Origin of the sequence: Sphingobium sp. MI1205, from assembly GCF_001563285.1 — a bacterium.
Classification (GTDB): domain Bacteria; phylum Pseudomonadota; class Alphaproteobacteria; order Sphingomonadales; family Sphingomonadaceae; genus Sphingobium.
The window spans coordinates 2187885-2245555 of sequence record NZ_CP005188.1 but is presented as its reverse complement, the minus strand read 5'-3'; the positions used below and the strand labels follow the sequence as shown (position 1 = coordinate 2245555).

General features: G+C 63.2%; 43 protein-coding genes and 1 other RNA gene (2 of these 44 cut by a window edge). 27 read left to right on the top strand and 17 right to left on the bottom strand.

Features of this window, described 5'->3' with window-relative positions; genetic code table 11:
* The 6 genes in view from K663_RS10825 to K663_RS10800 are tightly spaced (at most 54 nt apart) and all read left to right on the top strand, a layout consistent with a single transcriptional unit that may run on beyond the window.
* A protein-coding gene (locus tag K663_RS10825; protein ID WP_062117242.1) for a beta strand repeat-containing protein crosses the window boundary here: on the top strand, window positions 1-7418 show its 3' portion. 436 nt of this gene lie to the left of the window's left edge; the window shows 7418 of its 7854 coding nt (coding positions 437-7854); its start codon lies beyond the left edge, outside the window; it ends in the stop codon at window positions 7416-7418.
* A 52-nt stretch (window positions 7419-7470) separates the two neighbouring features.
* Window positions 7471-8181, top strand: coding sequence for an OmpA family protein (locus K663_RS10820; protein WP_235589427.1), 711 nt, complete (start codon window positions 7471-7473; stop codon window positions 8179-8181).
* Window positions 8182-8195: 14 nt separating this feature from the next.
* Window positions 8196-9590 (top strand): TolC family protein, encoded by a 1395-nt coding sequence (locus K663_RS10815; RefSeq protein WP_062117238.1) that lies wholly within the window; start codon window positions 8196-8198, stop codon window positions 9588-9590.
* A gap of 54 nt (window positions 9591-9644) precedes the next feature.
* Window positions 9645-11804 carry a type I secretion system permease/ATPase gene (locus K663_RS10810; protein ID WP_062117235.1) on the top strand — a complete coding sequence of 720 codons (2160 nt, stop codon included), beginning with the start codon at window positions 9645-9647 and terminating at the stop codon, window positions 11802-11804.
* Window positions 11801-12787, top strand: a complete 987-nt coding sequence (locus K663_RS10805; protein ID WP_235589426.1) for a cell wall hydrolase — start codon at window positions 11801-11803, stop codon at window positions 12785-12787. The genes K663_RS10810 and K663_RS10805 overlap by 4 nt, the downstream gene beginning before the upstream one ends.
* Window positions 12784-14058 (top strand): HlyD family type I secretion periplasmic adaptor subunit, encoded by a 1275-nt coding sequence (locus K663_RS10800; protein WP_062117232.1) that lies wholly within the window; start codon window positions 12784-12786, stop codon window positions 14056-14058. Before K663_RS10805 ends, K663_RS10800 begins: the two co-directional genes overlap by 4 nt.
* A 9-nt stretch (window positions 14059-14067) precedes the next feature.
* On the opposite strand, the gene K663_RS10795 is transcribed toward K663_RS10800, so the two are convergent.
* The 3 genes from K663_RS10795 to K663_RS10785 form a co-directional block, all read right to left on the bottom strand.
* The gene (locus tag K663_RS10795; protein ID WP_062120748.1) at window positions 14068-15111 is read right to left on the bottom strand and encodes a transglutaminase-like cysteine peptidase; all 1044 of its coding nucleotides are present in this window, start codon (window positions 15109-15111) and stop codon (window positions 14068-14070) included.
* A gap of 79 nt (window positions 15112-15190) precedes the next feature.
* Entirely contained in the window at window positions 15191-17164 is a 1974-nt protein-coding gene (parE, locus tag K663_RS10790) for a DNA topoisomerase IV subunit B (RefSeq protein ID WP_062120746.1), read from the bottom strand.
* Between the two features lie 90 nt (window positions 17165-17254).
* The gene (locus tag K663_RS10785) at window positions 17255-17941 is read right to left on the bottom strand and encodes a GcrA family cell cycle regulator (RefSeq protein ID WP_062117230.1); all 687 of its coding nucleotides are present in this window, start codon (window positions 17939-17941) and stop codon (window positions 17255-17257) included.
* Between the two features lie 115 nt (window positions 17942-18056).
* Between K663_RS10785 and K663_RS10780 the strand changes: the two genes are divergently transcribed.
* Window positions 18057-18905 (top strand): ABC transporter permease, encoded by an 849-nt coding sequence (locus K663_RS10780; RefSeq protein WP_062117226.1) that lies wholly within the window; start codon window positions 18057-18059, stop codon window positions 18903-18905.
* A 10-nt stretch (window positions 18906-18915) separates the two neighbouring features.
* Here the strand turns inward: K663_RS10780 and K663_RS25085 are convergent, their stop codons facing one another.
* Both K663_RS25085 and K663_RS10775 read right to left on the bottom strand, forming a co-directional pair.
* A complete protein-coding gene (locus K663_RS25085; protein ID WP_256381924.1) occupies window positions 18916-19041 on the bottom strand; it encodes a hypothetical protein in 126 nt (41 codons plus the stop codon).
* Window positions 19041-20360, bottom strand: coding sequence for a UDP-glucose dehydrogenase family protein (locus K663_RS10775; RefSeq protein ID WP_062117222.1), 1320 nt, complete (start codon window positions 20358-20360; stop codon window positions 19041-19043). Before K663_RS10775 ends, K663_RS25085 begins: the two co-directional genes overlap by 1 nt.
* Before the next feature lie 159 nt (window positions 20361-20519).
* Here K663_RS10775 and wecB point away from each other — a divergent pair, with 159 nt between their 5' ends.
* From wecB to K663_RS10755, 4 genes are all read left to right on the top strand, one after another.
* Entirely contained in the window at window positions 20520-21665 is a 1146-nt protein-coding gene (wecB, locus tag K663_RS10770) for a non-hydrolyzing UDP-N-acetylglucosamine 2-epimerase (RefSeq protein WP_062117219.1), read from the top strand.
* Between the two features lie 112 nt (window positions 21666-21777).
* On the top strand, window positions 21778-23073 hold the full coding sequence (wecC, locus tag K663_RS10765) for a UDP-N-acetyl-D-mannosamine dehydrogenase (protein ID WP_062117216.1): 1296 nt from the start codon (window positions 21778-21780) through the stop codon (window positions 23071-23073).
* 133 nt (window positions 23074-23206) lie between these two features.
* On the top strand, window positions 23207-23911 hold the full coding sequence (locus K663_RS10760) for a polysaccharide biosynthesis/export family protein (protein WP_443018924.1): 705 nt from the start codon (window positions 23207-23209) through the stop codon (window positions 23909-23911).
* On the top strand, window positions 23911-26019 hold the full coding sequence (locus K663_RS10755; RefSeq protein ID WP_062117210.1) for a GumC family protein: 2109 nt from the start codon (window positions 23911-23913) through the stop codon (window positions 26017-26019). Before K663_RS10760 ends, K663_RS10755 begins: the two co-directional genes overlap by 1 nt.
* Window positions 26020-26046: 27 nt before the next feature.
* On the opposite strand, the gene map is transcribed toward K663_RS10755, so the two are convergent.
* From map to K663_RS10740, 3 genes are all read right to left on the bottom strand, one after another.
* Window positions 26047-26826 (bottom strand): type I methionyl aminopeptidase, encoded by a 780-nt coding sequence (gene map / locus K663_RS10750; RefSeq protein WP_062117207.1) that lies wholly within the window; start codon window positions 26824-26826, stop codon window positions 26047-26049.
* A 1-nt stretch (window position 26827) separates the two neighbouring features.
* Complete coding sequence (locus tag K663_RS10745) at window positions 26828-27034, bottom strand: ParD-like family protein (RefSeq protein ID WP_062117205.1); 207 nt, start codon at window positions 27032-27034, stop codon at window positions 26828-26830.
* 106 nt (window positions 27035-27140) lie between these two features.
* Window positions 27141-29813 (bottom strand): hypothetical protein, encoded by a 2673-nt coding sequence (locus tag K663_RS10740; protein WP_062117202.1) that lies wholly within the window; start codon window positions 29811-29813, stop codon window positions 27141-27143.
* Between the two features lie 79 nt (window positions 29814-29892).
* On the opposite strand from K663_RS10740, the gene K663_RS10735 reads away from it, so the two are divergent.
* The 4 genes from K663_RS10735 to K663_RS10720 all read left to right on the top strand — a co-directional run bounded on the left by K663_RS10735 (window position 29893) and on the right by K663_RS10720 (window position 33969).
* The gene (locus tag K663_RS10735) at window positions 29893-30195 is read left to right on the top strand and encodes an Hpt domain-containing protein (protein ID WP_062117199.1); all 303 of its coding nucleotides are present in this window, start codon (window positions 29893-29895) and stop codon (window positions 30193-30195) included.
* A 78-nt stretch (window positions 30196-30273) separates the two neighbouring features.
* A complete protein-coding gene (locus K663_RS10730; RefSeq protein WP_062117196.1) occupies window positions 30274-31440 on the top strand; it encodes a hypothetical protein in 1167 nt (388 codons plus the stop codon).
* A gap of 46 nt (window positions 31441-31486) precedes the next feature.
* Window positions 31487-32581: a DUF2336 domain-containing protein gene (locus K663_RS10725; protein ID WP_201026626.1), complete on the top strand. Its 1095-nt coding sequence runs from the start codon at window positions 31487-31489 to the stop codon at window positions 32579-32581.
* Window positions 32581-33969 (top strand): sensor histidine kinase, encoded by a 1389-nt coding sequence (locus tag K663_RS10720; protein ID WP_062117193.1) that lies wholly within the window; start codon window positions 32581-32583, stop codon window positions 33967-33969. Before K663_RS10725 ends, K663_RS10720 begins: the two co-directional genes overlap by 1 nt.
* Before the next feature lie 166 nt (window positions 33970-34135).
* On the opposite strand, the gene K663_RS10715 is transcribed toward K663_RS10720, so the two are convergent.
* The gene (locus K663_RS10715) at window positions 34136-35422 is read right to left on the bottom strand and encodes a citrate synthase (protein WP_062120740.1); all 1287 of its coding nucleotides are present in this window, start codon (window positions 35420-35422) and stop codon (window positions 34136-34138) included.
* A gap of 20 nt (window positions 35423-35442) precedes the next feature.
* The gene (gene gltX / locus K663_RS10710) at window positions 35443-36897 is read right to left on the bottom strand and encodes a glutamate--tRNA ligase (protein WP_201026625.1); all 1455 of its coding nucleotides are present in this window, start codon (window positions 36895-36897) and stop codon (window positions 35443-35445) included.
* Between the two features lie 36 nt (window positions 36898-36933).
* Here gltX and K663_RS10705 point away from each other — a divergent pair, with 36 nt between their 5' ends.
* Window positions 36934-39078: a ComEC/Rec2 family competence protein gene (locus K663_RS10705; RefSeq protein WP_062117187.1), complete on the top strand. Its 2145-nt coding sequence runs from the start codon at window positions 36934-36936 to the stop codon at window positions 39076-39078.
* On the opposite strand, the gene lexA is transcribed toward K663_RS10705, so the two are convergent.
* Window positions 39069-39740 (bottom strand): transcriptional repressor LexA, encoded by a 672-nt coding sequence (gene lexA / locus K663_RS10700; protein ID WP_062117184.1) that lies wholly within the window; start codon window positions 39738-39740, stop codon window positions 39069-39071. The two genes, K663_RS10705 and lexA, sit on opposite strands and share 10 nt — an antisense overlap.
* 152 nt (window positions 39741-39892) lie before the next feature.
* Here lexA and K663_RS24645 point away from each other — a divergent pair, with 152 nt between their 5' ends.
* Window positions 39893-40048, top strand: coding sequence for a hypothetical protein (locus K663_RS24645; RefSeq protein WP_201026624.1), 156 nt, complete (start codon window positions 39893-39895; stop codon window positions 40046-40048).
* A 49-nt stretch (window positions 40049-40097) separates the two neighbouring features.
* On the opposite strand, the gene K663_RS10690 is transcribed toward K663_RS24645, so the two are convergent.
* From K663_RS10690 to K663_RS10670, 5 genes are all read right to left on the bottom strand, one after another.
* Complete coding sequence (locus K663_RS10690) at window positions 40098-41282, bottom strand: molybdopterin molybdotransferase MoeA (protein WP_062117179.1); 1185 nt, start codon at window positions 41280-41282, stop codon at window positions 40098-40100.
* Window positions 41279-41749, bottom strand: coding sequence for a cyclic pyranopterin monophosphate synthase MoaC (gene moaC / locus K663_RS10685; protein ID WP_062117176.1), 471 nt, complete (start codon window positions 41747-41749; stop codon window positions 41279-41281). Before moaC ends, K663_RS10690 begins: the two co-directional genes overlap by 4 nt.
* Complete coding sequence (trpC, locus tag K663_RS10680; RefSeq protein ID WP_062117173.1) at window positions 41746-42537, bottom strand: indole-3-glycerol phosphate synthase TrpC; 792 nt, start codon at window positions 42535-42537, stop codon at window positions 41746-41748. The genes moaC and trpC overlap by 4 nt, the downstream gene beginning before the upstream one ends.
* Entirely contained in the window at window positions 42537-43526 is a 990-nt protein-coding gene (gene trpD, locus K663_RS10675) for an anthranilate phosphoribosyltransferase (protein WP_062117171.1), read from the bottom strand. The genes trpC and trpD overlap by 1 nt, the downstream gene beginning before the upstream one ends.
* A gap of 104 nt (window positions 43527-43630) precedes the next feature.
* On the bottom strand, window positions 43631-44221 hold the full coding sequence (locus K663_RS10670; protein WP_062117168.1) for an anthranilate synthase component II: 591 nt from the start codon (window positions 44219-44221) through the stop codon (window positions 43631-43633).
* A 156-nt stretch (window positions 44222-44377) separates the two neighbouring features.
* Here K663_RS10670 and K663_RS10665 point away from each other — a divergent pair, with 156 nt between their 5' ends.
* The 6 genes from K663_RS10665 (at window position 44378) to K663_RS10640 (ending at window position 52136) form a co-directional block, all read left to right on the top strand.
* Window positions 44378-44890 (top strand): hemerythrin domain-containing protein, encoded by a 513-nt coding sequence (locus tag K663_RS10665; protein WP_062117165.1) that lies wholly within the window; start codon window positions 44378-44380, stop codon window positions 44888-44890.
* A gap of 1 nt (window position 44891) precedes the next feature.
* Window positions 44892-45237, top strand: a transfer-messenger RNA (tmRNA) gene (ssrA, locus tag K663_RS10660).
* 300 nt (window positions 45238-45537) lie between these two features.
* Entirely contained in the window at window positions 45538-45921 is a 384-nt protein-coding gene (locus K663_RS10655; RefSeq protein WP_062117162.1) for a hypothetical protein, read from the top strand.
* A gap of 274 nt (window positions 45922-46195) precedes the next feature.
* The gene (locus K663_RS10650) at window positions 46196-47785 is read left to right on the top strand and encodes a hypothetical protein (protein WP_062117159.1); all 1590 of its coding nucleotides are present in this window, start codon (window positions 46196-46198) and stop codon (window positions 47783-47785) included.
* A 94-nt stretch (window positions 47786-47879) separates the two neighbouring features.
* On the top strand, window positions 47880-50558 hold the full coding sequence (locus tag K663_RS10645) for a TonB-dependent receptor domain-containing protein (protein WP_062117155.1): 2679 nt from the start codon (window positions 47880-47882) through the stop codon (window positions 50556-50558).
* Between the two features lie 120 nt (window positions 50559-50678).
* Window positions 50679-52136, top strand: coding sequence for a CYTH and CHAD domain-containing protein (locus K663_RS10640; RefSeq protein WP_062117152.1), 1458 nt, complete (start codon window positions 50679-50681; stop codon window positions 52134-52136).
* Window positions 52137-52139: 3 nt separating this feature from the next.
* Here the strand turns inward: K663_RS10640 and K663_RS10635 are convergent, their stop codons facing one another.
* Complete coding sequence (locus K663_RS10635; RefSeq protein WP_062117149.1) at window positions 52140-52787, bottom strand: prolyl hydroxylase family protein; 648 nt, start codon at window positions 52785-52787, stop codon at window positions 52140-52142.
* 166 nt (window positions 52788-52953) lie between these two features.
* Here K663_RS10635 and K663_RS10630 point away from each other — a divergent pair, with 166 nt between their 5' ends.
* The 4 genes in view from K663_RS10630 to gspF are tightly spaced (each overlapping or abutting the next) and all read left to right on the top strand, a layout consistent with a single transcriptional unit that may run on beyond the window.
* A complete protein-coding gene (locus tag K663_RS10630; protein WP_062117135.1) occupies window positions 52954-53778 on the top strand; it encodes a type II secretion system protein N in 825 nt (274 codons plus the stop codon).
* Window positions 53775-55958 carry a type II secretion system secretin GspD gene (gspD, locus tag K663_RS10625; RefSeq protein WP_062117132.1) on the top strand — a complete coding sequence of 728 codons (2184 nt, stop codon included), beginning with the start codon at window positions 53775-53777 and terminating at the stop codon, window positions 55956-55958. The genes K663_RS10630 and gspD overlap by 4 nt, the downstream gene beginning before the upstream one ends.
* Window positions 55955-57499: a type II secretion system ATPase GspE gene (gene gspE / locus K663_RS10620; protein WP_062117129.1), complete on the top strand. Its 1545-nt coding sequence runs from the start codon at window positions 55955-55957 to the stop codon at window positions 57497-57499. The genes gspD and gspE overlap by 4 nt, the downstream gene beginning before the upstream one ends.
* A protein-coding gene (gene gspF, locus K663_RS10615) for a type II secretion system inner membrane protein GspF (protein WP_062117127.1) crosses the window boundary here: on the top strand, window positions 57492-57671 show its start. 1038 nt of this gene lie beyond the right edge of the window; 180 of the gene's 1218 nt are visible here — the first part of the coding sequence; it begins with the start codon at window positions 57492-57494; its stop codon lies beyond the right edge, outside the window. The genes gspE and gspF overlap by 8 nt, the downstream gene beginning before the upstream one ends.

The following is a 57671-nucleotide window of genomic DNA, read 5'->3' as shown; positions in this document are numbered from 1 at the left end:
CCGAATTGTCGTTCACCCAGCCCGAAGAGCAAGAGATACTGCCGATCGCGCCGACCGAGGATGACGAGCCTGAGGTACAGATCGTCACGCCCGACCAGCCGGCTGGCGCCACCAACGCAACGGCTGTCGTAAGCGAAGCCGGTCTGCCCGCGCGGGGCGAGGAGCCTGCCGGTTCGGCAGCCGCTGGCGATAGCGAGCGCACCACTGGCACCATCGTCTTTTCTGCCAATGACGGGCCGTCTGTGGTCGCCATCGGCGGCGTAGCCGTGACGACTGTGGGCCAGACCTTCACGACGCCGTTGGGCGTCCTGACCATCACATCCATCGAAAGCGGATCGATCGGTTACAGTTACACGCTGAGCGACAATGTCGTCGGCGCGCCGCCAGCCGAGGTCTTTACCGTGACCGTCACTGACGCGGACGGGGATGAGGCAACGGCGACGCTGACCATCTCCATCACCGACGATGTTCCGCTTGCGGTCGATGACGCGGACAGCGCGACGGAGGACGGCCCGCTGGTCGCCGACGGCAATGTGCTGACCGGAGCGGGGGGCAGCGACGCCAACGACACGGATGGCGTCGCGGACGTCGAAGGCGCGGACGGCATAGCCAGCGTCACGACCGGCACTTTCGAGGGGACATACGGCACCCTGGTCCTGTCCGCAGGCGGCGGTTACCGGTATGAGCTGGCGAACGATAACCCGGCTGTCCAGTTCCTGACGCCTGGCCAGACGCTGACCGACAGCTTCAGCTATACGATCACGGATGCGGATGGTGACACATCGTCCGCGACGCTGACCATCACCATCAACGGCGCGGATGACGGCGTCACGATCACCGGCCTGACCGATGGGCCGGGCGCGAACGGCGCGGAACTGGTCGTCCTTGAAAACGATCTGGCCGATGGCAGCTCGCCCGATGCGGCGGCGCTGACCCAGGGCGGATCGTTCAGCGTAAGCGGCCCGGATGGCCTGACCACCGTCACTGTGGGCGGCGTGACGGTGCTGGCTGACGGCGCATTTGTCGCGGGGCAGGTGGTGACGACGCCGCTTGGCACGCTGACCATTACCGGTTTCACCGCGACCAGCCAGCAGGGCGGCGTGCCCACGGCGGGCAGCTTTACCTATAGCTTCGTGCTAGCCGACAACAGCCTGGATCATGGCGCTGCGGGCGCGGACAATCTGTTCGAGAGCTTTGCCGTGGTGGCGACCGACCGCAACGGATCGACGGCGGCGGGGGCGATCGACGTCCAGATCGTCGATGACCTGCCCGTGGCGCGGGCCGATGTAGATGGCGTGGCGGCGGGCACCTATGGTCCCGAAGGCGGCAATGTCATCAGTGGCGCGGGCACGGTATCCGGCGCGGCGGGAGCGGACACGCGCGGCGCGGATGGCGCGGTCGTGGCTGGCGTCGCGGCTGGAGCGGGCGGGGCAGCGCTGGTCAATGCCGAGACTGTCGGACAGGTCATTCAGGGCGCTTATGGCAAGCTGACGCTGAATGGCGATGGCAGCTACAGCTATGCGCGCGACGCAGGCACGCCGGGGGGCGTGAGCGACAGCTTCACCTACACGCTGCGCGACGGCGATGGCGACCTGAGCGCCGCCACACTTCGTATCGATATCGCAAACAGCGATGTGATGATCATTTCGATCCCGCGCATCGGCGAGGGTACGGTGGTCGATGAATCCGGCCTGGATGAAGGCGTCGGACCTGCGCCGGGATCGAACGCCGAGGCCGATGTCGAAACGACTTCGGGTGTCATCACCTATACCGCGCCTGACGCGCCCTCGACCGTGACGATCAACGACATTCCGGTTATCGAGGCGGGGCAGCGGATCGAAACGGACAAGGGCTATCTGGAGATCATCTCCATCAGCGAAGGCCGGATCGAATATAGCTATACGCTGACCGCCAACACCGACAATAGCGGTGGCGCGCCGGTCACCGACAGTTTCGAGGTGACGGTGACCGATGTCGATGGCGACAGCGCCACCGACACGCTGGTCATCACCATATTGGACGATCAACCGACCGCCTTGTCGGATGTTGATTTCGTCAAGGAAGATGGGCCGCTGGTCGCCGATGGCAATGTGCTGACGGGGTCGGGGGGTGGCGACTTGAACGCCACTGACGGCGTTGCTGACGTTCAGGGCGCCGATGGCGCGACCGTTACCGGCATTTCCTTCGGCGGAGCGGAAGGCGAGGTTGGTCAGCCTATCAAGGGCGTCTATGGCACCCTGCTGATCCAGGAAGGCGGCGGCTACGTCTATACGCTCGACAACGCCAATGGCGTCGTACAGGGCCTCGATTCCACCGAGACGCTGACCGAAACCTTTACCTACGTAATCACTGACGGCGACAATGACAGCGCGCAGGCGTCCTTGGTTATCACGATTGAGGGTAGCAACGACGGGGTGAGCATCAATGGCCTGAGCGGCCAGGGTGCGGAATTGACCGTGCGTGAAGATGATCTTCTGGACGGCACCTCCCCCGACGAGGGCGGGTTGACGCAGGCAGGCGAATTTACGCTGACCGCGCCTGACGGGGTTGCGACCATCACGGTCGGCGGCCAGACGATCTTTGCCAATGGATCTTTCGTTTCGGGCGTGGTCATCACCAACGCCTATGGCACGCTGACCATTGATAGCTTCACGCCCACGCCGGGCGCCGATGGCGATGTGATCGGCGGCACCGTTCATTACAGCTATGTGCTGAACGACAACACGCTGCTGCACACTGGCGCGGATGGGGCGAGCCTGACGAACAGCTTCCCGGTGGAAGTGACCGATAGCGACGGGTCGAAGGCCAACGCCAGCCTGGACGTTGCCGTGCTCGACGATGCGCCGCAAGCGCGCGACGATGCTGCGACCCAGCCGGCGGAAGATGCCGCGATGCTCATCAACGTCATCACGGGTGAGGGCACGACGACGGGCGCAGCCGGGGCTGACACGCTTGGCGCGGACGGCGTCAATCTGGCGGTTGGCGGGCAACTGGTCCTGACGAGCGGTCCTGCTCAGGGCACGGCGGTTTATCAGGGCAATGGCGTGTTCCTTTACACGCCGACAGCCGGTGCGACGGGTGAGGACCAGTTCACCTACACCATCACCGATGGCGACGGGGACAGTTCCACCGCGACCGTGACCATAGTGCTGGCGGGCGACTCTACGCCTGTCGTGCTGGTCAGCGACCTGACGGTGTCGGAAGCGGGCCTTCCCAACGGAACGCAGGCGGCGGGCGATAGCGAGACAGCGAGCGGGGCGATGACGATCACGACCGGCGGCGACACGCTGGCCAAGGTCGAGGTTCAGGGAAGCAATGGCTGGGTCGATGTGACCGGCGCGACGGTGGGATCGCCGGTGGTGGTTCAGGGCGCGGCTGGAACCTTGACGGTGACGTCGGACGGTCTTGGCCAGTATAGCTACAGCTATACGCTGACCGCCAACAATCCGGCGCATCCGGACAGCAACCCTTCCGATGGAGACGGCATCAGCGGTGCGGCCGACACATTGCCGGGCGACAGCTTTGCCGTCCGCGTGACGGACAGCGATGGCGATGTGTCGCCGTCCGCCAGCATTGATGTGACGGTGCAGGATGACGCGCCGATCCTGGCGGTCGATGGCGATACGACTGTGGTCGAAGGCGCGACGCTGAACGGCACCTGGTCGCAGACGATTGGGGCGGACCAGCCGGGTGCTTCGACGGTCGTGCTGGTGGGCGCGAACAGCTATGCGATCGGTACGCCGATCGACACGGGGCTGGGCACGCTGACGGTCAACGCCAACGGCACCTGGAGCTTTGTCTCCGACAATAATCTGAACAATGGGTTGAACCCGTCGGTCAGCTTCACCGTCAAGGTGACGGACGCTGACAATGACGTTGCGCAGGACACGCAGACCATCTCCATCACCGACGGAGCGGGGCCGTCCGCAGGCGCGCCGTTGAGCCTGCAGATGGACGACCAGAATCTGGCCGATGGCCGTACGCCGGGCGCGGATGATTTTGCTTCGGGCAAGATCAGCTTCACCGCCGGGTCGGACGCGCTGGGCTTTGCCTTTGCATCGAGCGTGGCGACATTGGGCGGCGGGCTGACGTGGAACCGGGTGTCCGACACGCTGATCGAGGGTTGGGACGGGCCGGTGGGCACCGGGACCAAGATCGTCGCGCTGACGCTGACGGCTTCGCCGCTGGCGGCCGGGCAGACCGGCGAGGTGACGGTCACCGCGACCCTGCTGAACAATTATGACAGCCACCCCACCTTTACCGCCGACGATGTGGCGGCGCTGGGGAATATCGCGGTCGTCGCCTCGGATCAGGATGGCGACAGCGCGTCGGTCGCGGTGACGCTGTCAGTGTCCGACGACATTCCTTCGCTGAGCGTTGATGGCCAGACCAGCGTGGTCGAAGGCGCGACGGCGAGCGGCACCTGGTCGCAGACGATTGGGGCGGACCAGCCGGGCGCTTCGACGGTCGTTCTGGTGGGGGCGAACAGCTATGCGGTCGGTACGCCGATCGATACGGGTCTGGGCACGCTGACGGTCAATGCCAACGGCACCTGGAGCTTTGTCTCCAACAACAACCTGAACAATGCGCTGAACCCGTCGGTCAGCTTCACCGTCAAGGTGACGGACGCGGACAATGACGTTGCGCAGGACACGCAGACCATCTCCGTCACCGATGGGGCGGGGCCGAGCGCGACGAAAAATGCAGCGGTCACGGTCGATGAAGAAGCGCTGAGCACCATAAATGCGCAGGGTACGAACCCGGCTTCGCCAGCCGAGGCGGGCAGCGATACCGTCAGTTTCCTGGCGGGATCGGACAACATCACCGGCGTGGCGTTCACGACGGTCGCGGGGATTACCGCCAATGTTGACGGGGTCGCGGGCGACGATATCGTGTGGACGCTGGACAGCCCCACCCAGATCACCGGCACGATTGGCGGGATCGCGGCGATCACGCTGACCCTCGTTCCGCCGGCGCTGCCTATCCTGGCCGGGGCATCGGGATCGGCGACCGTATCGGTCACGATCAGCGACAATTTCCCGCATCCCTTTGGCGGGACAGGCAATATCGTCATCAGTGGGATCACGGTGACGGCGGTCGATACGGATAATAGTATCGCATCGGCGACTGCGCAGGTCACGGTGATCGACGATGCGCCGATCGGCACGGCTCCGCTGGCGGTGAGCGTTACCAACAGCGCAAACCAGACGAGCAGTGCGTTCCTGGATGCCGATTTTGACGTCGATAATAATTATGGGGCGGATGGCGGGAAGATCATCTTCACCCAGGCTTCCATCGACACATTAATCGCGCGAGGGCTGACTTCGGGATCGCAGGCGTTGAGCTACGCGATTTCGCCCGACGGCTTGACGCTGACGGCCAGCAACACCGGCGGGTCGGTCTTTACCGTCCAGCTTCAGCCGACATCCTTTTCCGACAAATATGTCGTCACCATGCATCAACCGCTCGATTCACTGACTACGGTGGATTTCAATGGCGGTGGGTATGACTTTGTCGGTGGCAATGGCGCGTGGGCCGGCTTCTCGACAGCTGGTAACGACAACAGTAGGGACCTGCTGCTGACGCCAATGACCAGCGGCATTGACGGCGGCACGATGAACACCAACGCCTCTGAAGGCGGTGTCAGCGACGGCAACTCAGTGAAACTGGGCGAGGCCGTCCGGGTTGATTTCGTTGTTGATCTCACCGGGGCGCCGGAAGCGGGCAAGGATTACAGCGACCTCACCAACCAGAACCACGCTTTTGAAGCGCACTATAATGTGAACGGCGCTTCGGCCCTGTTCACATCAATCGGTAACAACAAGACCACCAGCGTCCGGCTCGTCGCGCGCGATGATGTCGATGCCGACAATGACATCGGTGACGGCGTCAAGGACACGATCAATGCCGTCGCTATCAGCTATAATGGTGAGACGAAGCAGGTCACCGTCGATGGTGCTGTCACGGTTGGCGGGCATGTGTTCAACGTCACGTTCAGCGGTCAGGAAGCGACCGTAACGAATGTGGTGGATAATACTCGCATTGGCGCGTTCACGGCGACCCAGTATAACAGCATCGAGTTCCACCATGCGGGTGGCGAGACGTTCAAGATCGGCGACTTCTTTGCAGCCGTTCAAACGACGCAGCCGGTCAACTTTACCATCCCCGTCACGATCATCGACGGCGACGGCGACAGTACGGCTAGCGGGAACCTGTCGATCACGGCGACCGCGCCAACATCGCCAGTGCCGCCGATCGCGCTCGACCTGGATGGCGACGGGCTGGAGTTTGTGGGTCTGTCGGCTGGCGTCCATCATGATTATGGCGCCGGGCTGGTCAATACGGCCTGGGTTTCGTCCGACGACGGGCTGCTCGCTCACGCAACGGGCGGGGGGTACGACATCGTCTTTGCCGACGACGCGCCGGGGGCCGCGAGCGACCTGGAAGGGTTGCGGCTGGCCTATGACAGCAATCGCGATGGGGTCTTCGACGCCAAGGACGCTGCCTTTGCCGAGTTCGGCATCTGGCAAGACGCCAACAGCAACGGGCGGGTCGACGCTGGCGAGTTCAGGTCGCTGACCGATGCGGAGATCGCCGCCATCGAATTGACGTCCGATGGCGCAAGCTATCAGGCCGCTGGCGGCGACGTCACGGTTCTGGGCGAGGCGAGCTATATCCGGGCCGATGGCACCAAGGGCACGGTCGGGGACGTCATGTTCGCGACTTCCAGCCTGAGCGAGGCGAGCAAGACGACGGAGACCAGCAGCAGCGCCTTCAATCAGGCACTGATCGCGGCCAGCCTGGTCGCGGTGGCGGGTGCGGTTGAAGCGGTCGAGCAGGAGCCGGCGCCGGTCGTTGCCGAACAGGATGCGCCGCTGGCCGACGCAATGCTGGCAAGCACGGCCCCGGTCGAGGCGGAAGCATCGTTGGAGGACAGCCAGTCCACATCGCTCGGCTCCACCGAAGATCCAGCCTTGCAGTCGGGCGACGAGCCTGTCGCGGACAGCAGCCATGGCGGGGACGAACCCGTGACGGATCATGCGACGCTGGCTGATGCCAGCGATGCGCCGGCTCCGCTGGAGGCCAGCGTCGAAACGGCGCAGCCCGATCTTGGCGATCATCAGGGGCTGCTGGCGCAGTCGATCGACCTGCCTGCATTCGACGGCAGCGCGGCACTGCTTGCGGTTGCGCAGAGCGCTGCCCCGACAAATGTCGCCGAGGTCGTCAGCGAAGCGCTGGGCGCGATCGGTGCACCGGATATCGACACGCTGCTGGCAGCGCTGCCGGGGGACATTGCGCCTGCGCTGTTCAATCCGATTGCGGCCGAACCGATCGACACCGGCCACATGGCGTTCGCGGCGTCCGTCTTCGACGCGGCCCTTGCCGCGCATGACGCGATGGCGGTGGCCCATGGCTGATCGGCGGACAGGCGAAAACACGAACTCTCGCGGGGATATAATGGGGAGATTGATGATGAAAAACGGGGTGGGAAGGATTGCCACTTTCGGCCTGCTGGTGGGGATGATGTCGAGCGCGGCCTGGGCCGCGCCTGCTTCGCCCCTCTTGCAGCTGGGCAAGGCGGAGCTGAACGATGCGCTGAGAAGCCGTTACGATACGGCGGTAGCGGCGAGCGGGGACGCCAGCCTGCGTGCGGCACAGGATAGCCGCTGGGTCTGGGCCGTCGAGGCCAAGAACCAGTGTGGCATCGCGATCGGCTTCATGAAATCCGGCACGAAGGATGCGGACAGCATCAACAAGTGCGACGAGTTTGTGGCGCGCCTCTCGGCATCGCCACCGCCGCCGGTGTCGGCCGCAGTTCCAGCCCCACCCGCGCTGGACTGTACCGCACCGGCGGTGTCCATCTTCTTCGACTGGAACATGGACACGCCGCTGCCCGAAGGGGCGGCGACGGTCGGTCAGCTGACGCAGTCTGCCGGTCAGTGCGGATGGACGCGTTTCGGCGTCACCGGTTACACCGACACGTCGGGCAGTACCCGTTACAATGACGGCCTGTCGCTTCGCCGCGCGCAGAATGTCGCCAGCCTGCTGGGTCAGGGCGGCATCGCCGCGGACGCCATCACGGTCAGCGGCCTGGGCGAGACCCAGTTGAAGATCGAAACGGCCGACGGCGTGCGCGAGCCGATGAATCGCCGCGTCGAAATCACGGCAAGCACGAATTGAAGGGGGAGGCGAACATGACATTCATGCGCAAGACATGCGGCAGCCTGATCGCCCTTTGTGTGGCGACAATGGCGGGAACGGCCTGGGCCCAGACAACGGACCTGAAAAGCGCGATCTCCGCGGCGATCGACAGCCATCCGGAAATCAACCAGGCGATCCAGAACAAGGAAGCCATCGAGTTTGAGCGTGAGCAGGCCAAGGGGCTTTACCTGCCGCGCGTGAGCATCGAGGCGTCGGCGGGCGTGCGGCGGCTGGAAAACGCCACGCGGCGCGCCATCGGCATTGAGGACCAGACGCTCTGGCCGCTCGAAGCCGGACTGGTCGCGGAGCAGACGATCTGGGATTCGGGCTATCGCAGTGCCGAAAAGCGGCGTCAGGCTGCCCGGATCGACGGCGCGGCGTTGCGCGTCGGGGAGCGGTCTCAATTCGTGGCGCTGAACGTCACGCGCCAGTATCTTGACTATATGCTCCAGCAGCGGGTGGTCGCGGCGGCGGAGGACAATATCGCCTTCCACCGCAAGCTGCTCGGCGACCTGGGCGAAGGCGTGAGCCAGGGTTCTATCAGCATCGCCGACCAGCAGCAGGCCGAGGAACGGTTGCAGGCCGCGCTCGTCCGCAAGAGCGAGGCGGAGCAGGACCTGACCAATGCGGCGATCAGCTTTCGCACGCTGACCGGCCTGTCGATCGATCAGGTCAGCATGCCCGATCCGGTGACGAGCGCCGTGCCGCCGACACTGGAGGAGGCCATCGGAGCTGCGCGCACGCATAACCCGCTGATCCGGGAGGCCGAGGCCGATATTCAGGCCGCCCGGGCGGTCGTGGATGAAGCCCAGTCCGAACTCGGCCCGACGGTGACGCTAGAAGGGCGTGGACGTGTCGGCGAGGACGTCGATGGCTTCAAGGGCAGCACCAATGATGTGCAGGGCCGCGTGGTCATGCGCTGGCAGCTGTTCAACGGCGGCATCAACCGCGCGAAGGTGCAGGAAATGACCCGCCGGGCGAGCGAGGCGCGTTTCCGCCTGAGCCAGCGCCAGCGCGAGGCGGAGGAGGATGTCCGCACCGCATGGAACCGCTGGGACACGGAAAAGAAGCGTCTGGCTGACCTGTCGCGGCAGGGCACCGTGTCGGATTCGCTGCTGGTATCCTATCGCGAGCAGTTCAATGTCGGACGGCGTTCGCTGCTGGACGTACTGGACAGCCAGAACACGCGTTTCAACACGCAGGTTCGCAGCGAAACGGCGCGATTCTCGGAAATTTTCGCGCAATATCAGATCCTGGCCGCGACCAACCAGCTGCTCGATACGCTGGGAATCGCGCAGCCTTCGGGTGCGGATCCCTATGCGCGGAAGAAATATGATGTGCCGGATCTGCCGCCCGCCGAATTGCAGCGGCGGCGCTATCCGGGCTGAGTTTCCATCTTTGGGGTCACTCCGGCGTGGAGCCAGGGTGGCGCGGGGTAAGCAATGTTGGAACGAAGCACAGTCAGCTTGGCCGAATGGCTGAGCCATGAAGGCGCGCCCGGCGACGAGCTGGCCGACTGCATCGCCCATGTGGCGCGGCATTTCGACCGTTCGCCGGGGATCGTCAGCCTGCGCGCGGGGCTGGCGGTCGATGAATCGGGGCGCTTGCCCTTTCACCAGGCGGAATCGGCGCTCGACCAGATCGGCCTGCTGACCGATCACGTCCGGGGCAGGCTGGACAAATGGCGGCCGGGTAACCTGCCCGCCATCCTGCCGTTGCGGAACAGTCGTTTCCTGCTGCTGCTCGATGTGCGGCAGGGGGACGCGCTGGTGCAGTTGCCCCATGCGAGCGAGCCGGTATGGGCGCCGATCAGCGACCTGGCGGGACATTTCACCGGCGAAGCGCTGGTGGTCATGGCTGATCACGGGCGTGAACGCGCCGAGGAACGGCCCTGGGACCAGCGGGCGCGGCAGCACTGGTTCTGGCGCGAGGTGTGGCGGACGCGGGGCGCGTTCGGCTATGTCATGCTCGCCGCCGCGATCATCAACTTGCTCGCCTTCGCGCTGCCGCTGTTCACGATGAACGTCTATGACCGGATCATCCCGAACAAGGCTGCGTCCAGCCTTTGGGTGCTGGGCGCGGGCGTGATATTGGCCTTTGCCCTCGACTTCGCGTTGCGGCTGGCCCGCGCGCGGCTGGTCGATGAGGCGGGGCGCGAGATTGACGAGCGCCTGTCGCAACGATTGTTCGAAAAGGTGATGAACGTCCCGCTCGCCAGCCGCGCGGGCAGCACCGGGGCGCTGGCGCGGCGCGTTTCCGAATTTGAATCGGTGCGTGAGTTCTTTACCTCGACTACCGTCGTCCTGGCGATTGACGTGCTGTTTCTGTTCTTCTTTGTCGCAATCATCGCACTTTTGGGGGGCTGGCTGGCCATCGTACCGGTCGTCATGATGGGGGTCATGGCGAGTGCGGGATTTTTCCTGCAACGGTCGATGGCCCGCTTGTCGCGTGATGCACAGGCGGACGCCAGCCTGCAAAGCGCGGCGCTGGTCGAAGCGATCGGCGGCATCGAGACGCTGAAGGCGTGCCGGGCGGAAGGGCGCATGCTGGAACGCTGGCGCCGTTATGCGCGGATGAGCGCCGCGACGCAGGAACAGCTGCGGCGGTTGAGTTCGACCAGCGTCACGCTGGCGGCGCTGTGCCAGCAGGTTACGAGCATCGCGCTGGTGATCGGCGGTTTCTACATGTTCGCGGCGGGCGATATTTCGATGGGCGCGATCATCGCCATCGTCATGCTGGCCGGGCGTTCGCTTGCGCCGGTGGGGCAGCTTGCCTTTGTGATCGTGCGGGCGCGGCAGGCCATCACGACGCTGGGCAGCCTGCAAACCCTGATCGACCAGCCCGATGAGCGGCTGGACGGCGCGCGCGGCATCATCCCCAAGATCCGCAAGGGAGCGATCGTCGCCAAGGATCTGGAGTTTTCCTATCCCGGCGCAAGTCAGCCGAGCCTGCGTGGCATCAACCTGCGGGTCGAGCCAGGCGAGCGTATCGGCATTATCGGTCGGGTGGCGTCGGGCAAATCGACGCTGGGCAGGGTGATCTGCGGCCTTTATCCGCCGACTGGTGGCCTGCTGACCATCGATGAGATCGACAGCCGCCAATATCATCCGCACGAGTTGCGCTCCGCCTTTCGCTATGTCGGTCAGGACGCCGAGCTGTTCAGCGGGTCGGTTCGCGAAAACCTGCTGCTGGGCGGGCGCGAGGCGGATGACGACAAGCTGCTGGAGGCGCTGGAGCGTTCGGGGGCGTCGCGCTTCTTCGGGCGCGATGCGGCGGGCTTCGACCTGCATATCGGCGAGCGGGGCAATCGGCTGTCTGGTGGACAGAGGAGCTTCCTGGTGCTGGCGCGGGCGTTGGTCGAACCGGCCAAGCTGCTGTTCCTGGACGAGCCGACCGGGGCGATGGACAACCAGACCGAAAATCTGTTCATCGACCATCTGGAAAAGGCGCTGGAGCCGGAACAGACGCTGATCGTATCCACGCATCGCCATGCACTGCTGCGAATTGTCGATCGGCTGATCGTCATAGATCAGGGCGTCGTGCTGGCAGACGGACCGCGTGACGAGATTATCGGTCAGTTGCAACGCGGGGCGGGGCAATGAGCGCGCTGGTCCGCAGCGTCGGTTTTGCAGCGCCGGTTGCGCTGGCGGTGGCCATGGCGGCTTTCTGGCATGCGGAGCCGCCGCACCCGGCGATGCAGGCGAAGATCGTCGAGGCCGCTCCGACGATCCCGCGTCAATATGTGGCGCTGGTCGCGATGACCGAGCGCGCCGATGCGGTGTCGGAGGGTGAGAAGGCGCGGGAGGAAAATCAGCGTCTTGGCTTTGCCAATGGAGGGATGGCGGTGGCCAAGCCCTTCCGCGCCGTGGGGCAAGCGGGCGAGGACCATGATCGCGCCCTGCAATGCCTGACGCAGGCCATCTATTATGAAGCGGCCCGTGAGCCGGAGGGCGGCCAGCGCGCCGTTGCCCAGGTGGTGTTGAACCGCGTGCGCCACCCCGCCTTTGCCAAGACGGTGTGCGGCGTTGTCTATCAGCGGTTCGACGCTGCGGTTTGCCAGTTCAGCTTCGTATGCGACGGATCGCTCGCGCGGCGGCCCTTGCCTGCCCTGTGGGACCGGGCGAAGCGGATCGCGTCGGACGCGCTGGCCGGACGGGTGGAAAAAAATGTCGGGACAGCCACCCATTATCATGCCGATTATGTGTTTCCCCGCTGGGCGCCGCATCTGGGCAAGCTGGCGCAGATCGGTGCGCATATCTTCTACCGCTGGCCCGGCAGCTGGGGGCTGCCGGGGGCGTTTAACGGGCGATATGCCGGTGGAGAGCATATACCGGCGTTTGATGCGTCGCGCCTGGCCGCTGCGGCAGAGCCTGTGATGGACTATCCCCCGGTGGCGGCATTGCCGGAACGGCGGGCGGCCAATGATGTGGGCGGACGGATGGACCCCAGCAAGGGCTGGAAACTGTCCATCGCCGATCCGTCGCCAAGCGGCGGCGCATTGGGCGACATGCTGGCCCGGCAGCAAAAGGCCGCGCTCATCGCGCTGGCCGCCGACGATCATAATTTCCAAGGGGTGCAACCATGATGTCGCGCTGGATCAGCTGGCTGCGAGGGCAACCGGGCAACAAGCAGGTCATATTGTACAGCGGGGGCGGCATGCTGGCTTTTCTGCTGTGGGCCAGCCTGGCGCCGGTGGATGAGGTAACGCGCGGGCAAGGGCGGGTGATCCCGTCCAGCAAGGCGCAGGTCATTCAGTCGGCCGAACCCACGACGATCGAGGAAATACTGGTTCGATCCGGGCAGAAGGTGAGCAAGGGGCAGCTTCTGGTGCGGCTGGACGACGCCATGCTGGCGTCGGAACTGGGGCAGATTCAGGCGGAGACGCGGTCGCTGACGGCGCGGGCCGGGCGGCTGGAGAAGGAAGGCATGGGGGAGGGCGCTGCCTGTACGAGCGGTGGCCCCGAATGCCAGCAGGAGCAGGCGCTCGCCGCCGTCCGGCAGTCGGCGCTGCAGAGCAAGCAGGACGCCATGTCGGCGCAGGTCGAGCAGCGCCGCCGGGAACTCGGCGAAGCGCAGGCGACGATCGCGAGCCTTTCGGGAAGCGTCCAACTATCCCGGCAGCGCGTCGCGATGCTGGAGCCGCTGGCCGCCAAGTCGATCATTCCACAGACTGAATTGCTCGATGCCCGGCGCGAGCTGGTGGATGCGCAGGGGCGATTGAACGCCGCGCAACAGCAGGCTTCGCGCGCTTCGGCGGCGATCCGCGAAGCGCAGGCGCAATTGTCCGAAGCCAATTTCCAGTTCAGGCAGGATGCGTTGAACGAACGCAGCCAGCTGGAAGCGAAGATAGCGGTGAACAGCGAATCGCTTCGCGGGGCGAAGGGCCGGGCGCAGCGGGCGGAAATCCGATCCCCGGTCGATGGCGTGGTCAACGACGTGCAGGTGACGACCATTGGTGGTTTCGTGAGCCCTGGCCAGAAGATCATGCAGGTTGTCCCGGTGGGTGACAAGCTGCTGGTCGAAGCGCGGGTGAAGCCCAATGACATCGCCTTCATCAAGACCGGCGACCGCGCGGTGGTGAAGGTGACGGCTTATGATTTCTCCATCTACGGCGGGCTGACCGGTACGGTGCAGCAGGTGGCGGCGGACAGCGTCTATGACGAAACGACGCGGGAAGCCTATTTCACGGTGGTCGTGGAGACGGATCGCGCTTGGCTGGGCACTGGTGCGCACAAGCTGCCGATCACGCCGGGCATGGTGTGCGATGTGGAGATCATCACCGGCCGCAAGTCAGTTCTGGCCTATCTGCTCAAACCGATCATGAAGGCCCGGTCGGAGGCGCTGCGGGAACGGTGAGCGTCGGCGCTATCGCGCGGCGAACTGCACCGGTTGCGGCGTGGTCACGCGATAGCCATGGGTCCAGCGGCCATAGGCGTTGAAGCTCATGATGGGCCGGTAGTCGCTGACTTGCGACGAGGGCAACACTTTGTCGGTCATATTGTCGAGGATCATCAGGGCGCTGTCGATCCGCACCGCCAATACGGCATGGTCGGCCTGCCGCACCAGGTCGCGGGCGATGACGAGGAACATGGCGCGGCGGTCGAACCCGGCGGCCTCAAGCAGCTTCATCTTGGCGATGGCGTAATCCTCGCAATCGCCGGAGCCGCGAAGCAGGGATTGGCTGGCCGGCGCCCAGCTGTCGCCGCCATTGCGATCGTCGGTGAAGCGCAGCCGTTGATTGACCCAGCGGTTGATCATTTCGACCTGCTGCTGCGGCCCCGCGGCCCGCGCGGCATGAAGCATGTTGCTCCACAGCCCCCTGCCATTGAGCGGTTGGACTATGGATGCCCATTTGGCGTCGAGCGTCGTGCGTCCGATGGGCAGGGCGACTGAGCCGAAAATGTCAGGCTGGCCGAGGCGCGGCGCAGGCTGAAGCGGGGCCTGAGCGGCACGCGTTTGCATGACAAATGCGCTGGTTTCCGGCGCAGGCGCAGGCGTGAAGCCGCGCATGAAGGCCGGGGTCAGTTCCGGCTGGCGATAATCCAGCCCGTTGGTGGCCACGGAAAGCTGAACGCCCTGCAACTGCCAGCCAGGCAGCTTGCCCATGAAGTCGCCCATGCGGCGGCTGTTGACGATGGCCGTCGGCAGCGGGGATGCTGGCGCCCAGTCGCTGCTGACCGTGCCGCCCTGCTGTGCGCTGATCGCGGCAAGGCGGCTCATGCCTCCCGCAAGAAGATTGGCCGAAATGCGGTCGGCCGGAGAATAGGCCACGCGACCTTGCCCGCCATAGGGGGCCGAGGACGGCGCGAGGGGCGCCTGCGCGGTCGCATGACCGCTCGATCCTGCCAGCAGCAGCGCCGGAATGGCGCGCAAGGCAGTGGAGCGAAGGGACGGGACGAAGCCTGACATGCTTCGCACCATCACAAAGAAGATTGAACATAGAGTGCGCCGCGCTGGTTAACGCGGCGCTAGGCATTAATGGCCGGTTTCAGGCGTCAATCGCCTCTTCGTCCACCGTTGCGGCATTTTCCTGGATGAAGGCGAAGCGGTGGGCAGGATTGGTCCCCATCAGCCGATCGACCAGTTCGCGCACCTGCTGCCGGTCCTCAATATCGTCGGGCAGGGTGATGCGAATAAGGCCGCGCGTCTTGGGGTCCATGGTCGTTTCGCGCAGCTGCATCGGGTTCATCTCTCCCAGCCCCTTGAAGCGGCTGATATCGACCTTCTTGCCCTTGAACTCGGTACGCAGCAGTTCCTCGCGATGGGCGTCATCCTTGGCGTAGAGGCTCTTGCCCCCTGCCGTCAGGCGGTAGAGCGGCGGTTGGGCGAGGTAGAGATGCCCGCGCCGCACCAGTTCCGTCATTTCCTGGAAGAAGAAAGTCATGAGTAGTGTCGCGATATGCGCGCCGTCGACGTCAGCATCGGTCATGATGACGATGCGTTCGTAGCGCAGATTGTCGGGATTGCAGTCCTTGCGCGTGCCGCAGCCCAGCGCCAGGATCATGTCCGCGATTTCCTGGTTGGCGAGGATCTTCGCATTATTGGCCGACGCGACGTTCAATATCTTGCCGCGCAGGGGCAGGATCGCCTGCGTCTTGCGATCGCGCGCCTGCTTGGCCGATCCGCCTGCCGAATCGCCTTCGACCAGGAAGATTTCCGTGCCGTCGGGATCGTCGGTCGAACAGTCGGTGAGCTTGCCGGGCAGGCGGAGCTTGCGCGCGCTGGTCGCTGTCTTGCGCTTGACCTCTTTTTCGGCCTTGCGCTTCAGCCGCTCGTCCATGCGGTCGATGACATAGGCGAGCAGCGCCTTGCCCCGTTCCATATGGTCGGACAGGAAATGGTCGAAATGGTCGCGCACGGCATTTTCCACCAGGCGTGCGGCCTCTGGACTGGTCAGACGGTCCTTGGTCTGGCTTTGGAATTGCGGGTCGCGGATAAAGACCGACAGCATGATTTCCGACGATGTCACGATGTCGTCGGCGGTAATATCCTTCGCCTTCTTGTTGCCGACCAGATCGGCAAATGCGCGGATGCCCTTTACCAGCGCGGCGCGGACGCCGGTTTCATGGGTGCCGCCGTCGGGCGTCGGAATGGTGTTGCAGTACCAGCTATAGCTGCCATCCGACCAGAGCGGCCAGGCGATCGCCCATTCCACGCGGCCTGCCGTATCGGGAAAGTCCTGGCTGCCGGAAAAGAAGGCGCTGGTGGCGCATTCGCGCGATCCGATCTGTTCCTTCAGATGGTCGGCAAGGCCGCCGGGGAATTGGAACACGGCTTCAGCGGGCGTGTCGTCGCTGATGAGTTCGGGCGCGCACTTCCAGCGGATCTCAACGCCTGCGAACAGATAGGCCTTGGACCGGGCGAGGCGGTAGAGTCGCGCGGGCTTGAACTTCTGCTCGCCGAAAATTTCATGGTCGGGGATGAAGCTGACCGATGTGCCGCGCCGGTTGGGCGCCGCGCCGACCTTTTCAAGGCCGCTGGTCGGAAGGCCCTGGGAGAAGCTCTGGCGGAACAATTCCTTGTTGATGGCGACTTCGACCACGGTCACCACCGACAGCGCGTTCACAACGCTGATGCCAACGCCGTGGAGGCCGCCCGACGTAGCATATGCCTTGTCAGTGAACTTGCCGCCTGAATGGAGGGTGGTGAGGATCACCTCCAGCGCCGACTTGTCAGGAAATTTGGGGTGCAGCCCGACCGGAATGCCACGGCCATTGTCGGTGATGGTCAGCTTGTTGCCGGGTTCCAGCAAGACCTCGATCCGCGTCGCGTGGCCCGCGACCGCTTCGTCCATGCTGTTGTCGAGCACTTCGCTGGCCAGGTGGTGCAGCGCCCGTTCGTCCGTGCCGCCGATATACATGCCGGGGCGGCGGCGCACCGGTTCCAGCCCTTCCAGGACTTCGATGGACGATGCGTCATAACCGGAGGAAGAAAGGGGCTGGCTCGCGAACAGATCGGACATGCGCACAAGCTATAAGGGGGTGCGCGGCTGGCGCAAGAAGAAGGGGCCGGTTCCTTGGCGAAACCGGCCCCTTTCAATGCCTGATTGCGATTAGCGGACGCGCGGGCCGCCAAAGGGCAGTGGGGGCGGCGGACGCCGGGTGCCTCGCGGCAACTGGGCCTGATAGGCGCGGCCGCAATGTTCGACGCAATAGGGGAAGCCGGGGTTCACCGCCTGGCCGCAGAAGTGGAAGTCGGGTTCGCCCGGATGGCCCATCGGCCATTTGCAGATCCGTTCCGTCAGGTCGAGCAGCGTCGTCTTGCCCGCGATTTCCGGGCTGGGCTTTGCGGGCACCAGGCGGCGTGGCGGGGCGGGAGGGATTGGCGCCTGCTGGTCGCCAGGACCCTGGCGCAGGAAGCCGCCAGGCCCAACCGAAATGATGCGCGGCTGAGGGGCGGGGGGCGGGGCATCCGCTGCGGGAGCGGAGGCTGACGGAGAGATCGCCGCCACCGTCACCGGTGTAGGGTGGCGCACAGGCGCAGGGGTGCTGTGCTGAATCGGCGCGGGTTTGGGCGTTTCCGTTTCAACGGCAGGCGCGGGTTTGCGCACCGGCGCCGCCTTTTTGGGTGCCTCGTTAGCCTTTACAGGTGAGGGACGCGATTGCAGGCCAAGGCGGTGCGCCTTGCCGATAACCGCGTTACGGCTGACCCCGCCCAGCTCTTCTGCGATCTGGCTGGCGGTCAGGCCTTTTTCCCACATTGCCTTGAGCTGGTCGATACGCTCGTCGGTCCAGGACAATGAATGACTCCTCGAATTTCCAATTTCGCGCCCTATATGGGGCGCGCCTGCCCAGGTTAAAACCCGTGCACAACGCCCTTGCGGCACATCCGACCAGCCGATAGTCGATCACAGCATGAACGACCAGTCCCAATTTGCACCTTCTTCCCCGGCCCATCCCCCTTTTCACGAGCCGGGCGAGCTTGTCATCCGCAACGTCAACTGGGCGGGGACGCGCGCGCTGTACTTGAAGGAAGTGCGGCGTTTCATGAAAGTGCAGCTTCAGACGATCTGGGCGCCCGCGGTCACGACTCTGATGTTTCTAGTCATCTTCTCGCTCGCGCTGGGCGGAGCGAACCGGCAGGTGTTGGGTGTGCCCTTTGCCGATTTCATCGCGCCGGGCCTGATGATCATGGGCATGATGAACAATGCGTTCGCCAATAGCAGCTTTTCCCTGCTGGCGGGCAAGATGCAGGGAACGCTGATCGACTATCTGATGCCGCCTCTGTCAAACGGCGAACTATTGCTGGCGCTGGTGGGTGCGGCGGTGACGCGCGCCTTGTGCGTCGGGCTGGCGCTCTGGGGCGCGATGGCGCTGTGGCCGGGCGTCCATGTAACGCCTGCGCATCCGTGGGCGATTGCCTGGTTCGGCCTGATGGGGGCGGCGCTGACGGCCTTTATCGGCGTGCTGACGTCGATCTGGGCGGAAAAGTTCGATCATGCCGCCGCCATCACCAATTTCGTGATCGGGCCGATGACGTTGCTGTCAGGCACCTTCTATTCGATCGACAGGCTGGCGCCCGTGTTTCAGACGATCAGCCATGCCAACCCCTTTTTCTATGCCATTTCCGGCTTTCGCTATGGTTTCGTTGCGGCGGCGGACGGCGACGTCATGGTTGGCAGCGTGGTGTTGCTGGTGCTGAACGTCGCGCTGGGAGTGCTTTGCTACACGCTGCTTAAGCGTGGGTGGAAGCTGAAGGCCTGAGGGCAAAAACTCAGATCAGGCCTGCCATCACCGGAGCGATCTGCGTGGCCAGAAATAGCAGGCCCGCCGCGATCATCCAATGGTGCAGGCGGGGAAAGACGGGGTGGTCCCGTCCTTCCTCCGGCAAGCTGGCCATCAGGCGTCTACGCCTTTGCCACCCACGCGCGTAAGCGAGAAGCCTGCGGCTTCCGCCTCGCTACGCGGATAGATGTTGCGCAGATCGATCAGCACGGGCTTGTTCATCGACGCGGCGAGGCGTTTTAGGTCGAGCGCGCGGAAAATGTCCCATTCGGTGACCAGCACCAGCGCGTCGGCTCCTGCCGCAGCCTCATATGCGTCCTTCACCATCGTGACGCTGGACATCATTGGCTTGGCGACGTCCATGCCCTCGGGATCATAGGCGACGATCCTTGCACCCGCGTCCTCCAGCGCCTGAACGATGGCAAGGCTTGGCGCGTCGCGCATGTCGTCGGTATTGGGTTTGAAGGTGAGCCCGAGCAGCGCCACCGTCCTGCCGCGGGCGTCGCCGCCCAGCGCCTTCACGATCTTGCGGCCCATGGCCCGCTTGCGCAGGTCATTCACCTGCACGACCGTTTCGACGATGCGAATCGGCGTGTCGAAATCCTGCCCCGTCTTGACCAGCGCCAGCGTATCCTTGGGGAAGCAGGAACCGCCATAGCCGGGCCCGGCGTGGAGGAATTTGCTGCCGATCCGGTTGTCGAGGCCGATGCCGCGCGACACATCCTGGACTTCCGCGCCGACCGCTTCGCACAGGTCCGCCATTTCGTTGATGAAGGTGATCTTCGTCGCGAGGAAGGCGTTGGCGGCATATTTGATCAGTTCGGCCGTGCGGCGGCCGGTGAACATGACAGGCGCCTGATTGAGGTTCAGCGGGCGATAAACCTGCGACATGACGGCGTTCGCCCGTTCATTGCCTGTGGTGCCGACGACAACGCGGTCGGGCCGCTTGAAATCGCCGATGGCAGCGCCTTCGCGCAGAAATTCGGGGTTGGATACCACCTGAATGTCGAGGTCCGGGCGCACTTCGCGAACGATGCGCTCTACCTCGTCGCCGGTGCCGACCGGGACCGTGGACTTGGTGACGATGACGGTCGGTCCGTCCACCGCCTCTGCGATTTCGCGCGCTGCGGCGTAAACATAGCTGAGGTCAGCATGGCCATCGCCACGGCGCGACGGCGTGCCCACCGCGATGAAGATGGCGTCCGCGCCCTTGACCCCTGCGGCAAGATCCGTCGTGAAGGTCAGCCGGCCGGCTGCGGCATTGTTTGCGACCAATTGGTCAAGACCGGGTTCAAAGATCGGCATGCGGCCGGATTCGATCGCGTCGATCTTTCCCGCATCCTTGTCCACGCAACAGACATCATGGCCGAAATCGGCAAAGCAGGCACCCGAAACCAGGCCGACATATCCCGTGCCGATCATCGTGATCTTCATAAAACTACCCGCAGCCTCGTTGAAAAATAAAAGGGTGACCGCGCCCTAGCATAGGTCATCGCGCCTGCGAAAGCGTGCGTCGGAATTACTCCATGTTCAGCGGATGGTTACGATTTGCTGGCAGGGATTAGCCTTAATCGCTCGCACAAAGGGACAAAGATGAAAGTTGCGGTGGTATTCGGGACTCGTCCCGAAGCGATCAAGCTGTTTCCGGTTATCCATGCGCTAAGGACGCGCGAACAGATCAATGCGCGCGTCATTGTAACGGCGCAGCATCGCGGATTGTTGGACCAGGTGCTGGAAATCGCAGGCATCAAGCCGGACATCGACCTGAACGCGATGATGCCCAACCAGACGCTCGACGGGCTGACAGCCAAGCTGATCGTCGAGCTGGGCAAGGCATTCGATGTGGAAAAGCCCGATCGCGTGCTGGTGCATGGTGACACGTTGACCACCATGGTCGCCAGCCTGGCCGCCTATTACCGCCAGATCCCGGTTGCCCATGTCGAGGCGGGCTTGCGGAGCGGGGACATCTATCACCCCTGGCCAGAAGAGGTGAACCGCCGCGTCGTCGCCTGCATCGCGGACATGAATTTTGCCCCAACCCAAGCGGCGGCTGATGCGCTTCTGCGGGAAAATCGGGACGCCAGGAGCATCCACGTTACCGGCAACACGGTCATCGATGCGCTGCTGGCGACGCGCGAACGAATTGTGGCCATGCCCTCGCTGGCGCAGGGACTGGATGATCTGGCGGCGCGCTTTGGGGGCAGGCGGATCGTTGCCGTCACCAGCCACAGGCGCGAGAATTTTGGTGGCGGCATGGAGGCGATCGCCCGATCCATAGCCGATATTGCAGCGCGGCCTGACGTCGCGGTGATATTCCCGGTCCATCCCAATCCCAATGTGCGCCCGGTCATGGAAGCCGTGCTGGGCGAGCTGCCCAATGTGGCGATGATCGAACCGCTCGATTATCCGCATTTCGTGCGATTGCTGGATATTTGCCATCTGGTGCTGACCGACAGCGGCGGAGTTCAGGAGGAGGCGCCTTCGCTGGGCAAGCCTGTGCTGGTCATGCGGGAGACGACGGAACGGCCCGAAGGCGTCAGTGCGGGCACTGCGAAGCTGGTCGGCACGGATCGCGCGCGGATCGTGCGGGAAGTGCTGGCGCTGCTGGACGATGAGGCCGCCTATGCCGCGATGGCGCGGGCGCATAATCCCTTTGGCGATGGCCATGCGGCGGAGAGGATAGCTGCGGTGATCGCCGCCGATCGGGCAAGCGCGGAAGGGCTGGAGGAAGCGGCCTGACCGCGCATCCAGGCTTTGACCGTACTGACGGGTGCAAACGGCGTTGTTACCGAAATCTTCAGCATTTTCCCGCAGAAACCGGTGACAATTCATCGGCTTCCAGGATCATAGCATGCCCATCGACAAGCAGCAGAAGGTTTCCGTCATTGGCCTTGGCTATATCGGCTTGCCGACCGCCGCCCTGATCGCGCGGGGCGGGGCGCAGGTTGTCGGCGTGGATGTCAGCGGCCATGTGGTCGAGACCGTCAATTCGGGCCGTGTCCATATCGAGGAAGTCGACCTGGACGGCCTGGTGCAGGGCGTGGTGGCGCGCGGCAATCTGCGCGCCAGCCTGACGGTCGAGCCGAGCGACGTGTTCATCATCGCCGTGCCCACTCCGGTTTCGGAAGATCGCGCGCCCGACATTTCCCATGTGCTGAAAGCCGCACGCACGGTCGCTGAAGTGTTGAAGGCGGGCGATACCGTCATTTTGGAGTCCACCTCTCCCGTCGGCACCACCGAAGCCATGCGTGACCTGTTCGCGCAGCTTCGCCCGGACCTGAAGATGCCGGGGCAGGGCGGGGCGGGGGACGTCGCCATCGCCTATTGCCCGGAGCGCGTTCTGCCCGGCCGCATTCTGGTCGAACTGATCGACAATGACCGCTGCATCGGCGGCATCACGCCGCGCTGCGCGCGCAAGGCGCTTGCCTTTTACCGCCAGTTCGTGCGGGGCGCGTGCATCACCACCAGCGCCCGAGCAGCGGAGATGGTGAAGCTGGTCGAAAACAGTTTCCGCGACGTCAACATCGCCTTTGCCAACGAGCTATCCGTGATCGCCGAGGGCATGGATATCGATGTGTGGGAGGTTATTCGTCTCGCTAACCGTCATCCGCGCGTCAACATCCTGTCGCCCGGTCCCGGTGTCGGTGGGCATTGCATCGCGGTGGATCCATGGTTCATCGTCCATGGCGATCCGGAAAATAGCCGCCTTATCCGCACAGCGCGCGAGGTCAATGACGCCAAGACCGATCATGTCGTCGCCAAGGCGTCGGACATGATCGACGAATATCCGGGCGAGGACATTGCCTGCCTTGGTCTCGCCTTCAAGGCGAACATCGATGATTTTCGGGAGAGTCCGGCGGTGAAGGTCGCAGCCCGGCTCGCACGCCGCTACGGCCGCCGCGTCAAGCTGGTGGAACCCTATGCCCATGACTTGCCGATGGAATTTGCGGGCACCGGCGCGGCATTGATGGATCTCGATACGGCTCTGGAACAATGTGGTGTTTTTGTCATTCTAGTCGATCATGACATGTTCACATCAGTCCCGGTGGACGAGCGCGTTGGCAAGGCCGTCTATGATACGCGCGGTGTCTGGCCCGACCAGCCGCGCCGTCTGGCGCACGATCAGCCGGGGCGTATCGCGGTCTGATCGAGGGGGTTGGCATTTCAAACTGCCCAACCCGCGGTTGCCATGACCTTTCTGTCTCGTTAACCCCGCGCAAGCCATCCGCCATTTGGCGAATAGCCCGTAAAAGCGTGAGAAGTTCAGACCCGAAATGGACATGCCGAGCGACAGAATGAAGAAGGCGCTGACCATTGTGTCGGCCCTCTTCCTGCTCGGCGCCTGTTCGACGGCCGAAACCGCGCCCAGGGGGGACGACGCCTATGCGGCTATCCCGCCAGCTCCGGCACTGGCGAGCGATTATCGCATTTCTCCTGACGATGTCCTGCGGGTGCAGGTCTATCATGAGCCGGGCCTGTCGCTTGAGGATGCCCAGGTAACCGCCGCAGGCACGGTGCGCATGCCGCTGATCGGGGATGTGCCGGTGGCGGGATTGTCAGCGGGCGAAGCGTCCGACGTCATCGCGGGCAGGCTTGGCGAGCGTTATCTGGTTTCGCCGCAGGTCACGATTTTCGTGAAGAAGGCGGTTGGCAGGCGCATTACCGTTGATGGCGAAGTGCGCGAGCCGGGCCTCTTTCCCATTGAGGGCCGCCTTGGCCTGTTGCAGGTGGTCGCAATGGCCAAGGGGCCGACGCGGCTCGCCAGTCTGAAGCAGATCGTCGTCGTGCGTCAGGCTGACGGGACCCGGAAGGCCGCGATGTTTGACCTGTCCGCTATCCGAAAGGGCGAAGCGCCGGATCCTGAAATCCTGCCGGGCGATACGATCATCGTCGGATTGTCCCGCGCGAAGGCGATCCTTGGCGGGGCATTGCTCGCACTGCCTGCAATCGGCGCAGGCTTTGTCGCGCTCGACGGAGGGCGCTGATGGCGGAGCGGAGCATTCGTATCGATAGCGATCCTTCACCCATCGGGACGGAAGGACGGGCGTCGCGCATCGTGACGACGGCGCGGGCGAGTTGGACGGCGATATGGCGCCACCGCCTCATCCTGTTCGTCACCATGGCGTTGTGCGTGCTGACGGGAATCATCTTCATCCTGCTGTCCACTCCCGATTATCGCGCGACAGCTTCGGTCGAGGTGGAGGATGTGCCTGCCGGAGCGGCGGGAGCTGGCGCGGCGCAGCGGCAGATGACCGCCGCCGATAATGAATCGCTGATGCAGACCGAACTGGAAGTGCTGCGGAGCCGGGCGCTGGCCGAAGACGTCGCGCGCGAACTGGCGCTGGTCGGCAGCCGCACCTTTTTCGATGGCATGGATGAACGGCGGCCTGATCGCGGCGTGGGATCGCTCAACCAGCGACAGGTGGAAACCGAAGCCGTCATCGGCCTGCTGCGCGACAATCTGGATGTGGAACTGCCAGGCAAGAGCCGGGTGATCCGCATCAGCTTTATCAGCGCCGATCCCATCCTGTCCGCCCGCGTTGCCAATAGCTACGCCGACAGCCTCATCCGCGCGGATTTGAAGCGCGGTTTTGAATCAGGCGTGCAGGCGCGCCGTTTCCTGCTGGGTGAACTCGACGGAGCGCGTCGGGATCTGGAACATGCCGAACGGGACCTAGCCACCTATGCCGCACAGGCGGGCGCGTCGCTGGGCGCGGGGGTTGTGGGGCAGGGAGGAAGCAGTTCGGGTGGCACGACCGCCACGCGTCTGGCGCAATTGAATGCGTTCCGCGCGCAGGCGATCGCTGACCGCATCGCGGCGCAGAAGCGTTGGGAAAGCGCGCGGCTTTCCAGCGTCGAGACACTGCCGGAAGTGCTGAACAATGGCGGCATGCAGCAGTTGATGGCGCAGAGGGCGCAGGCGCGAGCCGCCGTGGTCGAGGAAAGGCAGTTCCGCAAGGACGCACATCCTGAAATGCGCGAGGCGCGGGCACGGTTGGCGGCCCTTGACGATCAGGCAGAGACGATGGCCAACACGATCCGTGCGTCGCTTCGCGAACAATATGAAGTCGCCGTGCATGGCGAAAAGCAGATCGATGCGGAGATTGCCGGGCTTGAACGTCAGGCGCAGGCCGAGCGGGGGCGCGGGGTGCAGATGAGTATCCTGGAACGCTCCGTCGATACGTACCGATTGCTGCATGACAGCCTGCTTCAACGGTATCGCGACATGGCGTCCCAAGCCGGTTTTCAGGCTGGACGGATACAACCGCTCGACCGTGCGGCTGTACCGACGCGGCCATCTTCGCCCCGCATCGGTATCACCATGTTGCTGGCGTCGCTTGGCGGGCTGGCGCTTGGACTGCTGATGGTCGCGGGACGGCATGTGTTCGACGATGCCGTGACATCGGCGGACACGCTGGCGGAGCGAGCCAACCTGCCCTTGCTGGGCACCGTGCCGGTGACTGACAAGCCCGCAGCCGAAACCTTCGTGCCGATAGCCTCCTCGTTGCTGCTTGCGTCATCGAACGGGCTGCCCGGTTCGATCCTGGTAACGAGCGCGCAGGAGGGCGAAGGCAAATCCTCGACCGTGCATGCGCTGGCGCTTGCCTTGGCCAAGCTCGACCGGCGGGTACTGGTGATCGATGCCGATATGCGCCGCCCCAGGCAGCACGGCCTTTTCCAGCTTGCCCCCGAACGTGGCATCAGCGAGGTGATGACGGGACAGGCCAAGGCGGAGGACGTCATCGTCGATAGCGGCACGCCGGGGGTTTCGTTGCTGCCCAGCGGGGCAATTCCGCCCAATCCGGCGGAATTGCTTTCGACGTCGGCCCTAGATGTCCTGCTCGCCAGCGTGCAGGGGCGCTACGACACGATCCTGATCGATGCCCCGCCTATCCTGGGCGTGCCCGACGCGTCGTTGCTGGCAAGCAAGGCGCAGGCTGCGGTGCTGGTCGTGGAATGGGGCCGCAACCATCATGGTGGCCTGCGCGTGGCGGTCGATCGCTTACGCCGCGCCGGTGGCGCGATCATTGGCGCCGTGCTGACCAAGCAGCAGGGGCGCGCGTTCGAATATGATTATCACAGGGGTGACTAGCAGCGTCTGACGTCCGGCAAACGGACGTCACATCCTGCGGTCGAGCATCGGGCTTTCGTCGCGGCGCAGGGTCAGGACTTCGACGCCGCTGCCGGTTACCGCTACCGTGTGTTCGAATTGGGCCGATAGCTTTCCGTCATTGGTGACGACTGTCCATCCATCATCCCGTGTGGACACTTTACGCGTGCCCTGATTGACCATCGGCTCGATGGTGAAAACCATGCCTTCGCTCAATTTCATGCCCGTTCCCGGCCGTCCGAAATTGAGTATGTGCGGATCTTCATGCATTTCGCGGCCAATGCCGTGGCCGCAATATTCGCGCACGACCGAATAGCCATTTTTCTTGGCATGCCGTTCGATCGCAAAGCCGATGTCGCCCAGATGGGCGCCGGGCCGCACTTGCCCTATGCCTTTCCACATTGCCTCCTGCGCGACCTTTACCAGCCGTCGGGCGGCCGGGGGCGCGTTTCCGACCAGGTAGGTCTTGCTGGAGTCGGCGATGAAGCCGTTTTTTTCCAGGGTGATGTCGAGGTTGATGATGTCGCCGTCCCGGATGATTTCATCCGGTGCCGGTACGCCATGACAGACGACATTGTTGATGGAGCAGTTCAGGACATATTTGAAGCCATATTGACCCTTGCTCGCGGGACGGGCTGCAAGATCGTCGGTGATGAAGCGATCGACCAGATCATTGACCTGCAACGTCGAAAGGCCCGCGAGATCCTGTCCATCCAGCATTTCAAAAACGGATGCGAGCAACTTGCCCGATATGCGCATGAGCGCCAGTTCGTCGGGCGTCTTTACCATTTCAGGCAGCGGCCAGATCCGCGATGCGCACATCGGCGGATTCGAGCTGCATCTTCACAATGTCGTTGAAGGACAAGGTGGGATTGGCTTCGGCCAGCTTGCCGATCTTCATCCAGAATTCGGCCTGGGCGTTTATGGACCGGCACATGACGGTGCTGGCGCGGCGCACCTCTTCGTGCAGATCTTCGTCAATTTTCACGATGCCCATGGTTGGCCCCTAATCTGGTATACGATCTGTATATGTTTCGTATATCCCAAGGTCAAGGGCGCGGGGCATCGCTCTCCGGTTCTGTGAGTCAGACGAGCGAAATGCCTTACTGACGGAGCCGTTCGATCGCCTGGGCGAGCGCGACGTAGAGTTTGCCCATGTCTGAGGACAATATGGCGACGCCCAACGCGTTGCCATCGCGGGCAGACAAGATGATCCGCAGCATCGATTCGAAATCATGGATGTAGCGGTTCACATGTTCCTGAAACTCGGCATCGTTGTCGTAGTGCAGGGCAATTTCACGCGATTCACCTGCATCCAGCAGCTTGACCGCTCGCCGGGTGAACACGCCACGGTCGCCTTTAAGATAGGCGGCCCAGGCCGAGTCGGTGACGTCGTTCGACAGGATCTTCGTGACGTCGATCGAGGTGCTGTTGAGCGATTCGATCAGCAGGGCTGAACGCCGCGCGAAATGGTCGCGGTCGCGATCTTCGGCAGCGCGCTCAGCTTCCTCGATCCGCGACTGTACGGTGGCGCTAGTGTCGGCGATTGTCAGCAGTTGGCGGGTGAGGCGATCGGACGCCTGATGCGCGGCCTTGACGGCTTCTTCGGCGACCTGGGCGAGCTTCTGGATTTGCGCTGTCACCGTGCCATCGACCGCCTGCTGAAGCGCCTGTTCGCTTGCCTCGGCGAGCGATTGGGCGGCATCCGGGATGGCGCGGCCAAGCGCCTGACGAGCGCGTTCGGCGGCTTGATCGGCGGTGTCCTTGACCCGCAGCAGTGCAGTGACGAGCAGAGGGCCTGCGCCTTCGGTGATCCGCGTCGCATCCTGGTGCGCATTGTCGAGCGCGGTGCGCAGCTTTTCCACCAGCTCGCGGTTTGCTTCAACGCCGCTCTGCGTGCTTTCGAGCCATTCGGTGAGGCGGCGGCCCTGACCGCGCAACAGTTCCTCGGCCTCCTGGGTGCGGCCCACCAGTGCTTCGGAAATGGCCTCCAGCCGTTCCATCTCGGGCGCGGCACTGTCCAGCAGCGTGCGACTGGTCGAAATACGGGTGTCGAAACGATCCAGCGCGGCGGGGAATGTCTCGTCCAGTTCGCGTACGCTGGAATCCAGCGCGACGAGCAGCGTTTCCGCGCTGCTGATGAGTTTTTCCGCCGTAACGCCGCCCGCAGCCAGCGAATCGTCGATCCGTTGCGTTTCGGTGGTGAGGCGCGACAGGGCTTGGGTGAGGCGTTCGTTGCGGGACAGCGCACCTTCCTCCATCGCGGCAAAGCGTGACTGGGCAGCCTCGATCGCCTCGCCAAGCGTGGCGTGCAGTCCGGATACGAGCGTGCGCTGTCCCTCTATCAGATCATTGACCTGATGAAGGCGGCTTTCGATCTCGCTCATATGATCGGAGATGGCCGAGACGGTCTCGTCGCCGATACTCTCGATATTGCCGCGCGAACGGGCGACCAGCGCGTCGAGCGCCTCTGCCTGACGAGCCAGCCCTTCTTCGGTCAGCGCCACACCGTCTCGAGCGCGGGCGAAGGCGGTTTCGGTCCGCTCGCGAAGCTGCGCGTCGATTTCGTCCGCATCGCGAACCAACGCGGCAAGCGCGTTCTGGCTGGTCGCCGCGATTCCGGCTTGCGCGGTTTCCACCAGGGTACGCAGCGATTCGGCTTGGGCGGTGAGATCCCGATCCGCCGCAGCCATGCTTTGCTGCGCGTGGGCGACCGTCGCCTCCAAACGCTGACGCACGTCGCCTTCCACGCGGTTAAGATCCTGCGTCAGCAACTCGATCGTCGCTTCGGCACTGTTGGTGATACCTGCGCGCGCTCGCTCCAGAAGGTTGGCGAGCGTGCCAGCCTGACGGTCGAGTTCGGCCGCGCCGTCCTGCATGGCAAGCCGGGCGCTTTGTGCTGTCGCGTCGATCCGGCCGGCGGCGATGTCAGCCATGCCGTTCACTTCTTCGGTGGCGGAACGCGTTGCTTCCTGCAGCTGGGTGAGCTGGCTCGACAGGCTCTTGGTGGCCGATAGCGTGCGGGCGCGCGCATCGTCGGACAGCTCACCAATGGCGTGAAGCCGGGCTTCGAGCGTGTCGATCCGTTCGGCGAGCGCATGGCCATTGTCGATGATCTGCGCCGCCATGCGAGCGGCTCGATCCTCAAGTTCCGGCATGGAGGCGATAAGGGCATCCATGCGCGCGGCAAGGGCCGTTCCAGCGCGTTCGGCAGCTTCCGCCTTCTCCGTTGTGATGTGCGCGCGGCTGGCGATCAGTTCGGCCGACGCCTCCATATTGCTGCTGGCGGCGGCGCCATAGCTGTCAAGCAATTCCGCCTGGTCCAGCATCGCCTTGCGCGCGCTTTCAAGCTGACCGTTGATTCGGCCGAGCCGCAGCTCAAGCAATTCCGTTTCGGTGCGCAGCGCGCGCGCGGTGTCGAGATAGCGACGCGATTCAGCGCGGCTGTTGCGCGCGAGCAGCAGGTAACAGACGCCCAGGAGTACGAGGGGAACCAGCATGGTCGCAACAAGGCCGGGCCAAGCGGCAGGGCCGGTTCGCCACTGTCCCGCAGTTATCGTGGCCCAGCCAGCAAAGCCAAGCCACGCCAGCCCGGCAAGGGCGAACAGCGCCTGCGCCCGCCGCGCCGCATGATCGCCATGCTCGGCCGTCTCGATATCCGCATCGGGGTCGTCAGCGACCTGCTCCAGCAGCAAAGTGTCATCCTCATGCGACTCATCAGTCGTCGCAATGCTTTTGTCTCGCCAGAATTCGACGATGGTGCTGCCCCCGGTCATGACCCCATCCTATCATCTTTTGCGCGCAACAAAATGCCCTGTTACCAAAACTTAACGCAAGCCCGATAGCGTTGATCCCATGTCCTATGATCCTGGCGCCCTGAATGCCGCTCTTGCCGCCGCCGTCGGCGAAGATATCGCGCTGATCGCGGACTTGCGCGTCGCCTTCATGGAGAGCGCAGAGCGTCAGCTCGACCTGCTGCGCAAGGCGCAATCCGATTCCAGTTGGGAACTGGCATCGTGGCGCCTCAAGGGGCTGGCGGCCAGTTTTGGCCTCACGCATCTGATGGCGCTGGCCGACGAAGCAGCCGACTGCGTTCGCGGCGATCCCCGGATTCTTCGGCAATTGCGGATGGCGATCGACCGGCTTCAGCAGGGCTGACTCGCTGCGCGCTTGCACGATGGCGACAGCCTTGCGAAAAGGCGTGAGTTTACAAGAACGGGTCGGTTCCATCGCAGCATGACATTTGCGGCCATTATCAGCGCCAGCCGGGCGTCCAGCGATTCCACGGCGGCACTCCGCGCGAGCCTGCATTTCGCGGGGCAGACGCTGGTCGAATATCAGGCGCGGCAGGCGGCGCGGGCAGGCGCGGACCGCATCATGATACTGGTGAGCGTCATCACGCCCGCGCTGTCGCAAGCGGTCGACCGGTTGAGCGCGGACGGAATCCCCGTCGCGCTTGTCCGCGACATGGTTTCCATGGTCCGGGATGCGCCGCGGGATAGCGATGTGCTGCTGGTGGCGGACGGCATCATCGTCGCGCAGGCTCATTTCGACGCCATCGCCGAGCGGGAAGGCAATGCGCTGCTGGTGACGGATGACAGCCGGGCCAGCGCTCCGCTGGAACGGATAGACGCCGGTCAGCGCTGGGCGGGACTGGCGCGGATCAGCCCGGACCTGCTGTTCGGCACGCTGGACATGATTGGCGACTGGGACCTTTCCCTGACACTGGTGCGGGCAGCCGTGCAAAGTGGCGCGCGGCGCGTTACCGTGCCGCAGGATGACCTGATGACCGGCCGGGTCGCACTGGTCGATGGCCAGGCGCAGGCCGACCTGGTGGCGCAGGCGGTCATGTCCGCAGGTTCGACGGCCAAACGAGTGCGGGGCGCGGGCGAGCATTATATTCTGTGCCCGGCAGCCCGTATGTTGAGCCCGGCGCTGATGCGCACGCAGGTTCCCGCGACACAGGTGCGGATAGCGGCGATGGCGCTGGGCGCGATATCATTGGTGCCGATCGAGCTGCTCTGGCCGGCCGCCGGTTTCCTGATGCTTTTGCTGGCGCTTGGGCTGGCGGAGATTGCCGATCGGCTGGACGAATTGGCGCTGCGATCGCCACCTGCCGGGTGGACCGCCTTCGTCGTGCCCTTTTTCGCGGTTGGGGGGATATCCCTGGCGGGGGGCAGCGTGATGGCGACATGCCTGGCGTTGTTGCTGGCGATCGTCCAGCTCGCTGACCGTTGGCGCAGGACGGGAGCAGCGAGACCCTGGATGATCTTCACGCCCGCCAGCGCGATTCTCCTGCTGCTGCTGACTGCGATATTTGGCGCCACCAGCCTGGGTTTCGAGCTGGCAATGCTGGCCGTCATCGCCTCGGTCGGCGCCATCATCCTGCTCAAGCGCGCCTGAAAATATTTCCCTCTTAGGGTTTAGTGCATTTTAAGGACGTGCGGCTATGTTGGCCGACATGAGCGCCTTTTCGTTCCTTACCGGGCCGACCGCGGCTGACAGTTGGCCGACGGCTTCCGTCCTGGCCGGCATGTCCGCCGTTCCCGTTGGCCATGCCATTGATCTGGCGATTTTCTTCCCCAATGAGGGGCGCGAACGCCATGATGCCTTGATGGCGGAGACGCGACGGCACCTGGGGGCCTGCGTGACCGGTATCGAGCGATCATTGCGATTCGCGCTGGAGCAGCAACCCCAGGTCGCCGCCTTGCTGGCGCCACGAATGGAGGCGATCTGCTGGCCCACCATCTGCGCGCAGCCCACGCTGCTGGGTCCGGCATTGCTAGCCCATATGCAGATGCGTGCGGGCGTGACGTTGCTGCTGCGGCAGTTCGGGCAGCCTGATGACCGACTTGACGAGTCAGAGGCGGAAACCATCCTGCCGACCAATGATGCCGCCGTTGCCGAAGCGCTCGTTGCGCTGGCCGAGGCAGAGGGTAGATGGCTGGCACCCGGCGCTGAGGACGAACCGATGCAGCCGGATCTTCCCGCCGAACATTTCGCCGAGTTGATGTGGACAGCTGCTGCATCCATCATGGCGCTGGTGCAGCGATCGGCGTCAACCGACGCCGACATGATGCTGCCAGCTTTCGAAAAGGCGGGGTGGACGCTGCTTTCGGAACATGACGAAACCAGGGGGCCGATCGCTGCGGCGGAGCGGCTGGTGCGGTGTCTGGGCGAGCGTGCGGACGCGCCCGAATTGCTGGGTGCGGCGCTGGGGCAGCGGCGCTTCCTGCTGTTCGCGGCCCTGACCGCGCGTCGGTTGCGCATGGACTGCGCGCATGTCGCCGACATATTGGTGATGAGCCCAGTTGCGGAACTGGCCGCCTTGTGCCGTTCCCTGGGCGGGTCGGACGCAGATTACCGACATCTGTTGCTGGCTCTGCGGCCGGTGCGGCCATCGCTCACCGACGCGGCGATCATCATCGAGGCGGAGCGTTATCAGGCGTTGACAGAGGCGCAGGCGGACGGTTTGGTAAATGCATTGCGCGCGCCGCGGGCGCTTCGCGCGAAGCTCGATCATTTGCGGCAGGTCACCATCTGATGAATATGCCGGCGCATCCCGCGATCATTCGCGCGACGGTAGCGGCCAATGGGCTGCTGCTGAGCGCAGATGCGCCATTGCTGGGCCTTCAGCGAGAAGCGGGTTCCGACGTGGGAGCGGTGCTGGCGATCCCGCAACTGGCTGCGATCGCGCGTTTGGCGTCGCGTTTGGGTGTCACCGTCTCGCGCCCGGTGATTGCCGCTGCCGAACGCGGCGACGTTGAAATGTGGGTCCGGGCGCGGCCCGAAGCGGACGGGGTGCAGATTTCCGTCATCGAATGGAATGAACGGCCCGCTGCCACTGCTCCAATGGATGGCGTGCGGCGGGACGCCGATATTGCCGCTGTTGCGGAAGGCTGGACCTGGCAGATCGATACTCAGCTTCGTTTTCAGATGGTGCTGGAAGGGGTAGGGGCGGAGAGCGCCTTGCCTGAAGCCCCTCCCGTAGCGGGCAGCCGATTCACCAGCTATTTTGAACTTCGGCCAGACGAGGAGGGCGATTTGCCGATCCTGCGGGGCTTTGCGCAGCGGCGCGCGTTCCGCGACCAGATCGCCACGCTGATCGCGGAGCCAGAACAATGCGTTCGCCTGACCGGCTTTCCGATGTTCGATCTTGCCGGGCAGTTGCTCGGCTATCGTGGCAAGGCATTTCCCCTGGATCGCGCCATTTTGGCACCACATGTTCCGGCGGCACCCGCAGTTGTCATCTACCCGGCCGAGTTCGGGCGGCGGCTGGACCGCTCGCTGCGACAGCCACTGGGGCGGATCATCGCCAATGCCGATTCGATCAACGCGCAGATCGACGGGCCGTTGCGCCCCGATTATGCCGGTTATGCGTCGGACATTGCAGCGGCTGGACGTCACTTGATGGCGCTGATCGATGATCTGGCGGACTTGCAGGCGATCGACCGGCTGGATTTCACCGTGGCCACCGAAGATGTCGATCTTGCGGATATCGGGCGGCGCGCGGCAGGGCTGTTCGTGGTCAAGGCCATGGACCGCAAGATCCGCATTGTCGCTCCGGCCGCCGACCAATCGGCCGTGGCAACCGGCGAGTTCCGGCGGGCGCTTCAAATACTGATGAATCTTGTCGGGAACGCGGTGCGCTATGCGCCCGAGGACAGCGAAGTACGGATCGAGACAGGCCGCGATGACGGCTTTGCCTGGATTGCGGTGATGGATCAGGGCGCGGGCGTGCCTGAGGGCAGCCGGGAGCGGATATTCCATAAGTTCGAGCGGCTGGGCCGCAGTGATCCGGGTGGAAGTGGCCTGGGCCTCTATATTTCACGCAGGCTCGCGCTGGCGATGGGCGGGGATATTCGTATTGATGAGGCGCCGGGCGGCGGCGCCCGATTCACGTTGACGCTGCCCACCAACAGCGGCGGCTAGAGCATTTTCGAAGCAGGTGGCATCACCTGCTGGCTTGGAAAATGCGTAAAACCAAGGACATATAGAGCATGATCCGATTCAATATGATCGGATCATGCTCTAGTTCAGGCAAAAGAAACGGCGCCCGTTGAGGCGCCGTTCTTCTTCATGCCATTGAAACTGTGGATCAGCGCTGGCTGACGGGCACGTAATCCCGCTGTGCCGGACCTGTATAAAGCTGGCGCGGGCGGCCAATCTTCTGCGCTGGGTCCGAAATCATCTCGTTCCACTGGGCGACCCAGCCGACAGTGCGGGCGAGGGCGAAAAGAACGGTGAACATCTCGGTCGGGAAGCCGATCGCCGAAAGGATCACGCCCGAATAGAAATCGACATTCGGATAAAGCTTCTTTTCGATGAAGTAAGGATCGTTGAGGGCAATCTGCTCCAACTCCTTCGCGACGTCGAAGATGGGATCGGTGACGCCCAGCTTTGCCAGAACGTCCTTCGCGGTCTTCTGCATGACGGTCGCGCGCGGATCGTAATTTTTATATACGCGGTGGCCAAAGCCCATCAGGCGGAACGGATCGTCCTTATTCTTGGCGCGGGCGATATATTCCGGAATGCGATCGACGGTGCCGATTTCCCGCAGCATGTTGAGCGCTGCTTCATTCGCGCCGCCATGCGCCGGGCCCCAGAGGCAGGCGATGCCGGCCGCGATGCAGGCGAAGGGATTGGCGCCCGAGGAACCGGCGAGACGCACGGTCGAGGTGGAAGCATTCTGTTCATGGTCGGCATGGAGAATGAAGATCTTGTCCATGGCGTCCACGACCACCGGATCGGGTTCATATTCTTCAGCCGGGACCGAAAAGGTCATCCGCAGGAAATTGGCGGTGTAGGAAAGGTCGTTGCTGGGATAAACGAAAGGCTGTCCGACCGAATATTTATACGCCATGGCCGCGATTGTCGGCATCTTGGCGATCAGGCGGTGGCTGGCGATCTTGCGCTGTTCCGGATCGTTGATGTCAGTCGAGTCGTGATAGAAGGACGACAGCGCGCCCACCACGCCACACATGATCGCCATCGGGTGCGCGTCGCGACGGAAACCGCGGTAGAAGGTCGCCAGCTGCTCATGCAGCATGGTGTGGCGCGAGATGGTGTAGGTGAAGTCTTCCAGTTCCTTCTTGGACGGCAGTTCGCCGTTCAGCAGCAGGTAGCTGACTTCCATGAAGCTGGACTGTTCGGCGAGCTGGCCGATAGGATAGCCGCGGTGCAGCAGTACGCCTTCATCACCATCGATGTAGGTCAGGCCGGAATCGCAGCTGGCGGTCGAAGTAAAGCCCGGATCATAAGTGAACATGCCGGTGTTTGCGTAGAGCTTGCGGACGTCGATAACCTTGGGGCCGACCGAACCACTGAGGATGCCATATTCCTTAGCATCGCCGCCGACCGTCAAAGTCGCATTATTGTCCGACATCTCGTTCTCCTTAACTACCATCAGCTGGCGATGCCGTTTCGGGCATCTGCAAGCCGCTCCAAGCTTTTGTCCTTTCCAAGGAGGAAAAGGACATCAAAAATTCCTGGCGAAACCGTGCGACCGGTCAGCGCCGCGCGAAGCGGCTGGGCGACTTTGCCCAACCCCAGACCGGCATCCTCTGCGACGCGGCGGATCGCATCCTCAATCGCTTCGACGGTCCAGGATTGGACGACATCGAGAGCGTCGGCTGTCTTGCCCAACAGCTCGCGCGCCGAGTCGTCTAGCAGAGCAAGGGCCTTCTCGTCAAAATCCAGCGGGCAATTTTTAAACAGAAACTCCGCGCCTTCGGCAATTTCGTTAAGTGTCTTGGCGCGAGGCTTTAGCGAGGGAATCGCCTGAGTAAGTAGCGCATCGGAGTGGTCCGGCAGGACTATCGACAAGCGCGCGGAAATTCGGGGCAGCACCAGCGCGGCGAGACGGGCGTCGTCAGCTTCGCGCAGATAGAAGGCATTGAGATTTTCCAGCTTTTTGATGTCGAAGCGGGAAGGCGAGCGGCCGACGCCGGAAATGTCGAACAGTTCGACAGCGCGATCGCGGGAGATCGTTTCTTCGTCGCCATATCCCCAGCCTAGGCGCAGCAGATAGTTGAGGACCGCTTCGGGAAGCATGCCCATTTCATCGCGATAGGCATCGACGCCTAGTGCGCCGTGGCGCTTGGACAGCTTTGCGCCGTCCGACCCATGGATCAGCGGGATATGCGCATATACCGGCTCTTCCCAGCCCATGGCCTTGATGATTCCGAGTTGCCGGAAAGCATTGTTTAGATGATCGTCGCCGCGGATCACATGAGTGACGCCCATGTCATGGTCATCGACCACCACGGCGAGCATATAGGTGGGTGTCCCGTCGGAGCGGAGCAGGATCATGTCGTCCAGCTCTGCATTCTGCACTACGACGCGCCCCTGCACCGCGTCCTCGATCACCGTTTCGCCTTCGCGAGGCGCTTTGAGGCGGATGACGAAGGGTGCGCCTGGGGGCGCTTCGGAAGGATCGCGGTCGCGCCAGCGTCCGTCATAGCGCATCGGCTGCTTGGCGGCGCGTTGCTGCTCGCGCAGTTCAGAAAGTTCTTCGGGTGTGGCGTAGCAGCGATAGGCATGCCCGCCCGCCAGCAGTTGATTGGCGACTTCGGCATGACGTTGGGAGCGTTCGAACTGGAACACAGTGGGTTCATCGCCGCCCAGCCCAAGCCATTCGAGACCATCGAAGATTGCGGCAACCGCTTCTTCAGTGGAGCGCGCGCGATCGGTATCTTCGATACGCAACAGAAACTTGCCGCCATGGTGACGAGCGAATAACCAGTTGAACAAAGCGGTGCGTGCGCCGCCGATATGAAGGAAGCCCGTGGGCGATGGCGCAAAACGGGTTACGACTTGCTTGTTCAAACCCGTTGCACTCACAGTCCTATTCCCCGACATCCGCCTTGCTCATTCATGAACGCGACGCCCCCTAGCATGGCTTTTGAGCCACGACAAACCTCCGTCTGCCGGAATATCAGGCGTGCGGGGGAAGGGCTTTTCGCACGGGTGGAGCGGGGACTTGAAGCGGAGCGCGAACAGCTTGGCCTTTGGGTTCCGGTAGCGGTCGGGATTGGCATTGCCGCCTGGCTATCTCTTCCTAACAGACTGGAATGGTTTGCTTTCTGTTGCGGTGCGGTGGCTCTGGCAATCGGCGGATTGGTTTTTCCCATGGGCGCGCGCCTGCGTCAGATGCTGGTGTTGGCGGGCTTGCTGGCCTGTGCAGGCTGCCTGTTGATATGGGGCAAAGCGACCATCTTTGGCGCGCCGCCCCTGCCGAGGGCGGTCTTTCTGGAGGTGACCGGTGAGGTCATGTCCGTCAACGCCGTGCCCGCGCAGCAATTGAGTCGCGTGTCGATCCGTCCGATAGATCCGGCAACTTTGCCCTCTCTGATCAGGGTAAATATCGCCGCAGCCGATATGCCTGCGGGCATTGGGCGCGGCGCCGTCATCCGGTTTCGGACGCGCTTGATGCCGCCCGCGCCAGCCAGCCTGCCAGGCGGCTATGATTTCGCGCGCCGCGCCTATTTCCAGGGAATAGGGGCCACTGGTCGTGCGCTCAAGCCGATCGCCGTGCTGAGGGCGTCGGAAGAAGCGCCGCCACTGCGCAACCGTCTGTTCGCCCACATATTGCAAAAGGTGGACGGCGATGGGGCTGGCATTGCGGCCGCCTTGGCTACCGGAGATCAGGGCGCCATAGCTGAAGAGGATGCAGAGGCGATGCGCCGCAGCGGCCTTGCCCATCTGCTTTCCATCAGCGGCCTGCACGTCACTGCGTTGATCGGGGCCGTCATTTTCCTGCTGATGCGGGTCATGGCGTTGAGTCGTCGCGCGGCGCTCGGCTGGCCGCTGATGCTGATTGCAGCAGCCGGCGGCGCACTGGCGGGTGTCGGCTACACATTGCTGACGGGGGCGGAAGTGCCGACGGTCCGGTCCTGCGTGGCGGCGCTGCTGGTGCTGGGAGGGCTTGCCCTGGGCCGGGAGGCGATCACTTTGCGCCTGATCGCTGCGGGCGCGCTGATCGTGCTGTTCTTGTGGCCGGAGGCGCTTGCCGGGCCGAGCTTCCAGATGAGCTTCGGCGCGGTGATCGCATTGGTTGCGTTGGGCGAACATCCCCGGTTTCGCGCATTTGCGGCGGCGCGGGAGGAGGGGCTGCTGCGCAAGTTCGGGCGATCACTTGCCATCTTGCTGTTTTCCGGGTTCGCGGTGGAACTGGCGCTTGCGCCCATCGCGCTGTTCCATTTTCACAAGGCGGGCATGATGGGCGCATTTGCGAACCTGATCGCCATTCCCCTGACCACTTTCGTCGTCATGCCGCTGGAGGCGCTGGCGCTATTGCTGGACGCCGTCGGTGTGGGCGCTCCGGCCTGGTGGTTGAACGGCCAAGCTCTCGAACTATTGCTGTGGATAGCGCATGCCGTGGCGGCGAGCCCGTGGGCGGTCGTTACTGCGCCGGTGGTGCCCAACGCTGTCTTTGGCATGATTGTGTTGGGTGGGTTATGCTGCCTGTTGTGGCGAGGTCGCTGGCGTTGGATCGGACTGGCGCCGGTCGCGGTCGGGATCGTGATCATCGTGACAACGTCCCCACCGGAGATTCTCGTTACCGCTGATGGCCGCCATGTGGCGGTGCGGAGCGCAGACGGCGGCATGGCGATCCTGCGGGATCGGGCGGGCGATTATGTGCGGGACATGATGGCGGAAAGCGCAGGGTATGAAGGCGCTCTTGCCGCGATGGCGGATTTGCCAGAAGCCAGTTGCTCAAGAGATCTTTGTATGGTCGCCCTTTCGGCAGGCGGCCGGGTTTGGCGGTTGCTGGTGACGCGAACCGGCGACCTGGTGCCGAAATCGACGCTGGCAGGGGACTGCGCCCGAGCGGATATCGTCGTTGCCGATCGTCGCCTGCCGTCATGGTGTCGTCCACGCTGGTTGAAAGCCGACCGGCGGTTGTTGGCGCGGACAGGCGGTCTCGCTATCGATCTGGACGCGGGCAAGGTGCGGGCCGCGAAAGTTGCCGGTGACGCGCACCCCTGGATTGCTCAACCTACAAAACGATGGCGCCGCCGCCGTTCCGATCAGTTGTAGCGGCGCAGCAATCCCGCCAGCTTGCCCTGAATGCGCACTTGCCGCGTGTCATAGATTTGCGGCTCGTAGGCGCTGTTGGCTGGATCGAGCCGAACCTTCTGCCCTTCTCGATGGAAATATTTGAGCGTGGCTTCGCTATCCTCAATCAAGGCCACGACGATCTGTCCTTCGCGCGCGACCTCGGTCTTTTGGATCAGGGCGAAGTCGCCATCCAGAATACCCGCCTCAATCATGGAGTCGCCCGAGACTTCGAGGGCATAATGATCGCCAGCGCCCAGCAGTGCGGCGGGGACGGACAACATATTCTGTCCCTCCATCGCCTCTATCGGAACGCCGGCTGCGATCCTGCCGTGAAGCGGGATTTCAATCACGTCATTCGCGGCGATCGGCGGCCTTGTGACCAACTGCGGTTTTGGCTGGGCAACGACCTTGGGCGCACGATGCATCGCTTCGGGCAGCTTCAGCACCTCCAGCGCTCGCGCGCGATTAGGCAGGCGACGAATAAAGCCGCGTTCCTCCAGTGCGTTGATCAGCCGGTGGATGCCGGACTTGGACCGCAGGTCGAGCGCCTCCTTCATCTCCTCGAAAGATGGTGAAACGCCACCTTCCTCCAGCCTGTTTTGAATGAAGCTGAGCAATTCCTGTTGCTTGGGCGTCAGCATGCCTGCTTGTCCTCCATGGAACGGATGGAGAACACTTAGGAAACGAAAACGGGGAAGTCAAGCAGGCTTACGCCAAGCGTAACGAAAGGAACGGACCTGCCGCCCGGCCGTTTTATCGCCGCCTTCCCAAAGAGGGTGAATAGGAGAGTAACATGCCTAATCAGAACGACAAGGACGGCAGCCAGCGCCGTCAGCAAGGTGGCGATCGTTCGAGCCAGACCGGCCGTCAGCAGCAGCAGGAAAATCGCCAGGGTCAGATGGGCGACGCCCAGAAGAACAAGAGCGATCAAGGCAAGCAACAGCGCTGAACCAGCGTCCGGTTTGCGAACTGGGAGGGGCCGCCATGCGGCCCCTTTTTCATGCGTGAAGTGGAATGACAGTCACCTGGTCGCCAGCCGCCGCTGGAGCAGAGCCTGCGGCGCGCACGATGAGGCTGTCCGCCCGGGCCATGGCGGCGGTCGCAGCGCTGTCCTGCGAAATGACCGCAATTAACCCATCGTTCGTGTGGAAGGCGCGGAGATAATCATCGCGCTCGCCGGTAGCGGGCAGAGACGCGGCCAAAGTCGCGCTGGCGATGCGCGGCAGTGGATCGGCCGCCCCCGCCATGTGCCGGACGAGGGGTAGCAGAAACAGGGTCGCCGTCACGAAGGCGGAGACTGGATTGCCGGGCAGTCCGAGGAAAATGGCGTCGCGCAGCTTCCCCGCCATCAGCGGCTTTCCCGGACGCATGCGGATCTTCCAGAAATCGAGATTACCTCCGGCGGCGGCGAAGGCGGGGCGAACCAGATCATGATCGCCCACCGATGCGCCACCAGTGGAGACGATGATGTCCGCCTGACTGGCCTGCTCCAGAGCCTGGATCATCAGATCGAGATCGTCAGGCACGATGCCGATGTTGAGAATGTCGCAGCCCAAGCTACCCAGCATCGCACCAAGCATGGGCGCGTTTGATGAAGGCAGGCGGCCGGGTGGCGTCGGGGCGCCCGGGGGCACAAGTTCATTGCCGGTGGAGATCAGCGCCACGCGAGGGCGGGCGCCCACCGGTAGGCTGCCGTGACCGCCCAGAACGGCAAGTGCTACCTGCGCCGGGCCCAAAGCAGCGCCTGCGGCCAGAAGCGGCTGGCCCTTTTGAAAGTCGGAGGCTGCTGGCCGGACATTGCGTCCGATCGACAAGGCGGGGCCGCGTGGATGGAGAAGGCCCTCCACAAGGTCGGCATCCTCCTGGATAAGCACGGTGTCGGCGCAAGGCGGCAATGGCGCGCCCGTGAAGATGCGGGCGCTTTCGCCAGGAGCCAGGGGCAGGGGGAGGCCGCCGCCCGCCGAGCTTTCGGCTGTGACGCGCCAGGGGCCGGGCCATTCACCGGCGCGGATGGCGTAGCCGTCCATGGCGGAAAGGTCGGCCCAGGGCTGATCGCGCAGTGCGTGGATATCGCGGGCGAGCCAGCGGCCTGCGCAGGCGGAGACGGGCGCGTCCTGGGCGGCAAGTCGGCCGCCGAGCGCGAGCAGGCGCGTCTGTGCCTCGGCGACCGGGAGCAGGCTCATGCCGCGCGCCAGTCGCCCGACTTGCCCCCCGACTTGGCGAGCAGCCGAACGCCGCCGATGGTCATGCCCTTATCCAGCGCCTTGGCCATGTCGTAAATGGTGAGGAGCGCAACTGATGTGGCGGTGAGTGCCTCCATCTCCACACCCGTCTGTCCGGCGGTTCTGGCGGTCGCGGTTGCGGTGACGCCAGCGGGTTCAAGGTCGAAGTCTATGCTGACGGAGCTAAGCGCGATGGGATGACAAAGGGGAATGAGGTCGGCGGTGCGCTTGGCGGCCATGATCGCCGCGACACGAGCGACCGCGAGGACGTCTCCCTTTTTAACCAGGCCTTGCGCGATGGCGGCGGCGGCTTCTGCACTCATCGCGATATGGCCGGTGGCGATCGCTTCCCGGCTCGTCACTGCCTTGGCCGAGACATCAACCATGCGGGCCGAGCCGTCCTCGTCAAGATGGGTGAGATTGGTCATTTGCCGGTAAGAAGCGCGCGGGTCGCGGCTTCGACATCGGGCTGGCGCATCAGGCTTTCGCCGACCAGGAAACAGCGGACACCATGATCCGACATGGCGACCAGATCGGCATGGCTGCCAAGCCCGCTTTCGGCAACGAAGGTGCAGCCTTCCGGGGCTTGGCCCACCAGTTCGTAAGTGCGGGCGAAATCGACGCTGAAGTCACGCAGGTCGCGATTGTTGACGCCGATGAGGCGCGAGCGCAGCTTGAGTGCGCGCTCAAGTTCGCTGGCGTCATGCACTTCGACAAGGGCGTCCATGCCCAAGCCCAGCGCTGCGTCCTCTATCTCCGCCATCTGGCCGTCGTCCAGGGCGGCAACGATGATGAGGATGGCGTCCGCGCCCAGCGAGCGGCTTTCCAGGACCTGCCACGGATCGACCATGAAATCCTTGCGCAGCACGGGCAGCGGGCAGGCAGAGCGGGCGGCCATCAAATAATCGTCATGCCCCTGAAAATAGGGCTCGTCGGTCAGGACCGACAGGCATGCCGCGCCTGCTGCTGCATAGGCCTGCGCATGGGCAGGCGGGTCGAAATTTTCCCGGATAAGCCCCTTGGACGGGCTCGCCTTCTTGATTTCCGCGATGAGGCCGAAGCCTGAGCGGGCGGCGCTGTCCAGCGCCTGGCGGAAGCCACGCGGCGGCGTCTGTTCAGCGGCGCGCGCGTGAAGGCTGGATACGGTGATCGCCGCCTTGCGGCGCGCTACCTCCTCCCGCTTCGTGTCGCAGATTTCGATGAGCTTGTTGGTCATTAATAGGCAATCCAGCAATTGAGCAGCGCATTGGCAAGCCCGCGATCAATGGTTTCGGCCGCTTCTTCGACGCCTTCGCGAAGGTCGGCAACGGCGTCAGCCACCAGGAGAGCGGCGGCGGCGTTGAGCAGCACCGCATCGCGATAAGGGCCTTCCTCTCCCTGAAGCAGCGCGCGAAGCGCGGCGGCGTTGTGGGCCGGGTCTCCGCCACGGATCGCCTCGACGGGTTGGGTGGGAAGCCCGGCGTCGGCAGATGTGATGCGACGCATGGCGACAAGGCCCTGTGCGGTGACTTCGGCGACGTCATTGCCACCTGCGAGGGACAGCTCGTCCAGCCCTTCATCGCCCGAGACGATCATGGCGCGATCGACGCCCAGGTCGGCGATCGCTTCGGCATAGATCGGCACATAGGCCGGGCGGGCGATACCGACGAGCTGGCGGCGGACCCCTGCTGGATTGGCGAGCGGGCCCATCAGGTTGAAGATGGTCCGCTGGCCCATCGCCTTGCGGATAGGGCCGAAGCGCTTGAGCGCCGGGTGATGTTTTTGCGCGAACAGGAAACAGATGCCGAGATCGGCGAGGGTTTCTTCGGCGGTTTCGGCGGCGCGATCGAGGTTGAGGCCAAGGGCTTCCAGCGTATCCGCTGCCCCAGCCTTGGACGAGGCGGCGCGATTGCCGTGCTTGGCGACCGGAACCCCTGCCGCCGCGACCACTAGAGACACGGCAGTCGAGACGTTGAGCGTATGATGGCCATCGCCCCCGGTGCCGCATACATCAATGGCGCCGGCGGGGGCGGCGATCGGGATCATGCGCGCGCGCATGGCGCGGGCGGCCGCTGCGATCTCGATCGCGCTTTCACCCCGGTGCGCCATGGTGAGAAGGAAGGTGGCGATGTCCGCTTCGGCCAGATCGGCGTCGAACAGCAGATCGAAGGCACGGGCGGCCTCGGTTGCGCTCAGTGGCGTTGCGGGATCGGGCAGGCGGGTCATCGCCTGTGCCTTAATCAATCTGCGCTGCTTGAGTCGAGGGTTTCGACACGCTCAACCCCGCCTGGCGGCGAAAATCTCGATCATGCATCGGCGAAGAACGACAATCAGGCGGCTACCCGCTTTCGCACCGGAATGCCCGCAATACGCATGAAGTTGGCCAGCATCTCATGGCCATATTCGGTCGCGATGCTTTCCGGATGGAACTGAACCGAGTGGATCGGCAGGCTCTGGTGACGGAAGCCCATCACCGAGCCGTCCTCGCTGGTCGCATTGACCACAAGGCTTTGCGGAATGTCCTCGACTATAAGCGAATGATAGCGCGTGGCGGTGAAGGGCGAAGGAATGCCTTCAAACAGGCCCGTGCCGTCGTGGGTGACGGGCGATGTCTTTCCGTGCATCAGGCCGCCACGCACGACCTGACCGCCGAAATGCTGGCCAATCGCCTGATGACCGAGGCACACGCCTAGCAGAGGGGTCCCCGCATCGGCGCAGGCGCCTACGAGGTCCAGACTGACGCCCGCTTCATTAGGTGTGCAGGGACCGGGCGACAGCAAAAAGGCGCTGGCGCCGCTAGACATGGCTTGCCCCGCCGAAATGGCGTCGTTGCGGACTACTTCGACCTCTGCCCCCAGTTCCATCAGATAATGGACGAGGTTCCAGGTGAAGCTGTCGTAATTGTCTATGACGAGGATCATGGGGCAGAGGCTATAGTGCGCCAGATGCGCGCGGCCAACGAGAATCGGCGTAGGCGGCTTTCGTCTTCCCGATGTTGGCCAAGAATGATGTGAGGGCCGGAACCGACAGCGCTGTCAGCCGCTTCATGAGCATATTTGTTCTTGAGGAGGACGGAAATGGCCAAAGCCGAGTTTACAGATGCAATTGCCCTGCTGAAAGCTGACCACCGCAAGGTCGAAGACCTGTTCGAGCAGTTCGAGAAAGCGAAGGCGGCAAGCCGCAAGCAGGACATCGCGCATCAGATATGCACCGAGCTGAAGATCCACACGATGATCGAGGAAGAGATTTTCTATCCTACCTTTCGCGGCAAGATAGAAGATGACACGCTCGACGAAGCCTATGTCGAGCATGACGGGGCGAAAATGCTGGTGAACGACATTGAGGCGGGGTCGCCCGACGATGATTTCTACGATGCCAAGGTCACCGTGCTGTCCGAAGAGATCAAGCATCATGTGAAGGAAGAGGAGCAGCCTTCAGAGGGCATGTTCGCCCAGTGCCGCAAGACGGATGTTGACCTGGTGGAATTGCGTGACCGGATGATGGCCCGCAAGGAGGAACTGATGGCGCAGGCCAAGGCCAGCGGACTGCCAGCCGCCGAGCCACGCACCGTCAATCAGGTGCCTGCCTGACCCGCTTGAAAAAGCCGGCGCATTATCCCATATGCGCTGGTGCCGGGTTCGCCCGGCTATGGTGATAAATCGTATCGTGCAATAGGCGCAGCGGACCCGGGGGCAGTACCCGGCGGCTCCACCACATGTCCCGCATTGCCGGGGCGTCTGACGGGGCCGAACTAGGATCGACGTGTGTTGAAAAGCGATTGCCTTCACCCGGCCTGAGTACGCCGTAAAAAGGTTCGAAACCTACAAGTGCCAACGATAACGAGGCTCTTGCTCTTGCTGCGTAATTGATGGCCTCACGGCCGGACATTACTCAAAAAGAACGCGGTTGAACCCACCGGGCAACAGAAGGGAATTCAGCGGCTTCCGGAGGAGCCGGGCAACAGAATCCTCCGGACCTTTCTGTATCGGCGATCTTCCACTTCCGCTTTCCGGCGGGACAGCGCCGTGCGGTCATTCGAGGCGTCCAGCAGATTCGACTCGGGACCATATCTCCAAGACCGTTCAATTACAGTTTTATGACAGTAAAAAGAATTTATATTAGTACGTTGTTTTTAAAGGGGTAAAAACCTTTTGAGAGGTTGTTCCTGATCTTGTCCTTCTGTCATCATAGTGAAATAATCAGCGCTACATTGGAGAGTTTTTTCGGGAGACACGGGATGGTGAAGGGCGCTGTTGCCATGGGCTTGATACTGGCTTCGATAGCTTCGGTTCCGGCTTTGGCCGCCTCGGACGAAGTTGTTGTGGTGGGGGTTCCGGACGGCGATCTGGCGGCAGCTTCGTTGCTGGCCCGACGTTATGACAAAGCGGCCGACCGCCTGTCTGCTGCCTGGCCTGATGGCGCGAACGATCCGGCGCGCCTCATCAATCTTGGTAACGCATATGCCGGTCTGGGCCGGATGAAGGATGCACGCGAGGCCTATGTCGCTGCCCGCTTCGCGCCGGAGTCGGCGCTGGTGCTCGCCAATGGTACGGAAGCATCTTCGCGGGAAGTCGCCCGCCGTGCGCTTGGTCGACTTGAGGCGAGTTATGCGATGCGCTGAGGCGCGCCTGCTCAATTGCAGCGGAAAAGGGGTGTCGTTCGAGAGAGCGGCGCCCTTTTTCTGCCATTGTGAAAATCACATGTGTCACTGAATCGGCATAAAAGTCTCGAAATTGTCATTTTCGAGTCACGCGTTCGTCATCGAAACAAAATGTCCCTGTCATCTGCCACCCCTAGCTGCGGCCATCGAGGGCGACAGGGGGCGTTGTCCGATTCGTGATTCCCCTTCGCTCCGCATCCTAACACAAGCCGGCAGTAGCCGGAGCGGAGACGACATGGCCAAGATGAACCGTATCACTACCATCCTCATGGCGGGCTGCGCCAGTGCGGCGCTGAGCGCTTGCGGTGCAGATGACATAGCTTCGCCCGGCGAGGGAACGATCGTTCTGCCCGCGCCGACGCCTAGCCCGAGCCCGACGCCTACTCCGACGCCTACTCCGGGTCAGGTGACGGCGGCTGCTGACTGCCCGACCATTCCGGGCGCCGTTCAGCTGACCAACCGGGGCACGATTTCCGACAATAATGGCAACAGCTGGCGCAACTGCGGGTTCCCCGCGCGCTTCACCGAAACCACGACGATCCCGAAGGTCGCCGGCGTGATCTATTCGCTGCCGGGCCGTGTGGATGTCGGCACCGACCAGGGCGCCGCCAGCACCAACACCGAAGTCACGTTGAACGTCGATCCTGGCGTCGTGGTCTTTGCGTCAACGGGCAATGCCTATCTGGCCGTCAATCGCGGCAACCGGATCAATGCAGTCGGCACCGCATCGCAGCCGATCATCTTCACCAGCGAATCCAACGTTCTTGGCACTGCCGATGACCAGACGTCGCAGCAGTGGGGCGGCGTCGTACTTCTCGGTCGTGCACGCATAACCGACTGCCTCGCTCCCGGCGCAGCGCCCGGCACCGCGGCGTGCGAACGCGACACGGAAGGCAGCAACGGCGCGCTTTATGGTGGTGCGAACGATGCCGATAATTCCGGCCGCATGTCCTACGTTCAAATTCGCTATTCGGGCTTTGCCCTGGCTGGCGGCAGCGAACTTCAGGGCCTGACCCCCTCGGGTGTTGGTTCCGGCACGCAGCTGGACCACATCCAGGTTCACAACAGCTCGGACGACGGCATCGAAGCGTTTGGCGGCAACGTCCACTTCAAACATCTGGTCCTGACCGGCAACGAAGACGATAACTTCGACTCCGACGTTGGCTATCGCGGCACCGTTCAATATGTCATCAGCGCCCAGCGCGCGAACAATGACATTGGTGACGGCTTCCTCGAAACCGACTCAAATGGCGGAGCCGAGGCCAACAACAGCGAAGACGCGCTGCCCCGCCAGTATCTGAAGATGGCGAACTTCACCTACATCCATCGTTCGACCACCGGCAGCAATGGCACGGCTATGTTGCTGCGCGGCGGTGCGGACCTGACGCTGGTGAACGGCCTGATCGTGGCTCCGACCAACAGCTGCCTGCGCATCGACAGCACGACCACGGTACGTGACGCCGACACTGCGCTGCAGGATGCTGGTAAGCCGCGCTACATCTCCGTGGCGATGCAGTGCAACAGCACGCCTTACAAGGGCAACCGTGGTGTCGACGCAGCAACGGTCCAGTCGATCTTCGAAGCCGGTCCGAACAGCACCATCAGCTACACCCCGTCGCTGACGAGCCTGTTCATCAATGGCGCGACGGAAACCGCGCTGACGGCGATCGATCCCAAGACGATCGACAGTGCATTCGACACCACCAACTATGTCGGCGCGGTAAAGGACAGCAACGACACCTGGTATGCCGGATGGACCTGTAACTCGGTGACCGCCAGCTTCGGCAGCGCCAGCGGCAACTGCACGGCCATTCCGACGACCTGATCGGCGGCCTGACCTCAACAGGGGCGGGGGAGCGGCAGATGCGCTTCCCCGCCTTCTTTGCACCTTCCAAATTTCCCAAGGGGGACTTTTAGCCATGTCGAAGCCGCTTAGCCTGGCGCGCATGCTCCTGATTACATCCGCGTTGTCCGCCCCGGCGGCGATGGCCCAAACTTCACCCGACAGCGCGCCGACATCCGGCGTGCCGAGTGCTTCGGAAGAGGCCGACGCGCAGACCGGCAATGTCGATGTGTCGATCCCCGGATCGGACATCATCGTCACGGGCCGCCGCACCAGCAATGTGTCGCAGGCTGCCCCGCAGGTGGTAAACGTCCTTTCCGCCGCAGATATCAAGCGCACTGGCGAAGGCGACATCGCCGGCTCGCTGCAGCGCGTGACTGGTCTGTCGGTTGCCTCGGGCGGCTTCGTCTATGTCCGTGGCCTTGGCGACCGCTATTCGCTGGCGCTGCTGAACGGTTCGCCTCTGCCAAGCCCTGAGCCGCTCAAGCGTGTGGTGCCCCTGGATATTTTCCCGACCAGCGTGATCGCATCGACGTTGGTGCAAAAGAGCTTCTCGCCCAACTTCCCCGGTGAATTCGGCGGTGGCGTCATCAACCTGACGACCAAGGCGATCCCGGTCGAAAGCTATCTTGAAATCGGACTGGGCAGTTCGGCCAATACCGAAACGTCAGGGCAGCTTGGCTACACACATTATGGCGCAAAGTCGGACTGGACCGGCTTTGATGACGGCACGCGTGATGTGCCGCCGCTGCTGCAACAGGCTTTCAACAGCGGAGTGCCGTTTTCCGACATGGATCGCGCCGACTTGCGTGGCATCGCCATGCAGTTCCAGAACAGCGATACGTCGGTCGTGCAGCGCACCAACAGCCTGCCCTTCAACTTTTCCGCTTCGCTGAATGGCGGCACCGCATTTGACATAGGCAGCGATGGGCGTCTGGGTATCCTGACGACAGCGTCCTACAATAATAAATGGCGCACGCGCGACACGTTGCAGCAGGCTTCGTTGGATGTGGCGAATGGTGCTGGCCGGAACAACCAGCAGATCAGCACCGAGAATGAGGTCACGGTCAACGGCCTGTTGGGCGTCGGCCTGGAATTGGGCGACCAGAAGCTGCGCTGGACCAACATCTATATCCGCGACACTCTGAAGCGCAGCGCGCTGGCGATCGGCCAGAATGACGGGCTGATCCAGGGCGCGGACTATATGACGCAGCAGACCGCATGGTATGAGCGCCAGCTGATCGATACGCAGTTTGCGGGCGAGTTCAAGCTCGGTGACCTGAGCCTGGATGTGCGGGGCAGCTACGCCAATTCGCAGCGAGAGGCGCCCTATGAGCGGGAATTCGTCTATGTCCGCACCAATGTCGATACGGCCGTCGATCCGGTTGGCGACCGCTTCGTCAACGCGCTCAATCGTCAGCGTGGCGATGCTTCGGTCACCTTCAGCGACCTGAATGAAGATCTGTGGTCTGCGGGATTGGATCTCAGCTACAAATTCTCGCCTGATCTGTCGGCGACCATTGGCTATGCGTTCAGTGACACGAAGCGCACATCTTCGCGCTATGAGCTGCATTTCGATGCCGTCAACCTGCCCCTGGCGGTGCAACAGTTGCGTCCAGACTATCTGCTGTCTGATGCCTCGATCCAGTTGTATGACATCGGCCTGCTGGAATTTTCCGGCAATTATCCGGTCTACGACGCCGCGCTGCGGACCCATGCGGGCTATGCGCAGGTGAAGGCGTCGGTGTTGCCCGGCCTGTCCTTCGACGCAGGTGTGCGTTTTGAAAAGGGTCGCCAGTCGGTGACGGGTCTTGATGTGTATGACACCGGCGTCACGCCATTCAACCAGATCCGCAAAGAATATTGGCTGCCTGCCGCTACGATCACGCTGGAAGCCGCAAAGGGTCTGCAGTTCCGCCTGAGCGGTTCCAAGACGATTGCGCGGCCGCAGTTCCGGGAGTTGATTGCGCAGCCGTTCCTCGATCCTGAATCGAACCGCTTCTATCGCGGTAACCCTTTCCTGCAGGACAGCGAATTGTGGAACGCCGACCTGCGTGCGGAATGGTATATGGGACGTGACGAGCGGCTGACGGCGGCGGCCTTCTACAAGAAGATCAAGAACCCGATCGAAACCTATACGACGATCACGGACACCTACACGGTGACGACCAGCTTCGCCAATGCTCCGGAAGCTACGCTGTACGGGTTTGAAGTTGAGACGCAGAAATATCTGCCCCTCCACGGCTGGTCGGACAGCGATTTCTTCCAGAGCCGCCGGATCGTGCTGATCGGCAACTACACCTATACTCAGTCGGAGTTGAAGGTCGGGGCCGGCGATACGACCATCCCCTACAGCTACACGACCGGACCGTTGCCAGCCGCGTCGGACTTCTTCCAGGATGGCGTGCCGTTGACCGGACAGTCGGACCATCTGGTCAATTTCCAGATCGGTTTGGAGGATACGGACAAGCTGTCGCAGCAGACGCTACTGTTGACCTACGCCAGTCCGCGCGTCACCAGCCGTGGTCCCAACCTGCAGCCGGATATCAAGGAAAAGCCGGGCGTCACGCTGGACTTCGTCGCGCGGCAAGGGGTGACTTTGCCGGGCGGCGTCAACAGCGAGTTCAAGTTCGAGGTCCGCAACATCATGGGCCGCAAGTTCCAGGAGTTCCAGGAACTGGACGGGAACAAGGTGTTCTATAACCGGTACAAGATCGGTACGACCATCGCGGCTTCTCTGACTGTCGCATTCTGATCGGCTTGTTCGTCGATGAGAGGGCCGGCTCGCATCAAGCGGGTCGGCCCTTTCGCATGCTGATTCGCTCGCTTGACCGGGATATGCTAGGTGACCGCTTAAAAGGCGGAGACGGCCAAGGTGAAGCAGGAAGTCGAGCTGAAGTTGGAGTTGCCGCAAGGGGCGGTGGACGCCTTTGAGCGCTCGGCGGTGTTGCCCTCGCAGGGGGACAGGGCAATGCTGGAGGCGGTCTATTTCGACACGCCCGATAAGCAGCTTCAGGCGCTGGGCTATACGCTGCGCATACGCCGCTCGGGGGATGAGCGCATCCAGACCGTGAAGGCCGATCAAGGCGATAGCGGCGGTGGATTGTTTGCGCGGGCGGAATGGGAAATGCCGGTCGCACAGGATGAGCCGGTACTCGATACGCGCACGCCCATCGCGGCGGCGCTCGGCGAAGCGGCAGATGCAATAGCGCCTGCGTTTCATGTCGATGTCGAGCGACGGACCTGGCTGATCAGCGAGGGTCGGGCGAAGACTGAATTGGTGTTCGATCAGGGGATGGTGCGCGCAGGCGACCGACAAGCCCCGATCTGCGAGATCGAACTGGAGCGCAAGGCTGGCGAACCTGCCGCGCTGTTCGCGTTGGCGCGGCGCATCGAAGCGATGGTGCCGGTGCGCTTGGGCGTGGCCGCGAAATCCGAGCGGGGCTATCGGCTGCTGGAGGCCGCGCCCGCTTGTTTCAAAGCCCAAAGAGTGTCGTTGAAGGTCGGAGGCCGTGCAGTTGACGCGTTTCAGACTATCGCCCGGGCATGCGTACGGCATTATCGGCTGAACGAAGATCTGCTGCTCGACCATTATGATCCGCAGGCGCTGCATCAGGCACGGGTCGCGGTGCGGCGGCTGCGATCGGCGCTGACGCTGTTCAAGCCAATGCTTGTCGAGGCGGATGTTACCCGTTTTCAGGATGAGTTGCGCTGGTTGGCGCGGCTGTTGGGCGACGCGCGCGATCTGGACGTACTGATACAGAGGACCAAAGCGGGGCAGCTTCATGACAAGATCGATGAGGTGCGCGGACCGGTTCATGCCCGCGTAGTCGAGGCACTCGATTCCCGGCGTGTGCGCGGCATGATGATCGACTTTGTGGAATGGCTGGCCCTTGGTGCTGGAAAAGCGGATGCGAAGATGCGGCAAATGCGCGATGAACCCGCAGAACAGTTTGCGGCGCACCGTTTGCAGCATTTTCATCGCTGGGTGGTGAAGCATGGGCGGCGGATGACGACGCTGGATGACCAGCGGCGTCATGAAGTCCGGAAGAAGGCAAAGAAGCTGCGTTACGCGTCGGAATTTTTCGCGGAGCTATTCGCCGGGACTAAGAAGGAGCGGCGGCGATATGTCCGCTACATCGAGGTTCTGGAAGAGTTGCAGGACGAATTGGGCGCGCTGAACGATCTGGTGACCATGCCCAGCCTGCTGGCCCGATATGGGCTGACCGACGATGTGGCAGGGGCCAAGGGTGGCGTCGGCAAGAAGAAACGCGTCGCCGCCGCCGCTGACGCTCATAAGGAATTGGCGGACGCCAAGCGCTTCTGGCGCTGACGATCAGGCCCAAGGCCGTTCGCGATACCATTTGGTGATGATGTGCTTGACGCCGCTTCGCACTTTCATGCCGTGATGCAGGCTGGCGCCATTATATTTCCCCGGCTCCAGGCGGTTGTTCCAGACGAGTAGCTTGCCGGTTTCGGGCTGGACCGTCTTGCCGATCTTGACGAAACGCGTTGCTCCCCCCGCTGCGGGCTGGTTCAGATAGACCATCAGCGTCCAGGTGCGGTTGCCCGCGACCGAACAATAACGCTCGAAATCCAGACCGCGCGGCTCGAAATAGTCAGTGTGCGGCTTGAATTCCTGTCCCACGATATAGCGCTGGCCCTGAATCGGTTCGCCATAGGCGGGGTCAATACCTGCAAAGGCCGCGAGCTTTTCGTCGATCGCGGCGATGAATGGATCGGCGCGGTCGAGGTCGCAGGTCTCGCTGGTACGAAAGCTGGTATCGCCATTGGCATCGGCAATGGTGGAGGGTCGGCGGATGGCCTCAATCCGGTCGATCAGGCCCGCGCATTCTTCTGGCGTCAGGAAATCGCGCTGGATGAAGAGCGTTAGCTCACGGCTCGGCACGCGCTGGACATGGGAATGTGCTGCGATCCATGCAGGGTCGGCGTCAGCGTATCTGGGGACAGGTTGGTGGGACATGGCGAGCCATCAGGTGAAGAGCAGCCCTCTAGCTATCGTTGAACGCTTGAAATGCAAGCGTCGTCGCTTGCGAATTGCCGTTGTCACAGATAGGTCACATGTTTGTCATCCAGTAGTAAAAACAGTTTCCTAGCAGGCGCCGGTATCAAGGGGGATCACCAGCTTCATGCGCGTGCCGTTTCGCGACAATATTCAGAGCTTTGGCAGCCGGCTGGCGCCGATCAAATGGCCGCGCGTCATCGAAAAGCTGCTGCTCGGCGTTCTCGTCTTGCAATGCGCGCGACTGGTATGGGCGGTGCTGACGCCGGTCGGCAGCTTTGGGCCGTGGGAAGGCAGGCAGGCGCAGTTTCCCAGCGTGGCCGCGCGGCAGACATTATTTTCCAGCTTCGATCCATTTTATCGGGCCGGGCCGCAACAGGCGGCGGGAGGCGGTGTCGTCACCTCGTTGGCGCTGACCGTTTACGGCATCCGGCTGAATGAGGGGTCGGGGCTGGGATCTGCAATCGTCGCGGGGCCGGATGGCGTGCAGAACAGTTTTGCGGTGGGCGAGGAGATATTGCCGGGCGTCGTGCTGAAGGCGGTTGCGTTCGATCATATCACCATCGATCGCGGTGGCGCCGAGGAACAAGTATTCCTCGATCAGTCACAGCCCGCGTCGGATGCGCCCACGCCGGGAGAAGGCGCGCAGCCTGCTCCGGTAGCCGGCATCGACAACCCGACGGCCGATGGGTTGAAGCGTGACATCGGCTTTGCGCCACGCATGCAAAATGGCCGTGTCACCGGCCTCATCCTGACGGGACGGGGGTCGACGTTCCAGAATGCCGGATTCCAGCCCGGCGATATCGTCACCCAGGTCGATGGCCAGCCGGTGGGTTCCCCCAGCGATCTTCAGGCGTTGCAGGGCAAGATTGTCCCTGGAGCGCGGATTTCCCTTACCGTTGAGCGTGGCGCGAGCCCTTCGACGATCAACCTAACCCTGCAGGGCCAATGACCAGAAAATTGCTTCTTTCCGCCTCCCTGGCCCTCGTCCTGGCGGCGCCAATCGCTTCGCCGGTGCTGGCGCAGCAGACGCTGAATGTACGGGACGCTGACATCCGCGCGTTTATTCAGGATGCCGCGCGGGTGACCGGGCGGACCTTCATCATCGACAATCGCGTACAAGGGAAAGTGTCGGTCGTGACCGACCGGCCGCTGTCGCGATCCGAATATTTCGAGATTTTTCTGTCCACCCTGCGTGCGAACGGCCTGGTGGCCGTGCCAGCGCCGGGTGGAGCCTATCGCATCCAGCCTGCCGATGGGGCGGCTGGGCAGCCCAGCGTGGTAGGGCGTGGTTCCAACCGCAATCAGTTCGTGACAGAGGTGTTCCGCCTGCGCTCTATCGATGCGGCGAGCGCACTGGAAACATTGCGGCCGCTGGTGAGCAAGGATGGATCGGTGACGGCCAACCGCGCCGGTAACAGCGTCGTGGTGGCCGATTATGCGGATAATATCGGCCGCATTCGGCAGGTGTTGGCGCGGATAGATCGCGACACGGCGGCGACGCAGACGGTGACGTTGCGCAATGCGGGCGCGCGTGAGATCGCGACTTCGCTTCAGGCGTTGGTGCAGAGCGGCGGCGAGGGTGCTCAGCGGGCTGCGACGATCGTGCCGATCGACAGCAGCAATTCCGTCGCCATCCGGGGCGATTCAGGAACGGTCGCCCGTTTGGCGCAGATGGCGCGCGATCTGGACCGGCAGGCGGCGAGCGGAACCGAGATTAGAGTCTACTGGCTGGAACACGCCGACGCTGAAAAGCTGTTGCCGGTGTTGCAGCAACTGATCGGGCAATCGATCGGTTCGGGGGTGACGGCTTCGGTTCCTGCGGCGGCGGGAAATGGAGCGCCGCCGCCCGCGGCGGCTTCTGCGGCGATGCCGTCCAGCGGGTCTTCCGGAAATGGGATTTCGACGCGCGGCCCGGCGATCGTGACGCGCTATGAAGGCGCCAACGCCATCATCGTCGCGGCGAACAGCGATGTGCAGCGCATGCTGGGCGAGACGATCCGCCAGCTCGACACGCGGCGCGAGCAGGTGCTGGTGGAAGCGATCATCGTCGAAATCAGCGATGCCGCCGCCAAGAAACTGGGCGTTCAGTTCCTGATCGGCAGCACCAAGACGGGCTTTGCCGCTACCAATTATTCCAATGCGTCGCCCAATCTGCTGACGATTGCCGGAGCCGTCGCGGCTCGCGAGCTTGGAGACAGCACGACAGTCACGGTGGAAAGCAACGGGACGACAACGACGACATCCTCGCGCAACAGCAGCGATCTGGAATCGACGTTGCAGGAAGCCGCTTTCAACAGCCTGACCAGCGCCACCGGTATGATCGGCGGTCTTGGGACGCAAATTGGTCAGAATGGCATTTTCGGAGCGATCATTAATGCGGTGAAGTCCGATACCGACAGCAATATCCTGTCCACGCCTTCTGTCATGACGCTGGACAATCAGAAGGCGTCGATCCTGGTGGGCCAGCAAGTGCCCATCACCACTGGCGAGGCGCTGAGCCAGAATTTCGATAACCAGTTCCGCACCGTCCAGCGGCAGGATGTCGGCGTCAAGCTGGAGGTGAAGCCGCAGATCAATACCGGCGGCGCGATCAAGCTGTTCCTTAAGCAGGAGGTGTCGAGCGTCGCGGGGCCAGTTTCCAACAGCAGCAGCGACCTCATCATCAACAAGCGTGAGATCGAGACGACGGTGACGGTCGATGATGGCGAGATATTGGCATTGGGCGGCCTGCTTGACGACAATGAACGCAAGACGATCGAGAGGATCCCGCTGCTGTCCGACATTCCGGGGCTGGGCGAGTTGTTCAAGTCGCGCAGCAAGAGCCGGACCAAGACCAACCTCATGATCTTCATCCGGCCGACCATATTGCGGTCCAAGGAGGACGCGCAGCGCCTGACGCAGCAGCGTTACGGCTATGTCCGCGACATGCAGTTGCGGCGCAATCCCGATGTCGAACCGAGCATCGACGAACTGGTGCGCGACTATATGGGCGCGACGCCGCCGGCAGCCGCGACGCAGCCGAGCGATGCGGTGGTGCAGCCACCGGCAGAAGTGATCGAGCCGACCGCTCGCCGGTCGAGCAGCGTGATACGGCCGGTGGATGTTTCCCCCAGTGGATCAAAGCGATGAGCGACGACGTCGATGATGCTGGCCAAGTCGCGCCTCATTTCGCGCATCGCGTGGTGGACATTCCCTACATCTTCGCGCGCAAGAATGGGGTCGTCATGTTGCCAGTCGAAGGCGAACGGTTGACGATAGCCGTACGCGAAGGCAGCGACCCGCGCATATTACTGGAAGTACGACGACATCTGGCCCGCAGTTTCGACGTCCGTTTTGTCGATGGCGCGCAGTTCGACAAGCATCTGTCCGATCATTATGCGATGGAAGGCAGCGCAGCTGCGATGGCGGGCTCGCTAGAGGTTGGCGCAGATGAGCTGGATATTCTGGCCGCCGACATCCCCACGGCTGACGACCTGCTCGACAGCGCGGACGACGCGCCCGCCATCCGGCTGATCAACGGCATCATTGCAGAAGCTGCGCGGCAGGGCGTTTCGGACATTCACATCGAACCTTATGAAACCGGACTGATCGTGCGGATGCGGATTGACGGCGTACTGCGTGAAACATTGCGCATGCCGCCACATGTCGCGCCGGTGGTGGTAAGCCGCATCAAGGTGATGGCGCGCCTCGACATTGCCGAGCGGCGGGTGCCGCAGGATGGGCGCATCGGCCTGACGCTGGGAGGCAAGCTGCTTGACGTGCGCGTATCGACGCTGCCCAGCCGGGCGGGCGAGCGCGTGGTGCTGCGTATCCTGGACAAGGAAAATGCGGGCATGAACCTCGATCTCCTCGGCATGGCGGGGGCCGCGGACCGGATTTTTCGTGAAGGATTGCAAGAGCCGAACGGGATTATTCTGGTCACGGGGCCGACGGGATCTGGTAAGACTACTACGCTCTACGCTGGTTTGCGGCAGTTGAATGACGGCACCCGCAACATCCTGACGGTCGAGGACCCGGTCGAATATGCGATCGAAGGGGTGGGACAGACGCAGGTCAACGCCAAGGTCGGGCTGACCTTTGCGGCCGGACTGCGCGCCATTTTGCGGCAAGATCCCGATGTGGTGATGATCGGCGAAATCCGCGACCGGGAAACGGCTGAGATCGCCGTGCAGGCGTCGCTGACAGGGCACCTGGTGCTGTCCACCGTGCATACAAATGACGCGGTTGGCGCGATCACGCGGATGCGCGACATGCGGGTGGAGCCGTTTCTTCTGGCATCGACGCTGCGGGCGGTGATTGCGCAGCGGCTTGTGCGGCGGCTGTGCCAGCATTGCCGTGAGCCGGTGCAGGCGGACAAGTCGGCCAGCGCCTTGCTTGGTTTCGATCCCGGAACGATCATCTACCGGGCGCGGGGATGCGAGGCATGTAGCGGGACTGGCTACAAGGGCCGGATCGGCGTGTTCGAGGCGATCCGCGTGGATGATACGATCCGCCGCCTCATTAACGACGGCGGCGATGAATCGCTGATCGCGCGCCACGCTTTCCTGAATGCGCCGAATTTGGGGTCGGCGGCCCGCGCGCTGGTGCGCGACGGCCAGACCACGGCCGAGGAAGCGATCCGAGTGTCGCGGCGCGACGCGGCGGAGGCGGAAACCATCGCTGATGGCTGAGTTCGACTATATCGCCATCGACCCAGCCGGGAAGGAGCGTTCGGGCAAGGTCAAGGCCGATACGATGGACGATGCGCGCGCCAGGCTGGATGCGCGCAAGCTGTTCATCGTGCGGATCGAGCCGGGTGCCGTGGAAAAGGCTGCGCGGAGAGCCGGGCTTTCGCTGCGCGCG

Bases quoted from the DNA above. Each gene is read 5' to 3' on its own strand.
- K663_RS10670 (WP_062117168.1), bottom strand. From the start codon at position 44,221: ATGATCCTCGTCATAGACAATTACGACAGCTTCACCTGGAACCTCGTC.
- K663_RS10810 (WP_062117235.1), top strand. From the start codon at position 9,645: ATGTTGGAACGAAGCACAGTCAGCTTGGCCGAATGGCTGAGCCATGAA.
- K663_RS10820 (WP_235589427.1), top strand. From the start codon at position 7,471: ATGATGAAAAACGGGGTGGGAAGGATTGCCACTTTCGGCCTGCTGGTG.
- wecB (WP_062117219.1), top strand. From the start codon at position 20,520: ATGAAAGTTGCGGTGGTATTCGGGACTCGTCCCGAAGCGATCAAGCTG.
- K663_RS10775 (WP_062117222.1), bottom strand. From the start codon at position 20,360: ATGAAGATCACGATGATCGGCACGGGATATGTCGGCCTGGTTTCGGGT.
- trpD (WP_062117171.1), bottom strand. From the start codon at position 43,526: ATGACCCGCCTGCCCGATCCCGCAACGCCACTGAGCGCAACCGAGGCC.
- K663_RS10715 (WP_062120740.1), bottom strand. From the start codon at position 35,422: ATGTCGGACAATAATGCGACTTTGACGGTCGGCGGCGATGCTAAGGAA.
- K663_RS10815 (WP_062117238.1), top strand. From the start codon at position 8,196: ATGACATTCATGCGCAAGACATGCGGCAGCCTGATCGCCCTTTGTGTG.
- K663_RS10665 (WP_062117165.1), top strand. From the start codon at position 44,378: ATGGCCAAAGCCGAGTTTACAGATGCAATTGCCCTGCTGAAAGCTGAC.
- K663_RS10630 (WP_062117135.1), top strand. From the start codon at position 52,954: ATGCGCGTGCCGTTTCGCGACAATATTCAGAGCTTTGGCAGCCGGCTG.
- K663_RS25085 (WP_256381924.1), bottom strand. From the start codon at position 19,041: ATGGCCAGCTTGCCGGAGGAAGGACGGGACCACCCCGTCTTTCCCCGC.
- K663_RS10725 (WP_201026626.1), top strand. From the start codon at position 31,487: ATGTTGGCCGACATGAGCGCCTTTTCGTTCCTTACCGGGCCGACCGCG.
- K663_RS10805 (WP_235589426.1), top strand. From the start codon at position 11,801: ATGAGCGCGCTGGTCCGCAGCGTCGGTTTTGCAGCGCCGGTTGCGCTG.
- moaC (WP_062117176.1), bottom strand. From the start codon at position 41,749: ATGACCAATCTCACCCATCTTGACGAGGACGGCTCGGCCCGCATGGTT.
- parE (WP_062120746.1), bottom strand. From the start codon at position 17,164: ATGTCCGATCTGTTCGCGAGCCAGCCCCTTTCTTCCTCCGGTTATGAC.
- K663_RS10780 (WP_062117226.1), top strand. From the start codon at position 18,057: ATGAACGACCAGTCCCAATTTGCACCTTCTTCCCCGGCCCATCCCCCT.
- lexA (WP_062117184.1), bottom strand. From the start codon at position 39,740: ATGCTGACGCCCAAGCAACAGGAATTGCTCAGCTTCATTCAAAACAGG.
- K663_RS10740 (WP_062117202.1), bottom strand. From the start codon at position 29,813: ATGACCGGGGGCAGCACCATCGTCGAATTCTGGCGAGACAAAAGCATT.
- K663_RS10690 (WP_062117179.1), bottom strand. From the start codon at position 41,282: ATGAGCCTGCTCCCGGTCGCCGAGGCACAGACGCGCCTGCTCGCGCTC.
- gspE (WP_062117129.1), top strand. From the start codon at position 55,955: ATGAGCGACGACGTCGATGATGCTGGCCAAGTCGCGCCTCATTTCGCG.
- trpC (WP_062117173.1), bottom strand. From the start codon at position 42,537: ATGACCAACAAGCTCATCGAAATCTGCGACACGAAGCGGGAGGAGGTA.
- K663_RS10760 (WP_443018924.1), top strand. From the start codon at position 23,207: ATGCCGAGCGACAGAATGAAGAAGGCGCTGACCATTGTGTCGGCCCTC.
- K663_RS10730 (WP_062117196.1), top strand. From the start codon at position 30,274: ATGACATTTGCGGCCATTATCAGCGCCAGCCGGGCGTCCAGCGATTCC.
- K663_RS24645 (WP_201026624.1), top strand. From the start codon at position 39,893: ATGCCTAATCAGAACGACAAGGACGGCAGCCAGCGCCGTCAGCAAGGT.
- K663_RS10795 (WP_062120748.1), bottom strand. From the start codon at position 15,111: ATGTCAGGCTTCGTCCCGTCCCTTCGCTCCACTGCCTTGCGCGCCATT.
- K663_RS10645 (WP_062117155.1), top strand. From the start codon at position 47,880: ATGTCGAAGCCGCTTAGCCTGGCGCGCATGCTCCTGATTACATCCGCG.
- map (WP_062117207.1), bottom strand. From the start codon at position 26,826: ATGGTAAAGACGCCCGACGAACTGGCGCTCATGCGCATATCGGGCAAG.
- K663_RS10655 (WP_062117162.1), top strand. From the start codon at position 45,538: ATGGTGAAGGGCGCTGTTGCCATGGGCTTGATACTGGCTTCGATAGCT.
- wecC (WP_062117216.1), top strand. From the start codon at position 21,778: ATGCCCATCGACAAGCAGCAGAAGGTTTCCGTCATTGGCCTTGGCTAT.
- K663_RS10635 (WP_062117149.1), bottom strand. From the start codon at position 52,787: ATGTCCCACCAACCTGTCCCCAGATACGCTGACGCCGACCCTGCATGG.
- K663_RS10705 (WP_062117187.1), top strand. From the start codon at position 36,934: ATGGCTTTTGAGCCACGACAAACCTCCGTCTGCCGGAATATCAGGCGT.
- K663_RS10720 (WP_062117193.1), top strand. From the start codon at position 32,581: ATGAATATGCCGGCGCATCCCGCGATCATTCGCGCGACGGTAGCGGCC.
- K663_RS10650 (WP_062117159.1), top strand. From the start codon at position 46,196: ATGGCCAAGATGAACCGTATCACTACCATCCTCATGGCGGGCTGCGCC.
- K663_RS10800 (WP_062117232.1), top strand. From the start codon at position 12,784: ATGATGTCGCGCTGGATCAGCTGGCTGCGAGGGCAACCGGGCAACAAG.
- gspD (WP_062117132.1), top strand. From the start codon at position 53,775: ATGACCAGAAAATTGCTTCTTTCCGCCTCCCTGGCCCTCGTCCTGGCG.
- gltX (WP_201026625.1), bottom strand. From the start codon at position 36,897: ATGTCGGGGAATAGGACTGTGAGTGCAACGGGTTTGAACAAGCAAGTC.
- K663_RS10745 (WP_062117205.1), bottom strand. From the start codon at position 27,034: ATGGGCATCGTGAAAATTGACGAAGATCTGCACGAAGAGGTGCGCCGC.
- K663_RS10735 (WP_062117199.1), top strand. From the start codon at position 29,893: ATGTCCTATGATCCTGGCGCCCTGAATGCCGCTCTTGCCGCCGCCGTC.
- K663_RS10755 (WP_062117210.1), top strand. From the start codon at position 23,911: ATGGCGGAGCGGAGCATTCGTATCGATAGCGATCCTTCACCCATCGGG.